Here is a 56,790-nt window from a genome sequence, read left to right as displayed (position 1 = left end):
GTCGGCGTACAGCGTGGCGATGTCCAGGTCGTCGGGGGCCAGGGCGTACACGGCGCGCATGCTGTCGGCGTAGGGCGCGGCCCACACCGAACAGTCCGCCACGGGCTCGGCCTGCGGATACCGGGCGCGCAGCGCGCCGATCAGCGCCCGCTCCACCGGGGTGGCACCGTCGGCCTTCGCGTGGGCCAGTTCGACGGCGGCGTGGGTGCGGTCGACGGTCCTGGCCAGATCCTGGTCGTCGAAGAACTCCCAGGGTTTGTTGTAGTTGGGGCCGAGGGCGTAGGCGATGCCCCAGTAGGCCATGGCGCAGTCGGGATCGGCCTCGGCCGCCGCCTCGTAGCAGGAGACGGCCTCCTCGTGGTGGAAGGCGTACGTCCACAACAGCCCTCGGTCGAACCACAGTTGGGCCTCGGAGGACGAGGTCGTCACGGAGCGGCCGTGCGGGCCGAGATCGTAGTACTCCATGCGTCACTCCTGACTGTGCTGCCGCCCGGCAGGTGCTGTCCCGGAGCCGATTCTCACTGAGCTGTGCCTCGTCGTGCCGGACTTCTCACCGTGTACCCCCTTGGGGGTGTCGACCTTGGGGGTGTCGACCTTGGGGGTGTCGACCTTGGGGGTGTCGACCTTGGGGGTGTCGACCTTGGGGGTGTCGACCTTGGGGGTGTCGGCGTTCGCCGACGGTCAGTCCCAGGCACCGACAAGCGGCCTGCCGCGCACGCCGACGGCCCGGTCACCGGACGTCTCCGCGGTGGCCGGGCCATGAGGGTGCGCCGGTGTCAGCCGCCGTCGAGTCGCGCCCGCAGGAGTCCCTTGCCGAGTTCGGCACCCTTGCGGCTGTCGGACTGGGCCTTGCGGAACAGGTCGGCGACCTCGGTGTCCTTCTCACGCTCCGCGTCCTGGATGTAGGAGTCCAGCCGCAGCGCGTTGTCGAGGCACGCCTCCACATACCAGATCAGGTTGTAGTCCTTGTCCGGCGTACCGGTCACGCCGCCGGTCTCCGTGCTGCTGATCATGAGGATCTCATCTCCTCCAGCGCTCGTCTTCGTTCCGGACTCGGACGAGTACCCGCCGATCCACGACGGAACACGGCGGGCGCGGGCCGGGGACGGTTTCCGCGGCGAGTTCTCACCGGGCGAACTCGTTCAGTGACGGTGTGTACCGCACGGGAGCGCGACCGGTCCCCCGTTCCGGTCGTGCCCCCGCGGTGCGTAGAACTTACGTGCCAGGCAGAACCGTTGTGAATCGTGCCGGTGCCCGCTGTTCCGTCCGGAGGGCTCACCCGTGCACAGTTGAGTCCGGATGGCCCCGGTTCGTCCGGTCCAGGACGGGGGCTTCGAGATCACCGACGACCAGGTGGGCGAGGACGACCTCGTAGAGGTCGCTGCCGGCGGCGAGCAGGTGGCGCTCCAGAACGGGCTCCGCACCTCGGACGTGGTCACGCACGGTCTGGGCGTGCATCCCGAGGGTCAGCGCGGCGCGTTCCGCGTTGCCTCCGGCCGCGATCCAGGTGCGCAGCGTCCGGCGCAGGTCGCGGGTGTCCGCGCCCAGCCGCCCCAGAAGGTCATGGGCCCAGTCCCCTACGGCGGTCCCGGCCAGCAGATCGGCCAACCGGGCCGGGGCCGACTCCGGCCCGGTGTCCTCGGCCGGCGCGTCGGAGTAGCCGACCTGGGTGTTGAGGGCGAGATGGGCGACCGCGCGGACGGTGAGGTCGGAGAAGTCCGTGCCCAGCAGGACCTCGACGCGCTCCATCCGGGCGCGCACGGTGTTGCGGCTGACGCCGAGGACCTTGGCGGCGCTGACGGCGGTGAACTCCAGGCCCAGCCGGGTGGTGGCGAGCAGTTCGGCGCGGGTGTGGTGCGGGAGCGTGTCGAGCGGCCGCAGCACGCCGGCGCTCCAGTGGTGCAGCCCGGCCAAGTCCATCAGGCGTTCGGGGCGGGTGCGTTCGGCGTAGACGGCCGATTTCTCCGGCCGGAAGTGGGCGACGGCGAGGGCGCTGACGGCCTGCCCGTAGGCGGTGGCGGTACGGGCGAGGCTCTGCCGGACGCTGCCGCCGAGGAACGTGTCCGGGGACCTGGCCGCCAGCGACCGCAGCGCCCCGGCCGCGGACTCCCCGGGGGTGACCACGATGACGTGCTCGTCCACGGCGGGGCAGCGCACGACGAGGGCCTGTTCCTGCGTGGCGTCGAGGCAGTCTTCGGCGAGGCGGTCGCGGGCACCGGCGTCGCCCTCCAGGACGTAGACGCAGGCGGTGTCCGTGTCGAGCAGGCCCGGCCACAGGCCGGCGGCGACCCTGCGCGCCGAGACGGTGTCCTCCACCATCAGCAGTTGCAGGATCGCCAGCCTCAGATCGGACGCCGCGCGCCGCAGCCGGTGCCCGGCCGCGGTCGTCTCACGGGCCCGCAGCAGCAGTTCGACGACCTGCTGGGTGTGCAGCACGATCTCCGCGGCGCGCCGGTCGAACGGCGCCGGACGCGACACGGCGAGCACGCCCGCCATGGCCGGGTGCGGGCGCTCCACTCTCACCAGGCGCAGATGCTGTTCCCGTCCCTCCCAGGAGGCGGAGGCGATGCGGCCGGTCACGATGTCCCGGGCCAGGTCCTCGTCCACCGCGACGCGGGTGCCGGCGAGGAGGGCACCGGTGTCGTCCTGGAGGGAGGCGGCGCCTTGGACGGCGCCCGCGAGCCAGTCGACGAGCCGGCGGACGTCGCGCCCGGTCGGTCGCAGATGGTCGAGCAGTTCCTGTGCCCAGTCCGTGTCCTCGCCGCTCTTCGCCCGCGTGGGACGGTGCCTGTCCTCCCGTCCAGCCACGTCGCCTTCCCCCGGCCCTTCAGTCGTGTCACGCCATACCGCTCGGGACGTCGGACGTTACCTCACCCTTCCCCGCCGGACGCCCGCCCCGGAAGCTCGCCTTACCTACTTGACAACTTGTCCACTTTTCCCACTCTCCCGTCGCATTTTCTCCGCGTGCGGAGACATGCCGGTGGCCGTCGAGCGGGAAGGCGGGCGGCGCCGCGGGCAACAGCGCGTCGAAGACGTACCCGCACTTGTCCGCGACCCGGCAGGAGGCGGTGTTGTCCACCTGGTGCAGCAGTTCCAGGCGCGTCACCTCGTCCTCGGGGAAGGACGCGAAGACCCAGTCCGTGAGCGTCCGCAGCGCCCGGGGAGCCACGCCCCGGCCGCGCGCGTGGGCCGCGGTCCAGTAGCCGACCTCGGCCGACGCGCTGTCCAGAGCGCCGCGTTTGACGACGACGTGGCCGACCAGTCGCCCGCCGGGCGTGCGGTCGCGGGTCTCGACCACCGCGAACGAGAGGCGCTCGCCGCTCTCCCCGAGCCGCCACTGTTCCCGCACCCAGCCCAGGGCACTCGCCTCGTCGTGCGGGCCGCCCGAGGCCCACCGGCGCAGCGCCTCGTCGTCACGGAACACGGCCACCAGGCCGGTGGCGTCCGCCGGGTGCCACGGCCGCAGGGCGAGCGCGGGCGCGGTCGGCGTGGCGGGGACTTCCAGTCGTACGGCGGTGATGTCCATGGCCAGAGGCTACGTTCGCCTGAAGGCCGACCCGGGTGGTGGAGAGGTTCTCCGCGAGGTGGGCCGGGGTGCGGATGCCTGGGCAGCGGCCGGCTCCGGGCGTGAAGGCTCCGGACCCCCCGGACTCCCGGGTCGGTGCCTGGTCTCCGTACCGTGAGTGAGCGGCCCACCACAGGTGTCGTACGGCCGCGATCGTGCCGGGAGTGGGGCCCGCGCGACCGGTGCCGCCGTACGGCATAAGCTCGGCGGATGGCGAAGTACTTCGATGTGCACCCCGACAACCCCCAGCCGCGCACCATCGCCCAGGTCGCGGACAGCGTCCGCAAGGGTGCGCTCATCGCGTATCCGACGGACTCCTGCTACGCGCTGGGCTGCCGGCTCGGCAGCCGTGACGGCATCGACCGGATCCGGACCATCCGGCGCCTGGACGACCGCCACCACTTCACTCTCGTCTGCCAGGACTTCGCGCAGCTCGGCCAGTTCGTACGGGTCGACAACGACGTGTTCCGCGCGATCAAGGCGTCGACCCCGGGCAGCTACACCTTCATCCTGCCGGCGACGAAGGAGGTGCCGCGCATCCTCCAGCACCCCAAGAAGAAGACCGTCGGCGTCCGGATCCCCGACCATGTCGTCACCCACGCGCTACTCACCGAACTCGGGGAGCCGCTGCTGTCCAGCACCCTGCTGCTGCCCGACGAGGACGAGCCGATGACCCAGGGCTGGGAGATCAAGGACCGGCTCGACCACGTGCTGGACGCGGTGGTCGACTCCGGGGACTGCGGGACCGAGCCGACGACGGTCATCGACTTCTCCGGCGGCGAGGCCGAGATCGTACGGAAGGGCGCGGGCGACACCTCGCGGTTCGAGTAGGGGTACCGCCAGATCCTCCTGAGGCGGGAGCGACGGGCCGCAGGGAACGTGCCACCATGATCGGACCTGCCCCCTCCCAGCGCGGGCAGGGCCTTCGCCGACTCCCCACACAGAGAGGCAGCCCCGACATGACCGCCGTACAGGGAACCACTGTCGACATACCCACCGAGGACGGCGTCGCCGACGCCTACCTGGTCCACCCGGCCGACGGGGAACCGCGTCCCGCGGTCCTGTGGTACATGGACGCCTTCGGGCTGCGCCCGCAGCTGAGGTCCATGGCGGACCGGCTGGCCGGGGCCGGCTACACGGTTCTGGTGCCCAACCTGTTCTACCGTCACGGGCGGGCGCCTGTCTTCGAGCTGCCGGAGTTCATCGACCCGCGCGCGCGTCCGGAGATCTTCGAGCGGATCGGCCCGGTCGCGCGGGAGCTGACGCCGGACCTCGCGATGCGGGACGCCGGCGCCTACCTGCGGGTGCTGGCCGACTCGCCGGTGGCCGCCGACGGTCCGGTCGCCCTCACCGGCTACTGCATGGGCGCACGGCTCGCCCTGCTCACCGCGGGCACCTACCCGGATCGGGTCGCCGCCGCGGCCGGCTTCCACGGCGCGCACCTCGCGAACGACGCTCCGGACAGCCCGCACCTGGTGGCCGGGAACATCACCGCCGAGCTGTACTTCGGACACGCCGACCAGGACCCGTCGCTGCCCGTCGAGGAGATCGTGCGCCTGGAGGAGGCGCTCACCGCCGCCGGCGTCCGCCACACCTGCGAGGTCTACAGCGGGGCACACCATGGTTTCACGCAGGCCGACACCGCCGCGTACGACGCCGCGGGCGACGAACGGCACTGGACGGCTCTGCTGGACCTTTTGAAGCGCGCCTTCTGAACGGCACGTTCTTGAAGGGCACTTCCTGTGCGTGCGCCCGTGGAGGATGCCATGTCGCACGCACCGAGGAGCCCATCTGGCTCGAACTCGCCGCTATGTGACCGAAGTTGATCCATGGCGTTCGAGAGTTCGCAGCGTACCAACGGTAAGACCTTGCTTTTGTTCCTGTCCTACACGTAGACCTTCCCCTCACAAACAGCTGTGATCTGGGGGACATTGGCGTATGGAAGGCACGGTCGACGGGTTCCGCTATGGAGCGGTGACCCCTGTGGCGGCGTATCTGATGGCGTGCCTGGGTGGGGCTCTGGGCCTGCGCTGCATCGTCCGCACCATGCTGGACACGCAGGCGTGGAAGACGGGCTGGCTGGCGCTGGGCGCCGCCTCGATCGGCAGCGGCATCTGGACGATGCACTTCATCGCCATGATCGGTTTCCAGGTCGAGGAGACCCGGATCCGGTACGACGTGGGCCTGACGGTGCTCAGTCTCGTCGTGGCGATCGTCGTGGTCGGCGTCGGCGTGTTCCTCGTCGGCCGCCGCGGTGCGAGCCGCGCCATGCTGGGCGTCGCGGGCACGGTCACCGGTCTCGGTGTCGCCGCCATGCACTATCTGGGCATGGCGGCGATGCATCTGAACGGCGACTTCAGCTACGCCCCGGCCGTCGTCGCGCTCTCCGTGGTGATCGCGATCGTCGCCGCCACGGTGGCCCTGTGGGCGGCGGTCTCGATCCGCGGCTTCATGACCAGCCTCGGGGCCAGTCTGGTCATGGGTGCGGCGGTGTCGGGGATGCACTACACGGGCATGGCCTCCGTCAGCGTCCACGTGCACGACGGCAGCCCTGGGACCTGGGCGGGCGACTCGCCCACCTCGCTGCTGCTACCCATGCTGGCGGGACCGGTCATCTTCCTGGTGCTGGCCGGGGTGGTGGTGATGTTCGATCCGCTGCTGGTTCTGGGCGACGGCGACTGGAGCCGGGGCGCGACGCCCCCGAAGACCGCTGCGGAGACTTCGGCCGGACCGCCGCCCGCCGCCCGGCCCGATGTCCTCTCCGATTCGGTCGCCGGTTCCGTACGGCGCGGGGGCCCCGCGGGATCCCCGCGGAATCCTCGCTCGCGGCGGCGGTAGCGGTCAGTTCGGCGCGCCCGGCGGCACCCTGGGCAGCGGGTCGAGGCGCACCGATCCCGGGTCGGTCAGGAAACCGTCGATCAGCTCGGTCGCCGCGCGCCGACGCTCGCCGTCGGTCACCTCCAGTTCCCTCGCGAGGCGACGCAACGCGCCGCGCAGCTCGGCTCGGAGAGAGACGCGCAGGGCGTCGCCCGCCAGAATGGTCAGCAGGTGGTTGAGGACGGTCCAGTTGGCCGTGTGCTGTACGGCCGTCCCGCCCGGCAGCGTTGCGGGCAGCGGGTCGGTGCGCCGCCAGGTGGCGTCCAGCAGAGCGTCCACCACGTCGGTGACGCCGGGCAGTGCCGGATCGACGGCATGCTGCCAGGCGACCCGGGTCAACCGGGCGGGCTCCAGGAGCTGTTCGGTCACCAGGCCGGCGCCGACCCGGACCGCCTCGAACGGGTCGAGGACCCGGCCTGCGTCGGTGTCGAGGTACTGGTCCGTGCGCGTGTGACGGACGGCCGGCGGGGTGAGCGTGGCCAACACCGCCTCGGGCAGCCCGAGTTCCTCGGCACGCAGCAGACCGGCGAGCTGGGCGAGGGCCTGGTGCTGGGTGTCGGCGTCGACGGGAACCGTGCCACGTCCGGCCTTGGGCGTAACGGCATCCTCGGCGGCAGCCACGCCAGGGTGCTCCGCGGGCGCCCCGGCCGCGTCGACGGACTCCACGGCGGGCGGGGCCCCGTGCCCGGCAGCGGCCGGCGTGGGCGTGTCGCTGCCTACGGCGCGCGGCGTGTCGTCTGGCTCGGCGCGCGGCGTGTCGCCGTACCCGGCACTTGGCGTGTCGCCGTACCCGGCACGTGGCGTGTCGCCGCCCTCCCCGGCCGACGGGAGCCCTCCGGCACCTCCATCGGCGAGCGCACCGCCCGCATCGGCACCGGCACCAGCACCAGCACCAGCACCAGCACCAGCACCGCCACCTTGGGCCATGGCCTCGCCCGCCCAGCCGTGCGCATACCGCACCCCGCCCACGAGCCGCGCCACCGCCGCCGTCTCGTGTCGGTGCAGAAGGTGCAACAGGACGGCCCTTTCCTCCAGTTCACCGGTCTGGCGGTCGGGCGGCAGCACACCCCGGGAGAAGCCCTCCAGGGCGATCCGCCGTACCCGCAGCATCGCCTCCAGCGCGCCCGGCGCGTCGCCGCCCGTCACCCACGGCACGCCGTCGGCGTGGGCGGCGTCGGGGCCGCTCGTGTCGTCGTCGGTCACGTAGACCAGGCCCGCGTCGGCGGCCTCCCGGCGCAGTGCGGCGAGCGCCGCCGTCTCGTCCCCGTCCGCGAAGTGGCCGTAGGCGTGGGCGACGAGGAAGCGGTCCCAGGGCCCGAGTCCGGTGGCGTACGCGGCGGAGAGGTCGAGACCGCCGTCCTCGGTGACCCCGACGCGGGCGTGGGGGTAGTCCATGACGGACGGCTCCGGATGCCGCGTACTGGCGAAGTTGTGCATGAAGCCGAGCGCGTGGCCGATCTCGTGCGCGGCCAGCTGCCGCAGCCGGGCCAGCACCAACTCCTCGACGGCCGCGAGCCGTTCGGCCTCGTCGGGGCGGCCGTACGGTGCGAGGAGGGCCTCGCCGAGGGCGCGGACCTGCTCCACGCGCTGGGAGCCGAGTCGTACCCGGGCGTGCAGGATCTCGCCGGTGCGCGGGTCGGTCAGCCCCTGCCCGAGGGACCAGCCGCGGCCCGCCCGGTGCACCCACACCACACCGTTGACCTCGGGGTCGTACGGGTCGAAGTCCGCGCCGCCGGGCTCGACTCGGTAGGCGTCGGGCAGGCCGATCCGCTCGTAGGCGCCCTGCCACCAGTTGCCGCCCTCGACGACCGCGGAGCGGAAGGGTTCGGGGATGGCCGGGTCGACCTGGAACAAGATCGGTACGGCGTCCGGTCCGGTGCGGAAGCGGGGCTGGAGCTTGACCTGGGTGTCCCGTACCCCGACGAGGGCGTGGTCGGTGTGGCCGATGCCGTAGCCGCCGGAGGCCGGGTGGAAGCGCCGGGCGGGCATCGGGGACGTGGGCAGCCGCATGAGGTTCAGCTGCTGGACGACGGTGAGGGCACGCGGATCAGCGGCGACCGCGCGGACGGCCGCGCCCCGGCCGGGCCCCCGGAGGGTCAGCAGCGCGGGAAGCCGGGTGCCGGCGGGGCCGGTGCGACTGTCGGCGACGAGCGGGAGGCTCGTCGCCTCGTCGATCGCGTAGTCGCCCTGCCCGCGCTCGTGCAGGTGCTCGGCGATCCGGTCGTGGTCGGCCGTCACCAGCCCGCCGGCGTCCACGACCACCGTCCCGTCGTCCTCGCGCAGCACCGGGGCGCTCCACACCACGGACATGGCGAAGGACTCCTGACCCGCCCGTACGGCGGCCGCGTCGCCGGAGGTGAGGAAGTGCTTGTTGCGTACGACGAACAGCACCCGGTCCCCGGCCCGGCGGAACTCCGCGAGCCTGGCCTTGCCCGCCCGGCCCCGGTCCAGCCACAGTTCACTCGACCCCAGGCCCTGGGAGAGGGAGACGGTGAGCAGGAACGGCTCGTCGAAGTGACGGATACCCAACAGCAGCCGGTCGCCGGGGAGTTCGGGGTAGGTGGGCAGGTCGAGGAAGTCGGGCATGGGTGCCTTTCGGGAGGTGCGGTACCGGCGGTGACGAGGTGGGGCACCGGCAGCGATGGTGTCAGGCCTGGCGGATACGCCCTGGGGGGACTCCCCTCTCGGCCGGTTCTAGATCGTTGTTACGGTGCACCGGTGTCTGACTCCTCACGCGATACCGCCGAAGGCGCCGGCTGGGGCACCGCCGAACGCGGCGAGTACCAGCGGCTGATGCCGTCCAAGGTCGAGAAGATCTCCTGGCTGAACCCGAAGACGCTGTGGGCCGCCCGCAACGGTGTCGTGGCCTCCTGGTTCGGGGACCCCACGGGCCGGACCCGCAGCCGATGGGTGGCGCAGCGGGCGGCGGCCGGCGCACCCGCCGACAAGGTGATCCGACGCGACGACCCGGACGAGTTCTCGTTCATGGTCATCGGCGACACGGGCGAGGGCGACGATCCCCAGTACGCCGTCGTGCCGGGCTTCCTGAAGACGGGTCAGGACACCCGCTTCGCCGTCATCGCCAGTGACGTGATCTATCCGGTGGGCAGCGCCGACGACTACGGCACCAAGTTCTTCCGCCCGTACCAGGACTACCGGGCGCCGATCTACGCGATACCCGGCAACCACGACTGGTACGAGGACCTCGGCGCGTTCATGCGCGTCTTCTGCGACGACGCCCCGCCGCTGGCTCCCGAACCCGCGCCCCGCCCCCTCACCCGGGCCTGGCTGCGGTCGCTCCTGTGGCACCGGCCGCATCCGCACGACGGCGGACGGCTCGACCGGGAGCGGGAGTTGCGGGCCTCCCAGGCCCAACGGGCCGTCCAGCCGGGCCCGTACTGGGCGGTGGACGCCGGACCGGTGCGGATCATAGGGATCGACACGGGTCTGCTGGGCACGCTCGACGCCGAGCAGGGGGCCTGGCTGCGTGAGGTCTCCCGCGGCCCTCGCCCGAAGGTCCTGATCACCGGATCGCCCCTGTACGTGGACGGCGAGCACCACCCGTGCCCGATAGAGGGCGGTGGCACGGTGGACGACATCGTCCGCGACCCGGACCACCACTACGTGGCGGCGATAGGCGGCGACATCCACAACTACCAGCGCTATCCGGTACGGGTGGGCGACCGCATCCTCCAGTACGTCGTCTCGGGCGGCGGCGGGGCCTTCATGCACGCCACCCACACCATCCCCCGCATCTCGGTCGGCGACGTCACCGAGAAGGACTTCCGCTGCTACCCGCTGCGCGGCGACTCCCTCGCCTTCTACAGCCGCCTCTACGGCCGCCGCCTGCGCCTGCGCCGCTTCTTCACGCTCACCGAGGCCGAGGCCACGGCCGTCATCGCCGAGCGCCTCGGCATCTCCCCGACCCGCGCCCCGGGCGGGCCCGCCCGGGTCACCGCGCGCACACGGCTCGTGGCCAGTCTCCTGGGCGCCGGGGGCCGCCCCGACCGCACCTCGCGCTTCCGGCTCCCGGTGCGCAAGATCTACACGCAGCTGTTCTCCCCGAGCTCGGCGACGTACAGCCCGCCCTTCTTCAAGTGCTTCCTGCGTCTGGACGTCACCCCGGAGGCGATCCGGCTGCGGTGTCACGCGGCGACGGGAAACCGCGCCCAGGAGATCGAGCCGCCGGTCGAGGACGAGGTCACCATTCCGCTGACCTGACCTGACGGGGCAGGGGAACACTTCCCGGCACGGTCCGGTTGGGAGTGTCGTACGCCATGATCTAAGAACGCCGGAGGAGCCCGTGCCGCCCGCCTCTCGCCCGTTGCGCAAGCTGGGCTTCCTGACCATCGGCCTGTTCGACGAGGCCGATCCGCGCCGGGGCCACGAGTCCACGCTGGAGATCATCGAGTTGGGCGAGCGGCTGGGCTTCGACAGCGCGTGGCTGCGCCACCGCCATCTGCAGTACGGCATCTCGTCGCCCGTCGCGGTCCTGGCGGCGGCCTCGCAGCGCACCAGCCGTATCGAACTCGGCACCGCGGTGATCCCGCTGGGCTGGGAGAACCCCCTGCGGCTGGCCGAGGACCTGGCGACCGTCGACCTGCTGTCGGGCGGTCGCGTCAACCCCGGTGTGAGCGTGGGCCCGCCCATGCGTTTCGACGAGGTCAAGGGCGCGCTGTACCCGGACACCGCGGACGCCGAGGACTTCAGCTACGAGCGGGTGCGGCGGCTGCTGGGCTTCGTGCGCGGGGAGCCTGCCACCGACTTCAGCGGGGTCGAGGGGTTCGAGGCGTTCTCCGACCGGGTGCAGCCCCACTCCCCCGGTCTGGGCCGGCGCCTCTGGTACGGCGGCGGCAGCCTGGGCTCGGCGAAGTGGGCCGGTGAGCACGGTATGAACTTCCTGGTCAGCAGCGTCGTCAAGGCGGAAGAGGCCGAGGGGACGCCGGACTTCGCCGAGATCCAGCTCTCCCACATCCGCGCCTTCCGCGCCGCCCACCCCGACGGCGAGGACGCCCGTGTCTCCCAGGGCCTTGTCGTCATCCCCACCGACTCCGCCTCGCCCGAACAACGCGCGAGGTACGAGGAGTACGCGGCCGCGCGCACCCCGCGTACGGCGGCACCGCAGGGACCGGCGCGGCTGATGTTCGCGCCGGACATCGTCGGCACCTCGGACGAGATCGCCGAACGGCTGCACGCGCACGCCGCGTTCCGTGAGGTCGACGAGGTGGCATTCGCGCTGCCGTTCACCTTCGGGCACGAGGACTATGTGCAGATCCTCACCGACATGGCGACGAGGCTGGGCCCGGCGCTGGGGTGGCGGCCGGGCGTCTGAGCGACGTCACCACCGCCCGGGCTCGGTCCCGACGATCGGCTCCGAGGGCTTGCCGTCCACGCCGACCGGTACGTCACCGGCGAGCATCACCCGGTGCATGGTCCGGGGGAGGTCGAGGTGCGCGTTGTCGCCGGGCGCCAGGTGGATGGTGGCCCGGTTGTCCCAGAAGGCGACGCTGCCCGGCTCCCAACGGAAGCGGACCGTGTACTCGGGCCGGGTCGCCTGGTCGAGGAGCATCTCCAGGATCGCGCCGCTCTCGGCCCGGGAGAGGCCGGCGATCTGCTCGACGTAGTAGCCGTTGACGTACAGGATCCGCTCCCCGGTCTCCGGGTGGACCCGGACCAGCGGGTGCAGCGAGGCGACCTGATGGTCCAGCAGATGCCGGACGTACGCGTCGTCGCCGGGCCGCGCCTGGTAGCCGACGCCCAGCCGGTGCTCGGCCCTGAGCCCGTCCACGAACTCCCTTACCGGGACGGAGAGTCCGGCGTACGCGGCCGCCAGATTCGACCAGGTGGTGTCCCCTCCGTAGGGCGGCACGGTCTCGGCGCGCAGGATCGTCGCCATCGGCGGGTCGACGCGGGCGCCGTGGTCGCAGTGCCAGCCGCGCAGCAGGGTGTGCCGCCGGCGCCGGAGCCATTCCTCGTGCTCCATGCCGAACCTGCCGCCCAGCTCCAGCCGGTCGGCGGTCGTCTCGATCTCGGGGAAGTCCCGCGGGGAGGCGCCGCCCCGTTTGCGCGGCGCGACCGGCTCGCCGAACCTGCGCGCGAACGCCACCTGCCCGGCGTGGTCGAGCCGCTGTCCCCGGAAGAACACCACCTTCCAGCGCAGCACCGCCGCCCGGATCGCGGCGATCACGGCGTCGTCGAGGTCACCGGCCAGGTCGACGCCGGTGATCTCGGCGCCGATGTGTCCGGCGGCCGGTCGCACCTCGATCCCCGAGGCCTCGTCCGAGAGGTCCGCAGTGGCCCTGTCCGTCGTCATACACGCTCCGTTGATCCGTCCGTCCGCACCGGTTCGGTCGGTGCCGGTCCCTGAAGATCGTGACAGCGTTTGGCGTGCGGGGCGACAGGGCGTCGTACGGTCATGTCGAAGACGCGCGTACTGGGTACACGGCACAGGCACAGGCACAGTCAAGGGAAGGTCCGGCAGTGAACAGCATCCCGACGCACACCCTCAATGACGGTACGACGATCCCGGCAGTCGGCCTCGGCACCTGGCCGCTGGACGACACGCAGGCGGAGCAGGCGGTACGCGGTGCTCTGGAGAGGGGATACCGCCTCGTCGACACGGCGACGAACTACCGCAACGAGGCCGGTGTCGGCCGCGGCGTGGCAGGCGGCGCGGTGCCCCGGGAGGAGATCGTGGTGACCACGAAGCTCCCGGGCCGGCACCACGGCTACGAGGAGACCCTCGCGTCCTTCGAGGAGTCCCGCGCCCGCCTCGGTCTGGACCATGTGGACCTGTACCTGATCCATTGGCCGCTCCCCCGCGTCGACAAGTACGTGGACTCCTGGAAAGCCATGATCAGGCTGCGTGAGGAGGGTCTCGTCCGCTCGATCGGCGTCTCCAACTTCACGCCCGAGCACATCGAGCGGCTGGAGAAGGAGACGGGGGTCCTGCCCGCCGTCAACCAGATCGAACTGCATCCCTTCTTCCCGCAGGACGAGCTGCGCGCCTACAACGCCGACAAGGGCATCGTGACCGAGAGCTGGAGCCCGCTGGGCCAGGGCCCGGCGCTGCTGAAGGACCCCGCCGTCGTCTCCGTCGCCGAGGAACTCGGGGTGACGCCCGGCCAGATCCTCCTGCGCTGGCACGTCCAGCTCGGCGCGCTCCCCATCCCGAAGTCGGCGGACCCCGAACGGCAGAGCCAGAACCTCGACGTCTTCGGTTTCGAGCTGAACCCGGCCCAGATGGACACGATCGCCCGCCTCCCCCGCCGGCGCCTCGGCGGGGACCCGGAGACGCACGAGGAGTTCTGAGCGCGGTGGGCCCGTGGCATGGGGCGGGCCGAGGAGTGAGAGCGGGTAGTCGGGGCCCGTCGCGCGGGTCTCGCGTCGGTGCGGGAGCGGGCGGCGGCCCTCCGCGGCAGGGTGATCCGCGGATTTCGGCCCCAACAGGCCCTCGGCGCCTCTAAGTTCGCAGCCGTACGAGGTTGTCGGCCATGTGCTCGCCACGAGGTCGTCGCCCACGTGCTTGCCTGCCCCACGAGGTTGCCGTCCCACCAGCCAGGAGGCCTTCCGCATGCGCGTCCCGCTCCGCACCGCCCTGACAAGCGTGGTCGTCACCGCCACCGTCCTCGTGGGCGGCAGCGCCCACGCGACCCCGCCCGGCCCGGGGGTGAGCGGCCGCCTGCTCGCCCAGAAGACCGTCGGGGACACCGACTACGTCCTCAGGGAGATCACCGTTCCGCCCGGCCAGGCCACCGGCTGGCACTATCACGACGGCCCGGTGTACGGGTATGTGAAGCAGGGCACGCTCTCCCACTACCACGCCGACTGCGCCACCGACGGCGTCTATCCGCGGGGGACCACGGTGCGCGAGCCGGGCGGGCCCGGCGACGTCCACCTGGGGCGGAACCTGGGCGACACCCCGCTCGTGCTCGAAGTGCTCTATGTGCTGCCGCACGGCTCGCCGTTCTCCGAGGACGTACCGAACCCCGGTTGTTCCTTCGAGTGATCAGAACTGAGGCGTCAGCGACTGCTCGGCCCAGATCGTCTTGCCGCTGCCGGTCTGCCTGCTGCCCCAGCGCTGAGTGAGCTGGGCGACCAGGAGCAGGCCGCGGCCTCCCTCGTCGAAGGCGTGCGCCCGGCGCAGGTGCGGCGAGGTGGAACTGCCGTCGGAGACCTCGCAGATGAGGGTGCGGTCGCGGATCAGCCGTAGCCGGATGGGGGATTCGCCGTAGCGGATCGCGTTGGTGACCAGTTCGCTGACGACCAGTTCGGTGACGAAGGCCGCCTCGTCCAGTCCCCACGCGGTCAGTTGCTCGGTGGCGGCCTGCCGGGCGGCGGCCACGTGCGCGGGGTCCGGGACGACGTCCCAGGTGGCGACGCGGTCCGCGCCCAGCGCCCGGGTGCGGGCCAGCAGCAGCGCCACGTCGTCGCCGGGCTCGTCGGGCAGTACGGCCTTCAGCACGGTGTCGCACAGGGCGTCGAGGGTGTCGGTGCGGGCGGTCAGGGCGCGGCACAGTTCGTCGGTGGCGTGATCGACGTCGCGGTCGCGGTCCTCGACGAGTCCGTCGGTGTACAGGGCGACGACTGCGCCCTCTGGCAGTTCCAGTTCGGTCGCCTCGAAGGGCAGGCCGCCGACGCCGAGCGGGGGGCCCGCGGTCAGCGGGACGAGGCTCGCGGTGCCGTCGGGCCGCACCACGGCGGGCGGCGGATGACCGGCGGAGGCGAGGGTGAGGCGGCGGGAGACCGGGTCGTAGACGGCGTAGAGGCAGGTGGCGCCCAGTTCCGCGGGTTCGCTGTCGCGGTCGTCGGCCGCCAGGTGGCTGACCAGGTCGTCGAGGTGGGTGAGCAGTTCGTCCGGCGGCAGGTCCACGTCGGCGAGGGTGCGCACGGCCGTGCACAGGCGGCCCATGGTCGCCGACGACGGGATGCCGTGTCCGACGACGTCGCCGACGACCAGGGCCACCCGGCTGCCGGAGAGCGGGATCACGTCGAACCAGTCGCCGCCGATGCCGGCCAGTGAACCGGAGGGCAGATAGCGGTGGGCGACCTCGACCGCCGCCTGTCCGGGCAGGCCGCGGGGCAGCAGGCTGTGCTGGAGGGCCAGGGCGGTGGTGCGTTCGCGGGCGAAGCGGCGGGCGTTGTCGACGCAGACGGCGGCGCGGCTGGCGAGTTCCTCGGCGAGGACGGCATCGTCGTCGCCGTAGTCGTCAGGGTGGGCGATGCGGACGGCCACGGCGACGCCCAGGGTGGTGCCGCGGGCCCGCAGCGGTACCGCGAGCATCGAGTGGACGCCCCTGCGGTGGGGGCGTCCCCCGGGGGCGCGCGCGTTGCGTTCGGCGACCCAGCGCATGAAGCCCGGCTCGCCCGCCTGGCTGAGGACCGCCCTGCCCTCCCGCAGCGCCCGCGCGGGCGGCGAGTACCCGGGGTAGGCGTCCGTCTCGCCCAGGCGCACGGCCGCCTCCGGGGTGCCCTCGGTGCCGGAGCCGTGGGCGACGCGGCGCAGGACGATCTCTCCCTCCAGCGCCGTCTGGGGTTCGTCCGCCCCGAGAACCCATTCGAGCAGGTCCACGCTGGCGAAGTCGGCGTACCGGGGAACGAGGAGCTCGACCAGTTCCTCGGCGGTGCGCACCACGTCCAGGGTGGTGCCGATGGCGGCCGCCGCCTCGTTGAGCAGGGCCAGGCGCTGCCGTGCCCAGTACTGCCCGGTGCTGTCGAGCGCCGCGAGGGCGACTCCGGTCACTTCCCCGGAGGCGTCCCGCAAGGGCCACATCTCGATGTTCCAGGCGTGCTCCCGGTTGAGGGCCGGCGCGCCGGTGAAGCTCTCGTAGTGGACCGGCCGGCCGGTCTCGGCGACCTGGCGCAGATTGCTGTGGAAACCCCGGCTGTGCTTGGCGTCCTCCACGGTCTCCGGGAAGGGTCTGCCGAGCAGCACCTCCTCCGGCACGCCCATCACCCGGCAGGCTGTGTCGTTGAGGCGCAGATAGCGCTGCCGGGTGTCGAAGACGGACATCGACACGGACGCCTGCTCGAAGGCCTGGCCTGCGAGGGTGGGCTCGCCCTCGCCGGGCTGCTCGATGATCACATAGCCGTTGGGTGTGCCGTCCGCGCCGAGCACCGGGTGCGCCCGCAGGGTGACCGTGACGGAGGTGGAGTCCCGGTGCCGCAGCCGGACGGTGCCGGCCAGCTCCGCCACGGCTTTGTCCGGCGGGTCCTCGGCGAGCAGTTCCCGCGCCGCGCGTCCCACGACCTCCTCGGCCGTGCGTCCCGTCAGCCGCCGGGCACCCTCGCTCCACCCCGTCACGATGCCCTGGGCATCCGTGGTCGCCGCTGCGGAGACATGCTCCATATCGTCCAGGATGGTCTCTTTGTCACATCGCATCAACCGCGATGCGGCAGCCGGGGCACCCGGGTCACCTCCGGTGGGCTCGCAACGCGTCGAGGGCGCGGTCGGCGTGGGTGTTCATCCGCAGTTCGCTGCGGACGACCTCCAGTACCGTCCGGTCCTCGGCTATCACGAAGGTGGTCCGCTTGGTGGGCGCGAGCGAGAAGCCCCGCTTGACGCCGAACCGTTCCCGGACCGTCCCGTCGGGGTCGGACAGCAGGGGCATGCCCAGGTTGTGCTGTCCGGCGAACTCCTGCTGGCGTTCGACGGGGTCGCCGCTGACGCCCACGGGCTTGGCGCCGACGGCGGCGAACTCGGCGGCCAGGTCGCGGAAGTGACAGGCCTCCGCGGTGCAGCCGGCGGTGAGGGCCGCGGGATAGAAGAACAGCACGACGGGCCCGTCGGCGAGCAGGCCGGTGAGGCTGCGGAGCGTGCCGGTCTCGTCCGGCAGCTCGAAGTCCTCGACCTTGCCTCCGACCTCGATACGTGTGGTCACGACCGGCCCTCCCCGCTCCCGGCGACGCTGCGCGCCCACAGGACGAGGGGCACCTGGAGGGGCAGCCGCCCGAAGGCCGCCGCCTTCTGCGGTGCCGCTCGGTGGCGCCAGTCCAGGGCCATCTTGACGTTGGCGGGGAACACCCCGACGAAGAACGCGGCCGTGGCCAGCGCGGCCGTCCGCCGGGTGCGCGGCAGGACCACACCCGCGGCCAGCGCCAGTTCGACGACACCGCTCGCGTACGTCCAGGCCCTGGGCGAACCCGGCAGGCCACTGGGGATGGTCGCGTCGTACGAGCGTGGAGCGGCGAAGTGGGTGACACCCGCGGTGGCCAGCAGGCCGGCGAGCAGCAGGGGCGAGCGTTCGGACCGGGACACGGTTCCTCCTCTGATGACCTGCCGCGCGATATTACTGGACGGTAGAACTCCGGGGTCCGGCCGGGTCCGCGTCGGCCGGGGAACGGCGGTTGTGGGTGCCCGGCGTATAGCCGAAGGCCCGGCGGAAGACGTCGATGAACGCGCTCGCGGAGGACCAGCCGCAGCGGTGGGCGACGACCGTGACCGGTGTGTCGTCGGCCAGCATGCGCAGGGCGTGGTAGAGGCGGGACTGGGTGCGCCACTGCGGGAACGTCATGCCGAACTCCCGGCTGAAGAGGCGGCTGAGGGTGCGCTCCCCGACGCCGGTCGCGGTGCCGAGGGCGGCGAGGGTGCGGGGGTCGGCCGGGTCGGCGTGGACGATCCGGCAGACCGCGGCGAGGCGTGGGTCGGTGGGGGTGGGCAGCCGCAGCGGCTGGTGCGGTGAGGCGCGCAGCTGGTCGCGCAGGACGGCGAGCAGGCGCCGGCGTTCGGGACTGCCGTCGGCGGGGTCGCGGGTGTAGGCCAGGATCAGTTCGCGCAGGAGCGGCCCGACGGCGAGGACGGTCGGCGTGTCCAGGCCGAGCGGGTTGTCCTCGGCGGGCAGTCCGACCAGGTGCAGGTCGAGCCGGCCGTGGGCGCGGTGGGCGTGCACGGTGCCGGCCGGGACCCAGATGGCACGGGTGCCGGGCGCGAACCAGGTCCCGGCGTCGGTGGTGACGGCCAGGACTCCGGAGCCCGCGTAGACGATCTGGTGGTCGTCGTGGCGGTGCGCGTCTACGCGTTCCCCGGCGGCCAGGGGCTGGGCGCGGGTCGGTGCCGTGGGGGTGTGGCGGATGTTCGACACAATGCGGCAGGTTATCGAAAGCGGGCCGACCGGTCGTCCCGCGACGATCGACGGGTGTCCGAGAACCGTCGCCGATCCGGCGACCGAACCATCACGCTGATGTCCCTGGGCCACGCCTGCGTGGACGTATATCAGGGAGCCGTCGCCGCGCTCGTCCCCTTCTTCGTGGCCGAGCGCGCCTACACCTATGCCGCCGCCTCCGGCATCGTCCTTGCCGCGTCACTGCTGTCGTCGGTGGTGCAGCCCCTGTTCGGGGCGCTCACCGACCGGTGGGCGATGCCGTGGCTGCTGCCGGTGAGCGCGCTGACGGCCGGCGTCGGGGTCGCCGTGAGCGGGATCGGCGGCTCCTACCCGCTGACCCTGGCCGCGGTGGCCCTCTCCGGGATCGGGGTCGCCGCCTACCATCCGGAGGCGGCCCGCGCGGCCCGTGCCGCCGCGGGCGACGGCAACACGGCGATGGGCTGGTTCGCTCTCGGCGGCAACGTCGGTTTCGCCCTGGCCCCGCTGCTCGTCGCCGGTGTGGTCGCCGTCGGCGGCCTGCGGGCCTCTCCCCTGCTGGTCGTCCCCGCCGTGCTGGGAGCGGTGCTGTGCGCGGCCGCGGTACGTACGACCGGGGCCCGCGTCACGGTCGCCGCCGCCGGGGGAACCGGCACCGACGACTGGCCGTCGTTCCTGCGGCTGTCCGGTGCGGTCGTCTGCCGGTCGATCGTCTTCGTCGGCCTGAGCGCCTTCGTCTCGCTGTACGTCCGTGAGCGCACCGGTGGCGGGGACCTGGCCGGTACGGTCGCGCTGTGCGTGCTCTACGCCGGGGGCGCGACGGGCACGCTGGCCGGGGGCCGGCTCGCCGACCGGTACGGCCGGCTGGCGGTGGTGCGGTGGTCGTACGCGCTGACCGTGCTCGCCGTCGCGGGGGTGCTGCTGGCCCCGGGTACGGCGGTGTATCCGTTCGTCGCGCTCACCTCGGCCGGCCTGTATGTGCCGTTCTCGCTGCACGTCACGCTCGGGCAGGACTACCTGCCCCGGCGGGTGGGCACCGCGAGCGGTGTGACGCTGGGCCTGACCGTGAGTGTCGGGGGTCTGGCCGCGCCGGTTCTGGGGGCGGTGGCGGATGCCACGTCGCTGCGGGTGGCGCTCGTGCCGCTGGTGGCCCTGCCCGCGCTGGGGCGGCTTCTGCTGTGCGGTCTGCGGGAACCCGCGCCGCCCGGAAAGGCGGGATCGGCCGATCGGCCGCCTCGCCGCCGCCCTCGTGCGGCGTCGAGGTGATCAGGCCGTGCGGTCAGGCGGTGTCGGCGGATGCCACGGCCCGCGGCTCGGTGTCCTCGTCGACGGCGTGGGACAGGAAGTCGTCGACCATACGGTGGAAGAGCGTGGCGAGCCGGCGCAGTTCCTCGGGCGACCAGTCGGCGAGGGCGAGTTGCATACCGCGGGCGCCCGCGTCCCGGATCCGGGCGATGGCCTGCCGGCCCGTGTCGGTGAGCTGGATGCGCTGGGCGCGGCGGTCGTCGGGGTCGGGAACGCGGGTGACGTACCCCGACTTCTGCAGTTGCTGCACGGTGCGGGTGACGTGGGAGGCCTCCACGCCCAGCCGGTTGGCCAGTTCCCCCGGTCGCAGCGGCTCGGAGTCGGCGACCTGGCGCAGCAGCGCGACGGCCGCGCGGTCGAGGGGCACCTCGGCCAGGGCCATGAGCCGTTCGTGCTGCCGGGCGCGGGTGCTCAGGTAGGTGATGCGGGTGAGCGCCCGCTCGATCTCGGTGACTTCCGGGGAGGCGGGGGTGTCGGGGAGCGGCTGTGTGGACATGCGAGCCACTTTACCATCTTGTTGCGTAACTCAAGTAATTTGGTGGCGCTGCCCTGCCGTCTCGGCCTGCGGCTCACCACGGTCGCCTGGCCGCCCAGACGGTCCGGGTCGTGCGGGCGGTGAGATCCTGGCGCCGCAGGACGCCGTGGGGGCCCGGCGCTGTCGATGAGGATGTCGAGCGTGGCCAGGTCGTCGCCGTCCACCCGGCCGTCGAGGTGGGCGCGCAGACGCCGCAGGCATACGCGGGCGTAGCGGCCGGTGGCTTCCGGGAGGGGCCATGATGCGGCCCCCTCCCGCCTCGGCCGGCGCGCCGGCTGACCGTGGCTCATACCCGGCCCGCCCTGCGTTCTCCGCGCAGCAGCCAGGCCAGGTAGACGCCGCCGACCACGCCCGTCACCACGCCGACCGGCAGCAGGGCCGAGCCGGTGACGCGCTGGGTGAGCAGATCGGCCGCGGAGACCAGTAGGGCACCCATCCAGGCGGCCGGGAGGACGTTGGGTCCGGCGGCCCGGGTCACGCGGCGTGCCAGGTGCGGTGCGGCCATGGCGACGAACGGGACCGGCCCGGCCGCGGCGACGGCCATGGCGGTCAGCCCGGTGCCCGCGCACAGCAGCACCAGCCGACTGCCCTCGGGCGGCACCCCGAGCGCGGACGCGGTGTCGTCGCCCATCTCCAGCATGGTCAGGCGGCGGGTACAGGCGAGGACCACGGGGACGAGGAGCACCAGCCCGAGGGCGGCGATGCGGACGTCGCCCCAGTCCCGGGCGTTGAGCGAGCCGATCATCCAGCTCGCCGCCTGGGCCGCCTTGCCTATGTCGGCGCGGACGTAGAGGAAGTTGGTCGCCGAGCCGAGCACCGCGGAGGCTCCGATGCCGACGAGAACGAGCCGATAGCCGTGCACGCCCCGCTTCCACGCCAGCAGGTAGACGGCGGCGGCCGTGGCGAAGCCGCCGCACACCGCGCCGATCGCCGTCTGGGCGTCGCCCGCGTCGAACAGGATGATCGCGACGAGGGCGCCCGCGGAGGCTCCGTTGCCGAATCCGGTGATGTCGGGGCTGCCGAGCGGATTGCGGGTCAGCGACTGGAACACCGCGCCCGCCATGCCCATCCCGAAACCCACCAGGACGGCCACCAGGGCACGGGGCAGCCGCAGGTCGAGCACGATGAACTCGGCGCCGGGCGGGCCGCTTCCGGCGAAGGTCCGCACGACCTCCACCGGGGACAGCTCGTAGGTTCCGGTGCCGACGGCGAACACGGTCGCGCAGGCGGCGAGGGCGACGAGCGCGGCGCAGACCATCAGGGCGCGCGTGTCGTACCGCAGGGACCAGCGACCGGTGCGCAGCAGTCCGCTCCGCAGGTCCGTCCGGGCCGCCGTGCGGTGCCTGTCCTGTTGGAGGACGCTCACAGCTGGGCCGCCTTTCGCTGCCGTACGAGGTGGATGAACAGGAGTCCGCCGAGGAACGCGGTGACCGTGCCGACCTCGATCTCCGACGGCGCCACCACCACCCGGCCGAGCACGTCGGAGACGAGCAGCAGCACGGGCGCGTACAGGGCGCAGTAGGGCAGCAGCCAGCGCGGGTCGGGGCCGCAGAACGCGCGGGCCGCGTGCGGGATCATCAGCCCGATGAAGCCGATCGGGCCGCACACGGCGGTGGCTCCGCCGCACAGCAGCGTGATGGAGACGACGGCGAGGACACGCGTGCGCTTCACCCGGGCGCCGAGCGCGTGGGCGTGGTCGTCGCCGAGGGCGATCGCGCCGAGTGGGCGGGCCAGCGCGAAGGCGATCAGGGCGCCGGCCCCGAGCAGCGGCAGCACGGCGAGCAGGAGCGAGACGTCGCGCTGGGCGAGGGTGCCCACGGACCAGTGGCGCATGGCGTCGAGGGTGTTCAGGTCCCACAGCTGGAGGCCGTTGACGTAGCCGAACAGAGCCGCGTTGACCGCGGTTCCGGCGAGGGCCAGACGGACCGGGGTGGCGTACCGGCCGCCGCCGAGGGAGTTGACGGCGGTGGCCGCGAGGGCGGCGCCGGCGAGGGCGAACCACAGGTAGCCGGCGAAGGACGTGATCCCCAGGACGCTGATGGCGGTGACGACGGCGGCGGAGGCGCCCGCGTTGACGCCGAGCAGTCCGGGGTCGGCGAGCGGGTTGCGGGTCAGCGTCTGCATGACACCGCCGCCGAGTCCGAGGGCCGCGCCGACCGCGATCCCGATCAGGGTGCGGGGCAGTCGCAGATCCCGCACGATCGCGTCGTTCTCGGTGCCCGACGGCGAGAACAGCGCCGACCACACCTGGTCGAGCGGGATCCGCTGGGTGCCGACGGCCAGTGACAGCGCGGCGGCCGCGACCAGGAGTGTCAGACCGAGCAGCAGGCCGGCCGATCGCACGGAGGCCCGGGAGCGGCGCGCTTGCGTGCCGGCGGCGTCAGCGGCGAACGGCCGGTTTCTTCCCGGGGACGGACCAAAACCGATGGACATGTGCTTAGCTTAGGCTAACCTAACCCTCACTGTTGACGATTTAGTCGACAGACGCTCAACGTATGCCCAAGTGCCCTCCGTACACGACCCTTTGTGCCGCCTTCGGCGTTGAGAAGAGGAGAGATGACCGCCGCCCCCACGCCCGTCCTGCGTCCAGCGACCGGCCCGCGGGACTCCCGCCACGGCGTCCGCCCGGTCCGGATCACCGGGCCACAGGTGGCCCGGTTCGTGGACCGGCTGGCCGAAGCGTCCGACGACACTCGACGCGCCGCCCTCACCGCCGAGTTCTGGAACGAGGTGGACCGCCTGGGCACCCCGCTCGTCGAGGAACTGGAAGGCGAGCCCGGACATCGGGCCGTCACGTTCCTGTGGCGCGGCCACCGGGCCACCCGCCAGGTCCTGCTGCTGGGCAACCGCATCATCGACCGCGAGCACCTCGCCGGCTCCCTGCTGGAGCACGTCCCCGGCACCGACATATGGCACCTGGCCCTGAGGCTGCGCGCCGACCACCGCGGCTCCTACCGCATGGCCGCCGACATCTCGACCAGGGAGCCGCCCGCGGACCCGGTCGAGCTCCAGCAGCGATTACGGTCGCTGTCCGCGCACGCGGCACGGGATCCGCTCAACCGGCGCCCCCTGCCGACTCGTTGGCACCCGTCCGACAGCTCGGTCTTCGCCCTGCCGCACGCTCCGGCCCCGCCCTGGACGGAGCGGCGGGGCAAGGTACCGGCCGGACGGGTGGAGCGGCACCGACTGGCCGCCGCCGCGCTCGACAAGGACCGCGACGTCTGGGTCTATCTGCCGCCCGGGCACGAGCGGGCCGGCTCCTCACCGCTGCCGGTCCTGGTGCTGTGCGACGGCGACATGTGGTTCGGCCGGCTGGGGCTCGGCCACACGCTCGACGCGCTGATCGCCGACGGGACGCTGCCGCCGCTGGCCGTGCTGGCGCCGGACGCCGTCGACCGGGCCACGCGCCGGCGCGACCTGGGCGGGCACGACCGGTTCGTCTCCTTCCTCGCCGACGAGCTGCTGCCCTGGGCGGCGGGCCGCTGGCCGCTCACCACCGATCCCCGACGGACGGTCGTCGCCGGGCAGAGTCTCGGCGGGGTGACCGCACTGCACGCCGCGTACCTGCGGCCCGAACGGTTCGGCAACGTGCTCGCCCAATCCGCCTCCCTGTGGTGGCGGCCGGGGCTGCCGCCACAGGGCCCGTCCAAGCCGACCGAGCACGGGGTGCCCTGGCTGGTCACCCGGTACGCGGCGGCAGGCCCCCGTCCGATCACCGTCCACCTGGACGTCGGCCTGCACGAGGGAACCATGGTCGACGACAGCCGGGCCCTGTACGACGTGCTGCGCACGGCCGGGCACCGGGTCACCTACGACGAGTACAACGGCGGCCACGACTACGCCTGTTGGCACATCGCCCTGGCCGACGGCCTGATCCGGCTGCTGGGCGACGGCTCCCGCTGACCGCACCGGGCCACCCCAGGACCTTCCTTCCCGCACACCCCCTTCTCAAGGAGCTGTACTTACATGTCCTCTGCACGAGCCTCCCGCCGGGCGGCCCTCATGTCCGCCGCCGCCGTCGTGACGGGAGCCCTGCTCCTGAGCGGCTGCGGCGACGACGGCGGGAGCGACAGCGCCGACGGAAGCGGCAAGGAGACCACCCGCCGGATCACTGACGCGACGGGCCGCGAGGTGGAGGTGCCGTCCGCGCCCGGCAAGGTCGTCACGCTCAGCGAGCCCACGCTGGACGCGGCGCTCGCCCTCGGCATCGAACCGGTCGGCGCCACTGCGGGCCGCGGCCAGACCGGTGTGTCCACCTACCTCGCCGACAAGGCGTCCAGAGCCGAGGTGGTGGCCACCGTCGCGGAGGCCGACATGGAGAAACTGGCCGCCCTCCAGCCCGACCTGATCCTGCTGGACGAGACGACGGGCGCCAAGGGCGAGGTGGCCAAACTGCAGGCCATCGCCCCGACCGTGGTCACCGCCGAACTGAACGAGGACTGGAAGAAGGCGTTCACCGCCACCGCCGACGCGCTCAACAAGAAGACGCAGGCAGAGAAGATCCTCACCGACTTCGACACCGACGTCACTGCCACAAAGGAGAAACTGGGCGACAACGGGGGCGCCGTCGCCAGTGTGATCCGCTGGCAGAACGGCGCGCCCTCGGTCGTCGGCAAGGGCGTGGGCCACGTCGGTTCCACCCTCTCCGCGCTCGGCCTGGGCCGGCCCGGGGACCAGCAGGGCGCCAGCGCCGGGCACAGCGAGCCGGTGAGCCTGGAGAAGCTGTCCACCATCGACGGCGACTGGCTGTTCTTCGGCACCCTCGGCGACCGGACGGACGGCGAGAAGGCGTACACCGAGGCGACGAAGGTGCCCAACTTCGCCAAGTTGAAGGCCGAGAAGGACGGGCACGTCGTCGTGGTCCAGGGATCGGCGTGGAACAGCGCGGGCGGTCCGCTGGCCGCGCGGATCGTGCTCGACGACGTGACGAAGGCACTCGCGTCGTGAGCACCGCCCTCGCCGGCCGACTCGCGCTCGTGACCGGGGCGGGCCGGGGCATCGGCGCGGCGGTGGCCACCGCGCTCGTCGAGCAGGGAGCCCGCGTCCTCGCCACCGACCTGGACCCGGCCGGCGTCCGGGCGCTCGCCGGCAAACACGGCGACCGGATCACCCCGCGCCCGCTGGACGTCACGGACCCCGCCGCCGTCGAAGCCCTCGTCACGGAAGCCGAACAGGACCTCGGCCCGCTGGACATCGCCGTCAACGTCGCCGGAATCCTGCGGAGTTCACCCGTCGCGCACCTCACCGACGCGGACTGGGCGGCCACCTTCGCCGTCAACACGAACGGCGTCCTGCACGTCTCGCGGGCAGTGGCCCGCCGGATGGCCGAGCGCGGCCGCGGCAGCATCGTGACCGTCGCCTCGAACGCGGCCGGCATCCCGCGCACGGGCATGGCCGCCTACGCCGCCTCCAAGGCCGCGGCCGTCATGTTCACCAAATGCCTGGGGCTGGAACTGGCCGCCCGGGGAGTGCGCTGCAACACGGTCTCCCCCGGCTCCACCCTCACCGACATGCAACGCGCCCTGTGGACGGCCGACGAGGAGAGCGCGGCCCGGCACGTCGTCGAAGGAGACCTGGCGACCCACCGGACGGGCATCCCCCTCGGCCGCATCGCCGACCCGGCCGACGTCGCCGACGCCGTTGTCTTCCTGGTCTCCGACCGCGCCCGCCACATCACCATGCACGACCTGTACGTCGACGGCGGCGCCACCCTGCGGGCCTGACCGGCCCCTCGCCCCCACCACCGACCGCGGCCCGTGCCGTCCCCCACTGGAGACACCCATGCCCACGTCCCTGCACGAACCCACCGCCGCCCCGACCCTGTCCCCCGGCATGGCGACGGCCCTGCTGGACTCCTACCGCCCGGCCACCGACCGGTTCCTCGCCTCGCCCCACCGCACCCTGCTGGGCCGGGGCACCACGGCGGAGATACCGCACGACTCCCGTCCGCTCACCCACCGCGTCCGGGAGGTGCTCGGCGCGCTGCGCCGCCCCGGCGCCCCGGCACCGGTCGTGGTGGGCTCGCTGCCCTTCGCCCCGGACGCGCCGTGCGCGCTGGCGGTGCCGGACATGGTGCACTGGGCGCCGCCGCTGCGCGAGGACCCGCTCGTCGCCCTGCCCGTCCCGCTCGACGAGGGGCGGCCCGACTGGCAGGTGCGGGAGGTTCCCTCTCCCGAGGTGTACGGCGAGGCCGTCGCCGCCGCCGTCGCGCGCATGCGGGCCGGGGAGTTCGACAAGGTCGTCCTCGCCCGCACGCTGGAGCTGACCGCCTCCCGCGCCCCCGACCTGCCGTCCATGCTGCGCAGGCTGGCTAGCCGAGACCCGGCCGGGTACACCTTCGCCGTGCCGAGCGGACCGGGCCGCATCCTGATCGGCGCCAGCCCCGAACTCCTCGTCTGTCGGCGGGGCGGCCGGCTGACCGCCAACCCCCTCGCGGGCTCCACGCCGCGCAGCGCCGACCTCGCCGAGGACGTCCGCCGGGCCGTCGCCCTGCTGGAGTCCCCGAAGGACCTGCACGAGCATGCCGTGGTCGTGGCCGCCGTACGCGAGGCACTCGCGCCGCTCTGCCACCACCTGGACGTTCCGGAGCGGCCCACGCTGGTGCGTACGGCGGCGATGTGGCACCTGTCGACCACCGTGACCGGTGAACTCGCCGACCCGGACACCACCGCGCTGGACCTGGCGTCCGCGCTGCATCCCACCCCGGCCGTCTGCGGCGCGCCGACCGACGTGGCCCGCGCGGTCATCGCCGCGTCCGAGCCCTTCGACCGCGGCCCCTACACCGGCATGGTCGGCTGGCAGGACGCCGACGGCGACGGCGAGTGGGTGGTGACGATCCGCTGCGCGGAGGCCGAGGGGCGGGCACTGAGGCTGTTCGCGGGCGCCGGTGTGGTGGCCGCCTCGTCGCCGGAGGCGGAGACCGCGGAGACGGCCGCCAAGTTCCGTACGTTCCTGCACGCCGTGGGAGCCTCGCTGTGACCCTCACTCCTGGTGTGGACGCCCCCACCTGGCCGGCCGCGTTCGCGGACCGCTACCGTGCGGCCGGCTACTGGCGGGGGGAGACCTTCGGCGGCATGCTGCGCGAGCGCGCCGCCGCCCACCCCGACCGGATCGCCCTGGTGGATCCGGCGCCCGAGCGGCGTACGTGGACGTACCGGGAGCTGGACGAGCGTGCGGACCGGCTGGCCGCGGGGTTCGCGGCGCGCGGGATCTCCCGCGGCGACCGGGTGGTCGTCCAGCTGCCGAACGTCGGGGAGTTCGCCGAGGTGGTCTTCGCGCTGTTCCGGATCGGCGCGCTGCCGGTCTACGCGCTGCCCGCGCACCGGGACACGGAGATCGGCTACTTCTGCTCCTTCACCGAGGCCGTCGCGTACGTCGTTCCCGGCGTGTACGGCGGTTTCGACTACCCGGACCTCGCCACACGGATGAGGAAGCGGACACCGACGCTGAAGCACGTGTTCGTGGTGGGCGCCCCGGGCGGGCACACCGCCCTGGCCGACGTGCCCCGCGAGCCGGACGGGCCGATCGCCGGACCCGAGCCGCACGAGCTGGCCTTCCTCCAGCTGTCCGGCGGTACCACGGGCGTGCCCAAGCTGATCCCCCGCACCCACGACGACTACCTGTACTCGCTGTGGGGCTCGAACGGGATCTGCGGCGTCGACGCGGACACCCGGTTCCTCGTGGTGCTGCCCGCCGCCCACAACTTCCCGATGAGTTCCCCCGGTTGGCTCGGTGTGCTGTACGCGGGCGGCACGAGCGTGCTGTGCCCCGGGCCCGACCCGGGGACCGCGTTCCCGCTGATCGAGCGGGAACGCATCACCATGACGGGGCTGGTGCCGCCCCTCGCCCTGGTGTGGACCGACGCCGCCGAGCGGAGCGAACACGACCTCTCCAGCCTGGAGTTGGTGCTGGTCGGCGGCGCCAAGTACAGCGAGCGGGCGGCGCGACGGCTGGAGCCCGCCCTGGGCTGCCGGCTGATGCAGGTGTTCGGCATGGCCGAGGGGCTGGTCAACTACACGCGCCTGGACGACGACGTCGAGACGATCGTCGGCACGCAGGGCCGGCCGATCTCCGCGGACGACGAGATCCGCATCGTCGACGACGCCGGACACGACGTCGCGGACGGTGAGTTCGGGCATCTGCTCACCCGCGGCCCGTACACGATCCGCGGCTACTGGCGCGCACCCGAGCACAACCGGAAGGCCTTCACCGAGGACGGCTTCTACCGCACCGGCGACATCGTGCGCCGCACCCCGACCGGTCATCTCGTCGTGGAGGGCAGGGCCAAGGACCAGATCAACCGGGGCGGCGAGAAGATCGCGCCGGAGGAGATCGAGAACATCATCCTCGGCCACCCGTCCGTGCACGACGTGTCCGTCGTCGCGGTCCCGGACCCGTACCTGAGCGAACGCTCCCTCGCCTACGTGATCCTGCGCGAGGGCGCCGAGCCGCTGAGGCCGGTCGCGGTCAAACGGTTCGTACGCGAGCGCGGGGTCGCCGCCTACAAGGTCCCCGACCTCGTCGAGTTCGTCGACACGTTCCCCCGGACGGGGATCGGCAAGGTCAGCAAGAAGCAGCTGCGGTCCACCGCCGAGCAGTCCTGAAAGCGTTCCGAAAGGCCCTCGCCATGGCACTTCCCGCCCCCACCCCCTATCCGCTCCCCGCGGGTGACCAACTGCCCGCGAACCGTGTCTCCTGGACGGCGGACCCGGCGCGCGCCGTGCTGCTCGTGCACGATCTCCAGCAGCACTTCCTGTCCGTGTTCCCGGCCGGCGAACAGCCCCTGACCGGGATGCTCGACAACACGGCCCGCCTGCTGAAGGAGGCCCGCCGACTCGGCGTGCCGGTCGTCTACTCGACCCAGCGCGGCGGGCAGACGTCCGAGGAACGCGGTCTCCAGCTGGACTTCTGGGGCCCGGGCGTCGCCGACGACCCCGAGGCGCTCGCCGTGCCCGACGCGGTGGCTCCCGAGCCCGGCGACACGGTGCTCACCAAGTGGAAGTACAGCGCCTTCGTCCGCACCGAACTCGCCGAGCTGCTCAGGGAGTCGGGCCGTGACCAGCTGGTGATCGTCGGTGTGTACGCGCACATCGGTGTGCTGATGACCGCCTGTGACGCGTGGATGCGGGACGTCCAGGCGTTCGTGGTGGCCGACGCCGTCGCCGACTTCTCGCGGGAGGACCACGACATGGCCCTGCGCTGGGCCGCCGGCCGCTGCGCGGTCGTCACCACCACCGACGCGCTCTTCAAGGAGGTCTGAACCATGGCGCTCACCCTGGAGCGTATCCGCGCCGATGTCGCCGACAGTCTTGGCGAGGACCCCGCGGACATACCCGTCGACGAGAACCTCGTCGACCACGGCCTGGACTCCGTGCGGCTCATGACGCTGCTGGAACGCTGGCGACGCGACCACGGCGTCCAGGCGGACTTCGCGGACCTGGCCGAGCGCCCGGCCATCGAGGCCTGGGCGGCCCTGCTGGGGGCGGCATGACCGCCACGCTCGCCACCGGGACCACACGGACCGTACTGCCGCTGACGGCGGCCCAGTCCGGCATGTGGTACGCGCAGGCCCTTGATCCGCTCAGCCCCGCGCAGAACACCGCGGAGTGCCTGGAGATCGACGGCCCGCTCGATCCGCACCTGTTCGCCGAGGCGCTGCGCCGGGTGACCGCTGAGGCTCAGGCCCTGCGCGTGCGCGTCGAGGACACCCCGGACGGACCGCGCCAGGACATCCGGGACACGGTCGAACTGCCCCTGACCGTACGGGAGACGACCACCACGGCCGAGGCCGAGGAGTGGATGCGCGCCGACCTCGCCGAGCCCCGCGACCTGGCAGCCGGCCCGCTCTTCGGGCACGCGCTGTTCCGCGTCGGCGAGGAGCGCTGGCTGTGGTACCAGCGCATCCACCACCTCGTCATGGACGGCTACGGCTACTCGCTGCTCGTGCGGCGCACCGCCGAGGTGTACACGGCGCTCGTCCGGGGCGAGGAGCCCGCCCCGCGCACCTTCGGCCTGCTGGCCGACCTGGTAGCGGAGGACGCCGAGTACCGCGCCTCGGAATCATTCGCGGCCGACCGCGCGCACTGGTCGACGGCGTTCGCCGACCGCCCGGCGGCCCCCCGCCTCGCGGGCCGTGGCGCCCTGCCGTCTCGCACCTTCCTGCGGCGTACGGCGTCCGTGGCCCCGGAGACCGCCGAGCGGCTGCGGGAACTCGCCGCCCGGCTCCGCGCGACCTGGCCGGACGTCCTGATCGCCGCGCAGGCCCTCTACACCTCCCGGGCCACCGCGCAGTCCGACGTCGTGCTGGGCCTGCCGATGATGGGCCGCATGGGCTCGGTGGCGCTGCGCGTGCCGGGCATGGTCATGAACGTCCTGCCGCTCAGGCTGACCGTCTCCCCCGACGCGACCTTCGCCGAACTGGTCCGGCAGGTCGTGCTCGGCATCCGCGAGGTACGCCGCCACCAGCGCTACCGCTACGAGGACATCCGCCGCGACCTGGGGCTGCTCGGCGAGCAGCGGGGCCTGGTCGGCCCGCTGGTCAACGTCATGCCCTTCGACTACGGCGTCGTCTTCGCCGGCGCCCCGGCGCGGGCCCGGAACCTGTCGGCGGGCCCGGTCGACGACCTGACCGTCAACATCTACGACCGGGCCGACGGCCGGGGCCTGCGCATCGACCACGACGGCAACCCGGCCCTCTACGACGAGTCCGAACTGACCGCGCACCAGCAGCGGTTCCTGCACCTGGTGGACCGGCTGACGGACACCGACCCGCATCTCCCGCTCTCCGCGCGCACCGTGGCCACCCCGGCCGAACAGGCCCTGGTCCTCGACGAGTTCAACCGCACCGCGCGCGAACTGCCGCCGACCACACTCGTCGGCCCCATCGAGGCCCGCGCCGCACGAACCCCGGACGCGACCGCGCTGGTGCACGGCGACACCGCCCTCTCGTACGCGCGGCTCAACTCCCGCGCCAACCAGCTGGCTCGGCACCTCCAGTCCCTCGGTGCCCGCCCCGGAGCGATGGTGGCGGTCTCGGTGCCGCGCTCGGCGGAGCTGGTCGTCGCCCTGCTCGCGGTGCTGAAGGCGGGCGCCGCCTACCTCCCGCTCGACCCGGACTACCCGGCGCGGCGGCTGACGTACATGCTGGAGGACGCGGCTCCCGTCTGCGCGATCACCGACCGGGCCGGCCGCCTCCCGGAGGACACCGAAACCCCGCTGGTCGTCCTGGACGGCCTCGACGTGTCGGCGTACCCGCAGGTCAACCCGGCGCGGGCGCTCACCCCGGCCGATCCCGCGTACGTGATCTACACCTCCGGCTCGACGGGCCGCCCGAAGGGGGTCGTCGTCCCGCACCGGGCGATCGACAACCGGCTGCGGTGGATGCAGCACGAGTACCCTCTCACCGCCGAGGACCGGGTGCTGCAGAAGACGCCGTCGTCGTTCGATGTGTCGGTGTGGGAGTTCTTCTGGCCGCTGCGGGAGGGCGCGGCGCTGGTGGTCGCGGAGCCCGGCGGTCACAAGGACCCGGCCTATCTGGCCCGGCTGATCCGCGAACAGGCCGTCACCGTCTGCCACTTCGTGCCGTCGATGCTCCAGGTGTTCCTGGCCGAACCGGACGCGGCAGCGTGCGCGGGCGTCCTGCGCCGGGTGTTCTGCAGCGGCGAGGCCCTGCCCCGGGAGACCGCGAACGCCTTCGGGCGCACGCTGCCCGGTGTCGAGCTGCACAACCTGTACGGCCCGACGGAGGCCGCCGTCGACGTCACCCACCACGCCTGTGCCCCCGAGGCCTCGGGTCCGGTGCCGATCGGGCGGCCGGTGTGGAACACCCGCCTGTACGTCCTGGACGCGGCACTCCAGCCCTGCCCGCCCGGAATTCCGGGCGAACTGTACCTGGCGGGCGTGCAGTTGGCCGACGGCTATCTGCGGCGAGCCGAGCTCACCGCGTCCCGGTTCGTGGCCGACCCGTTCGGTCCGGCGGGCGGCCGGATGTACCGCACGGGCGATGTGGCCCGCTGGACGGCGCAGGGCGAGGTCGAGTACCTGGGCCGTACCGACCACCAGGTGAAGCTGCGCGGCCAGCGCATCGAACTCGGCGAGATCGAGGCCGCGTTGGCCGCCCGGCCCGAAGTGGACGGAGCCTGCGCCCTGGTGCGGGAGGACCGGCTCGTCGGCTATGTGACGGGCGGCGCCGATCCGGCCGCCGTACGCGCGGCCCTGGCGCGTGAGCTGCCCGAGCACATGGTCCCGGCGGCGGTCGTCGCGCTGGACGCGTTCCCGCTCAGCCCCAACGGCAAGCTGGAGCGGCGCGCGTTGCCCGCCCCGGTCTTCGCCGGCGGCGAGGGAGCGCGGCCGCCGGCGTCCGCGCGCGAGGAGACGCTGACGCGACTGTTCGCGCAGGCGCTGGGCGTCCGACAGGTGGGCCCGGACGACGCGTTCTTCGACCTGGGCGGCACCTCGCTGCTCGCGGTACGGCTCGTGGGGCGGATACGGGAGGAGTTCGGCGCGGAGCTGACGATCGGCTCGCTCTTCGAGGCGCCGACACCGGCCGCGCTCGCCGCCCGGCTCGACGCCGCGAGGCCCGCGTCCGGGGACGCCCTGGACGTCGTACTGCCTCTGCGGGCGGACGGGGAGCGGCCCCCGCTGTTCGCGTTCCATCCGGCGGGCGGGATCTCGTGGTGCTACGCGGGGCTGGCCGCGCGGCTCGGGCCCGGGCAGCCGGTGTACGGCATCCAGGCGCGCGGTCTGGTCGGCGACGAACCGCTGCCGCGCAGCCTCCAGGAGGAGGCCGAGGACTACGTCGAGCGGATCCGCGAGGTCCGGCCGCACGGCCCGTACCGGCTGCTGGGCTGGTCGGTCGGCGGGGTGCTGGCGCACACCGTGGCCGTACGGCTCCGGGCGGCCGGTGCGGAGGTCGACCTCCTGGCGCTGCTGGACGCGTTCCCGGCCGAGCAGTGGCGGGAGCGGCCCGCGCCCGAGGAGGGCGACGCGCTCACGGCCGTGCTGCGCATGGCGGGCTTCGACCGCACCGGCGAACGCACCCGCGACGACGTGCTGGCCACCCTGCGCCGGGCCGGCAGCCCGCTGGCCGGGCTCAGCGACCACACCCTGTCCAGGATCGTCGACATCGTGCCCAACCACGCCCGCATGATGCGCGAGCACCACCACGAGCGCTACGACGGCGACGTGCTGTTCTTCACGGCAGCCGCCCCGCGCCCCGAGGACTGGCTGACCCGCACCGCGTGGCAGCCGCACGTCGGCGGCGCGATCACCAACCACGATCTCGACTGCACGCACCCGGGGTTGATGCGGGACCAGCACCTCGACGACATCGCCACGCACCTCGCCGCCCGTCTGAAGGAGCTCGACGCATGACCCCCGCTGGAGGCGGGCCGGGGATTCCAAAGGCCACGACGTGCCCGCCGGCTGGGCGGCAGCCTGTGCGGTGGCCGCGGGGCCGGGCTCAGGGGCCGAGGAGTTCCACGAGCCCGTCGGCCAGTTCCGTGCGCCAACAGAGGTAGTCGTGGCCCCCGTTGAACTCCCGGTAGGAGACGTCGTGACAGTCGAGGGCCGCGAGCGTGTCGCGCAGTCGGCGGGCCGCGGGCAGGGCCACCCACTCCTGCTCGCCGAAGGAGAGCCGGAACCGCACGGGCAGCCCTGGCAGACCGGCGATCACACGGGTGAGCCATTCCGTGTCCGGGCCGACGGGCCACCAGAACGAGCCCGACTGGACGAGGACGTTCCCGAAGCGGTGCGGGGCCGCGACGGCGGCGTAGGCCGCGGTGAGTCCGCCGAGGCTCTGCCCGGCAATCACGGTGTGCGCCGGGTCGTCGGTGAGGGGCATCCGGTCGGCGGCCCACGGCAGCAACTCGTCCGCGAGGAAGGCGACGTACTCGGGGCGGCACGCCAGTTCCGCCCACCGGGTGGCCTCGTCCACGGCCTCCGGCAGGACGGCGGCGACGGGCGGGATGCGGCGGTCGGCGATCAGGTTGTCCAGGAGGTGCGAGAGGCCCAGGCGTGGCTGCCAGTGCTCGCCGTCGAGCAGGACGAGGACGGGCAGCTTCGCCGGATCGCCCGTGGTGAGCGGTGGCCGGTACAGCCAGACGCGGCGCCGGCCGCCCAGGCGCGCGCTCACCACCTCGTGTGCGGTGACGGTACCTCGGGGGACGTGGGGTCTGGGTTCCCAGTCCACGGCGCTCGGGGCGGCGGGCAGTTCGGCGTACGAGACGGGTGTGCTCTCCCAACGGTGCGGCAGCGTACGGCTGTTGAACGGGTCGGTGCGGCGGCGGGTGCGCAGCCATCGCCAGTAGGCTGGGGTTCCCGGGTCGGGGCCGTCGCCCTCGTCGACGTGGAAGTCGTAGGTGCCGCGCCAGTCGTGGCGCAGGCGCACCGTCCAGTGCCACACGTCCGTACCGGGGACGTTCTCCATCAGGTTGCCGTCGGGGTCGCCCGGGTCGCCGAGCTTGTTGGGCAGGACCTGGACGGCACGGGTGGCCGGGGTGCCGCGCCACAGGAACGTCACGGCCAGGTGATCGGCGCTGCCCAGCGGATCGGACGCGGTGATCGGCGTGCCCCGTCGCCGGACGCCGGCCCAGAACCTCTCGACACTGTCCGGCCCGGGCAGTTCACAGGCGGGGTCCTCGAGCCGGGGCACCGTGTTCGGTCGCGCCAGTCGGGGCGGGTGGTTCGGCGCGTTCTCGGGCGGTACGGACACAGGCATGCGGGCGGACTCCCGGTGACGAAACACGGCCCCTCCATCGAAATAAGGCTCACCTTACTTTCTCTCTTCTCCGTCCTGCCTTCCCTAGCGCGGACGGTCACCGACTCCGAGGCCCTGCGGCCTCGGCCCGTGCCCGCAAGGGCACACCGTGCACACCCAACACACCTTCTGTATCAGGGAGTTGACTTACCATGACCACACCTACCCGCACCCGCCGCCGCACTCTGGTGGGAGCCGCCGTCGCCGTGGCCCTCACCGCGGGCAGCACACTGACACTGACGGGCACCGCGTCGGCCATGGCGACCGGCTCGACCGTCACCACGGCGCCGCTGATCAGAGGCCTGTACCAGTCGGCGTACTCGGAGCGGAACGACGCCCTGTGGGTCACCGTCTCCAACGGCCGCCCGCCGGTCACCGCCTCCAGCCTGCTGAAGGTCGATCCGGACACGCTGGCGGTGCAGGCCACGTACACCCCGCCGGTCACCGACCCGGCCACCGGCGCCCTGGAGGCCGTCTACGGTGTCGCCGTCGACGACGAGCACAACACCGTGTGGACGACGAACACCCGCGGCAACTCCGTCGCCGTCTACAGCCAGCGCACCGGCGAACACCTCGCCACGCTGCCGAACGTCGCCCACGCCCGCGAGATCGTCGTGGACGAGAGGCACGACACGGTGTGGGCGTCGGCCTTCGGTGACGGCACGCTGGTCGCGTTCGACAGCCGTACGTTCGAGGAGAAGGAGCGCGTCACCGTGGAGGGCGCGGGCCCCGCGGGGCTCGCCGTCGACGAGCGCACCGGCACGGTCTACGCGGCCGACCTGTCCAACGACCGGATCATCGAGGTCTCCGCGGACTCGGGGACCCCGCGGTTCATCCCGGCCGGCGACGGCCCTATCTCGGTCTCCCTGTCCAGGAACGGCCGTACCGCCTACACCGCCGACCAGACCGCCGGCACGGTGTCCGTGGTGGACCTGTGCTCGGGCACGGTCACCCGGTCCGTGGCGACGGGTGCGGGCGCGCTGTCGGTGGCCACGGACGACCGCTCCGGCGACGTCCTGGTCGCCAACCGCACCACGGCCACCCTCTCCGTCGTCGACCCGCGCGAAGGCGTCGTCGAGGAGACCGTCACCACCGGGGCCAACCCCAACCATGTGGAGGTGGCCGACGGCACGGCGTACGTCGTCGACAAGTCCGGTGCCGGCGCGGCCGGCGAGGACCAGGTGACGCGGATCCGCATCGGTCACTGACACGGGTGGGGCGCCGGCGGTCCCCCCGGGCCGCCGGCGCCCCACGGCACCCGTCGGTGCCGGCGCGTCCACGCGCTCAGACGCGCGCCTCGTGCCCCTCGGCAGACACGGTCCCGCGCCACGGTGCTCCGGCCGCGATGGCCTGGCGCCATGTCCGGATCGCCTTGGGCGGCATGTTGACCGCGAGGGCGCCGCCGACCCGGTCACCGGTGCGGTACACGGCGACGAACCGGCGCTCCGCCAGGTCGCCGTCCACCACCGCGACCTCGTCGTGGCCGCGCAGGAAGCCGTACGCCTGGATCTTCATGTCGTACTGGTCGGACCAGAAGTACGGCACCGGCGCGAACGGCCTGCGCGCCTCCGGGGCGGCCAGCAGGTTGCGGGCGGCGGCCATGCCCTGTTCGGCGGCGTTGGTGCGGTGCTCGATCCGCATCGACGTGTCGAACAGCGGGTTGTACCAGCGGGCGACGTCCCCGGCCGCGTACACGTTCGGGGCGGCCTCGCAGTACTGGTCGCAGACCACGCCGTCGCCGACGGTCAGCCCGCTGCCGTCCAGCCACTCGGTGTTGGGCAGCGAGCCGACGGCGACCAGCACCTCGTCCGCGTCAACGACCTCGCCGTCCGCGAGCCGCACCCCGTCCTCGGTCACCTCGGTGACGGTGACCCCGCATCGCAGGTCCACGCCCCGGTCCAGGTGGGCCCGGGTCAGCACCTCCCCGACCGCCGTGCCGACGGCGTGGGCCAACGGCACCGGGGCGGGTTCGAGGAGGGTGACGTGGGCGCCGAGACGCCAGGCGACGGCGGCGGCCTCCGCGCCCAGGAAGCCGGCGCCCACCACGACCAGGCGCCGTCCCGGCGTGAGCCGGTCCCGCAGCGTCAGGGCGTCGTCGAGGGTGCGCAGCACATGGGCCCCCTCGCCGGGCAGCCGGCGCGGCCGGACCCCGGTCGCCACCACGAGCCCGTCGTACGGCACTTGGCAGCCGTCGGCCAACTCGACGATCCGCTTGGCGAGTTCGAGGCCGGTCGCCGCCACCCCGAGCCGCAGGTCGAGGCCGAGCGCGGTCAGGTCGGCGGGGGTGCGCAGCGCCAGCCGCTCCGCCTCCCACTCCGCGGCCAGGAGTTGCTTGGACAGCGACGGCCGGTCGTACGGGGGCAGCGGCTCGTCACCGACGAGGGTGAGCGTGCCGTCGTAGCCCTCGCGGCGCAGCGTCTCGGCCGCCGCGAGTCCGGCGGCCGAGGCACCCACGACGACGATCCGCCTCACCGCTCCACCAGTCGGATGGCGGCGGCCGGGCAGATCGCCACGGCCTCACGCACGTCGTCGAGCAAGCCCGCCGGGGGCTTGTCGTCCAGCACGAAGGCGATGCCGTCCTCGTCCCGCTGGTCGAAGACCTCGGGGGCGGCCATCACACACTGACCCGACGCGACACACTTCGGCTCGTCCAGTTCCACGCGCATGCTCGGTACCTCGTTCGCTCTCTGTGGGGGATTGACCGTCGGTGCGGGGGTCACCAGGTGACGGGCAGTTCGTAGACGCCGTAGACCGAGCCGTCGTGCTTGAACGGCAGGCTGTCCCTCTCGGCGGCGAGCCGGAGGGTCGGAATACGGCGGTAGAGGGTGCTGTAGACGACCTGGAGTTCCATCCGGGCCAGCGGCTGGCCCAGGCACTGGTGGACGCCGAAGCCGAAGGCGACATGCCGACGGGCGTCGCGGGTGATGTCCAGCCGGTCCGGGTCGGCGAAGGCCGCGGGATCACGGTTGGCGATGTCGTTGGGCAGGATCACGCCCTCGCCGGCCCGGATCACCTGCCCGGCGATCTCGATGTCCGCCAGGGCCGCCCGGCGCCGCCCGCCGTGCACGATGTTGAGGTAGCGCAGCAGTTCCTCCACCGCCGACGCCACCAGCTTGGGGTCGTCGCTGTCACGCAACAGCGCGAGCTGGTCCGGATTCTCGAGCAGGGCGAGCGTGCCGAGCGCGATCATGTTGGCGGTCGTCTCATGGCCGGCCAGCAGCAGCAGTACGCCCATCTGGGCGGCGTCCAGCCGGGTCAGCTCGCCCGCCTCGATCCGCGCCACCAGCCCGGAGAGCAGGTCGTCGCCGGGGTCCGCCATTTTCTGGCCCATCAGCTCGTCGAGGTAGCCGATCAGCTTTCCGTGGGCGGCCATGCGGTCCTCCATGGCCGCGTTCCGCGTGATGAGGGTCTTGCTGTTCTCCTGGAAGAAGTCGTGGTCGGCGTACGGCACTCCGAGGAGTTGGCAGATGACCAGCGAGGGCACCGGCAGGGCGAACGCCGGCACCATGTCGACGGGGCCGCCGGCGGCGAGCATGTCGTCGATCAGGTCGTCCACGATCTTCTGCACCCCGGGCCGCAGCGCCTCGACCCGTTTCACCGCGAACGGCGCGGTCACCATGCGCCGCAGGCGGGAGTGCTCGGGGTCGTCCATGAGGATGAAGCCGATGTTGTTCTTGCCGTTGCTCGGCGCCTGGAGCGGATAGCCGGGGCTGGTGATGTCGGCGCTGACCCGGGGGTCGAGGAGCAGGGTGCGCTGGTCCTCGTAGCGGGTCACCAGCCAGGGCGTGCTGCCGTCCCAGAGACGGACCTTGACGAGGCGGCCCTCGTCCTGCTGGGCCTGGAGGGCCGGAGGCGGGTCGAAGGGACAGCCCGCCGCCCTGGGCATCGGGAACTCGGGCACCGGCGTGGCCGCGTCGGGCGCGCTGCCGGTCAGAGTGTCGGCCATGGTTCTCCTCGGTGTGGGAGGGCTCCGCCTGACGGGCGGAGCGCCGGGGTGACATGGGTGAGGCCTCGATGAGCACATGCAAACAGAGAGGGCTGACGCCAACCCGCCAGTTTCCTGACAGAAAGCTGACGTGACCCGGATCACAGTCGTATTCAGGACACATCAATCCCCCTGCTTTGTAAGGGAGTTATAAACGACGACCATGCCTGGACGCGCACAGCGACGCCGTCCGCGGAGCATGACGTGGCGCCCCGCCGGCGGACGGCGGGGCGTTTGCTCTGCGACGCCTCAGAACTCGGCGTCGACACCTCCCAGCCAGTAGCCGAAGCCCCGGCGGGTGTGGATCAGCACCGGCGCGTCCCGGTCCACCTTGCGGCGCAGTCGGGAGACGAGTTGCTCGATGGCGTTGTCGCCGCGGAAGTCGCCCCAGACGTAGCGGCCGATCTGCTCCTTGGACAGCACCCGATGCGCGTTGACCAGAAGATGACGCAGCAGTCGGTACTCGGCCGGCGTGAGGTCGAGCCGCCGGGCGCCGCGGCGCGCCTCGCAGCGGGTGTCGTCCAGGACCAGGTCGTGGTAGCCCAGCTCGTCGCCGCGCGGTCGCCGGGGACCCGCTCCGCGCAGCAGGACCTGTACCCGGGCGAGGACCTCGGCCACCCGGAACGGCTTGGTGACGTAGTCCCGCTCCCCCAGGCCCAGTTCGGGAACCAGCCGGTCGAGGGACTCGTACACGGTCAGCAGGAGCACCGGCGGGCGGTCGACGACGGCGGGCCGGTCACGGCCCATGCTCTCCATGTCCGGAAGTGTCGCGTCGACGACCAGGAGATCGAACCGGCGCTCGGCGAGCCGGGCCAGCGCCTCGGTCCCGCTGCCGACCACGGTGATGCGATACCCCGCCAGTTCGAGGGTGGTGGAGAGCAGTTCGGCCATGTACGGCTCGTCGACGACGAGCAGAAGGTGCTGCCCGGCCCCACGGGCCGGAGCCGGTTTCTCACGGGTGCCGCCGTACATGTCCCCCACCCTACCCCGCTGCTTGCCTAACTCAAGTAATTTTGCCCAGGGTGACGGGCGCCAGCCACATGCCGACGACGGCGTCCACCAGACCGGTGGCGGCGTCGCGCCAACTGGAGCGCGGCGTGGGCGCGTTCTCGCCGAGCGCCCGCTCCCGCTCGGCGCAGACATGCACGATGAGATGGCGGGCCATGTCGCCGCGTTCGGCGCGCACCTCGGCGGGCAGTTCGGGCAGACACCGCCGCAGCCCCTCCACGATCTGCCGCAGGGCCGGGGACGCCAGGGACTCCTCCGCCATGATCTGCCGCAGCGCCGGATCCGTCATCACCTGTGCGCAGAACCGCGCGTACCAGGTGGGACTGCCCAGCGCCGCGAGATGCTCGGGCACCGGGCGGACCAGGCAGTCCACCCAGTCGCGCACATCGGTGGAGTCGCCGGTGGCGGCCAGCAGCCGGGCGCGGATCTCCTCGATCGGCGCGGCGTGCCTGCGGATGATCGCCCGCACCAGGTCGGTCTTGGTGCCGAAGTGGTAGCCGACCGCCGCGTTGTTGCCCTGGCCCGCGGCCTCGCTGACCTGACGGTTGGACACCGTGTACACGCCACGTTCGGCGAACAGCCGCTCCGCGGCTGTCAGGATCAGCTCCCGCGTCGCGCTGACCTGTTCGGCCCGTACCGTCCTGCCCGCCATGATCACCACCGCACCGGGGCCTGGGACACCCCGCGCCGGTCAGCCCCTTGGAGCCGCCGCGGGTCCGCCGCCGAGCGACGCCTCCAGTACCGGAATCCTACGCAGGCGAACGGAGCCACTATGGTAAGTCAAGCAGCTGCCTTAATTCTTGCCGCCTCTCCACCTCACCTCACGCCCACGGAGGCTCCGTATGTCCGACGCCCTTGCCCCATCCGCCGAGGCCGGGGGCACCGCCGCGCCGAGACCCAACGCCGTGGTGGCGGTGCTGGCCTTCGCCGGCATCGTCGTCGCGTTGATGCAGACCCTGGTGATCCCGATCGTGCCGGAGCTCCCCCGGCTGCTCGACGCACCGGCCTCCGACACCGCCTGGGCGGTCACCGCGACCCTGCTGGCGGCGGCCGTGGCCACCCCGGTGGTGGGCCGCCTCGGTGACATGTTCGGCAAGCGCCGGATGCTGATGATCAGCGTCGTGATGCTGGTGATCGGCTCGGTGGTGTGCGCGCTCAGCGACGCCCTGGTCCCGATGGTCGTGGGCCGGGCGTTGCAGGGGCTCGCCTCGGGTGTGATCCCGCTGGGCATCAGCATCATGCGGGACGAGCTGCCCGCCGAGCGTCTGGCCGGATCGACGGCGCTGATGAGCGCCTCCCTCGGCGTCGGCGGCGCCCTCGGTCTGCCGACGGCCGCCCTGATCGCCGACAACTTCGACTGGCACGTCCTGTTCTGGGCCTCCGCCGCGATGGGTGTGATCGCCCTCGCACTGGTCGTCGCCCTGGTGCCGGAGTCGCGGGTACGCACCGGCGGTCGCTTCGACGTGGTCGGAGCGCTCGGCATGGCGACCGGCCTGGTGTGTCTGTTGCTGGCGATCTCCAAGGGCGCCGACTGGGGCTGGACCAGCGGCACCACGCTCGCACTGTTCGCCGCGGCCGTGCTCGTGCTGCTGGTCTGGGGCGTGTTCGAACTGCGCACCGCGCAGCCGCTGGTCGACCTGCGCACCACCGCCCGCCGTCAGGTGCTGGTCACCAACCTCGCCTCGGTGGCGATCGGTTTCTCCATGTTCGCGATGTCACTGGTCCTGCCGCAGCTGCTCCAGCTGCCCGAGCAGACGGGCTACGGTCTGGGCAGGTCGCTGCTGACGGCCGGTCTGGTGATGGCGCCCTCCGGCCTGGTGATGATGGCGACCGCGCCCGTCTCCGCCGCCGTGTCCAAGGCCAAGGGGCCGAAGGTGACGCTGATGATCGGTGCGGTGATCGTGGCCTGCGGGTACGGCCTGAACATCGTGCTGATGTCCGAGGTCTGGCACCTGGTGATGGTCTCCTGCGTGATCGGCGCCGGCATCGGCTTCACGTACGGCTCGATGCCCGCCCTGATCATGGGTGCCGTGCCCGCGAGCGAGACGGCCGCCGCCAACAGTCTCAACACCCTGATGCGGTCCATCGGTACGTCGGTGGCCAGCGCCATCGCGGGTGTCATCCTCTCCCAGATGACCATCACGCTGGGCGGCTACGCCCTGCCCTCCAAGGACGCGTTCAGGACGGTCATGGCGATCGGCGCCGGCGCCGCTCTCCTCGCCTTCGCGATCGCCGCCTTCATCCCCCGGCAGCGGACCGCCGTCACACCGGTCCCGGCACCCGCGGCCGACGCGCCGACGGCCCAGGAGCCCGCGGCGAAGAACTGAGGGCACGGCGAAACGAGGCCGCGGATCGGTTCCGGTACGCCGACCGTCGACCGGCGCCCACCGACCGCCGCCCACCGACCGGCGCCGTCAACGCCGGTGGCACGTCGCATCGGGGCCGGGGCGGCACGCCCGCTCCGACGCGAGGCGTTCCGCCCCCCGTCGGCGCCCCCGTCGGCACCCCCGTCGGCGCCCTCGTGGACGGCGCCGTTCAGGCGAACCCGGTGGGCGACGCGCGTGACGAGGGGCACGAGCGTCGACAACTGACCCGTGAGCCTCCCGCTGATCCCGCCCATGCTCGCCACGCCCGGCGCCCTGCCGCCCACCGCGCAGGACGCGCGGTGGGCCTACGAGACGAAGCAGGACGGCCAGCGGGTGGTGGCCTATCTCGCCGGGGACGGCGGCGTGGTCCTGCGCGCCCGGTCCGGGGAGGTCGTCACCGTCGCCTACCCCGAACTGCTGCCGCTGGGCCGTGCGCTCGGCCCCACCCCCGCCGTGCTGGACGGGGAGGTACTGGCGCTGGACGAAGGGGGACGCGCCGACTTCCAGCTGCTGCAGTCCCGCATGGGCCTGGTGCGGTCACCCGGCAAGGCGGCGCGCAGGGCGGCGGAGGTGCCCGTCCATCTCGTCCTGTTCGACGTGATGCACCTGGCGGGTCGCCCCCTCGTCGCCCTCCCCTACACCCGCCGTCGCACCCTCCTGGAGGAGCTGGACCTGAACGGGCCGCACTGGTCGACTCCGGCCGCCCTGGTCGGTCACGGCGAGCAGGCACTGCTGGCCACCCGCGAGACCGGGCTGGAGGGCCTGGTCTGCAAACGGCTGGACTCGGCATACGAGCCCGGAGTGCGTTCCCGGGCCTGGATCAAGATCCGGAACATGGTCAGCGAGGACGTCGTCGTGGGCGGCTGGCTGCCCGGCAAGGGGCGGCTGACCGGCCTGCCGGGCGCGGTGCTGGTCGGACAGCGCACCCGGGGGCGGCTGCGCTACGTCGGCGGGGTGGGCACCGGCTGGAGCGAGACCGAACGGGAGCGACTCGCCGCGCTGCTGAGGGCCGCCGAGTCGGACGTGTGCCCCTTCGACCCCGTTCCGCCGGTGGCCGGCGCGCACTGGGTGCTGCCCCGTCTGGTCGGCGAGGTCCGCTACAGCACCCGGACCCGGGCCGGAATGCTGCGCCAGCCGTCCTGGCTGCGGTTGCGGCCCGACCTCGCACCCGAGGAATCCGCGGCGGACCTTCCGGACGACCTGCCCTGAATCCCCCCTGACAGGGCATCAGGATCCAACTTTTGGGGCTTCCGTTACCGGAGAGACGCCTGCGCCCTCTTGGCGCGGACATGAAAACTCGGGAAGCTGAACTCCCTTACCCCCCACAGCCGTTGGGCTGCGCCCGGACCCCAAGGAGGACGCAGTGTCGTCACCGTCGTTCAAAGCACATCGCAGGAGATGGCTCACCGGCCTGGCCGGCGCCGCCGCCCTCGTCGTCGCCTTCCCCACCGTCGCCTTCGCCGCCCCGCCGCAGGCGCTTCCCGCCAACGCCGAGGCAGCCGAGAACACCTTCCAGCCGGCCTTCGACTACGACACGGACGGGTGCTACTCCACACCCGCCATCGGTCCCGACGGCACCGTCAACGGCGGTCTCAACCCGACCGGCGCCCTCAACGGCAGCTGCCGTGACGCCTCGGACCTCGACAACACCAACAGCTACTCGCGCTACAAGTGCAACAACGGCTGGTGCGCCTACATGTACGGCCTGTACTTCGAGAAGGACCAGGCGCTCGCCGGCAGCAGCATCGGCGGGCACCGGCACGACTGGGAGCACGTCGTGATCTGGGTGCAGAACAACCAGGTGCAGTACGTCTCGACGTCCAACCACGGCTCGTTCACCGTCACGGCGGCGTCCGGCGTCCGCTTCGACGGCACCCACGCGAAGGTCGTCTACCACAAGGACGGCATCAGCACGCACTGCTTCCGGCTGGCGAACTCCAATGACGAGCCGCCGGAGAACCACAAGGGCACCTGGCAGTACCCGCCGCTGGTCGGCTGGAACGGCTACCCGTCGGGCCTGCGCGACAAGTTGAGCGCGTACGACTTCGGCAGCGCCAACTTCGGCCTGAAGGACGCCAGCTTCGCGAGCCACCTCACGTCGGCGAAGCCGTCCGGCATCACCTTCGACCCCAACGCCTGACCCCAACGCCTGACCTCAACGCCTGACCCGAACACCCGCCCCGGCGACGGCATCGGGCGCGAGACCTAGGACCCATGCACCCAAGGGTTCCGTCCCGCGCCCGATCCGCCCCGTCCGGTGCGCGGCATAGCGTCCCGTGCATGAACACCAGCGACACGAGCGGGCAGCTCGAAGAAGCCCTGGACCGCCTGCACGCCTCGGGACCTGAGCGGCTGGGCCGGCTCACCAACCACGCCCCCATGGTCGTCGAGGCGCTCGCCGCGCACGGGCGGGCGGGCGCCGTACACCGCTGGCTGGACCTCTACCGAGGCAAACTGGAGGACTTCCCCGCCCCAGTGGCCCCCGTCACCGACGACAACTGGCCTACGGCGCTGGGTGATCCGCGCCGGGCCGCCGACTGGATCGGCTACTTCTCCCGCGCCCTCGCCGAACACCCCTGGCGCGACGTCCTCGCCCTGTGGTGGCCACGTCTGCTGCCGGGGATCTACGGCGGCTCCACCCATCCGGTCATCCGGGTCGGCCACGCCGTACGCGCCCTCGAAGCCGGACCGAACCCGCCCCGGCTCACCGAACTCGCGCACGGACTGGGCTACTGGGCGGCCCGGCACCATCCCGTGTCCGGGATCGCCCAGCTGCCCGGCGCGAGCTCCGCGGCGCGGTCCCTGGACGCGACACCCGCGATCGAGGCGGCCGAAGGCGGCTTCCCGGCCCGGCTCTCCGCCGTACGCCGTCTGCCGGCCTGGGCGGACGACGTCACCGACCCGGACACGGCCAGGGAACGGCTCACCGAACTCGTCCGCGCCGCGACCCATCGCTACGCCACCCACGGCCACGGCGCGCCGACCATGCTGGTGCACGCGGCGACGGCCCCCAACGCCGTGCTGCGCACGCTGGGTTCGCTGCCGCGGGAGATGTGGGTGCCGAGCCTGCGTGCGGCCTGGACGGCGTCCGCCGCGGTCACCGCGATGTACGCGCCCACGCAGCCGGTCGCCTACTCGCCTGACGCACGGCTGACGGCCGAGGAGGTCTGGGAGCGGGCCCTCGCGCACGGCGACGAGCACGTCATCAAACTCACCGACACGGCTTCGGACGTCGGCGACGAACAGGCTCTGGCCGCCGCGCTGCGCTCGGTCGAACTCAGTACACCGCTGTCCTGAAACGGTCAGCAGGCGCCGGGTTCCGCCCTCTCGTCCGGAAGTCGAGCGGTACTGCGCGGGCGCGCTGCCCGAAGGGTCTATCGTGTCCGCATGTCCGTGCCCGAACTGATCCGTATCGTCTCCCGCGACTCACCGATGGCGCTCGCCCAAGTGGAGCGGGTCCGCGCCGAGTTGGCCGCCCTGTACCCGGAGGTGCGCACCGAGGTCGTACCGGTGAAGACCACCGGCGACAAGTGGATGGGCGATCTGTCCCAGGTCGAGGGCAAGGGGGCCTTCACCAAGGAGGTCGACGCCGCGCTGCTGGCCGGCCAGGCCGACCTGGCGGTGCACTGCGTCAAGGACGTGCCCGCCGACCGGCCGCTGCCCGCGGGCACCACGTTCGCCGCGTTCCTGAAGCGGGACGACATTCGCGACGCCCTCATCCATCCGGGTGGCCTCACCCTGGACGAGCTTCCGGCCGGCACCCGGATCGGCACCTCCTCGGTGCGCCGGGTCGCCCAACTGGCCACCAGCCACCCGCACCTGGACTGCGTGCCGTTCCGCGGCAACGCCAACCGGCGCCTGGAGAAGCTCGCGGCGGGTGAGGCGGACGCGCTGCTGCTCGCGGTGTCCGGCCTGGAGCGCATCGACCGGCGGGACGTGATCAGCGAGATCCTCTCCCCCGAGACGATGATGCCGCCGATCGGCGCGGGCATCCTCGCGCTCCAGTGTCGCGAGGGCGACACCGGGACCATCGACCTGGTCAGCGCGCTCGGCGACCCGGACACGTTCCGGGAGGCCACCGCGGAGCGTATGTTCCTGCACGTCCTTCAGGGGCACTGCAACAGCCCGATCGCCGGATACGCCCGCGTGGACCGCGGTGCCGAACTGTCCCTGCGGGCCTGTGTGTTCACCCCGGACGGCAAGACCCGGCTGAACGCCCACGAATGGGCGGGCCCGCTCGACCCGGCGACACTCGGCACGTCGGTGGCCGTGGCCCTGCTGCGGCAGGGCGCCCGCGAGATCATCGACGGCATCCCGCACTGAGGCGGATGCGCCGAAGCGGCCCGCCCCCAGGGGCGGGCCCGCGTCAGGCGGTGCCCTCTTCGGCCTGGTCCCGCAGGAAGTTGCTCACCTGACAGGCGAGGCCCTCGCGCACCGCGCCGGTGCCGACGGCGCCCTCCTGCAGTCCGATGCCGCCCGCCCACAGCCGGCGGTCCGCCCACTCCTCGTCGACCCGTACCTGGACCTGGATGTCCACCTGGCTCAGGGACGCCTCCGGGCCGGCCGCGTACAGCACGGCGGTGGCCCGGCGCAGCGGGTAGACGTCGAAGCCCTCGATGAACTGCGAGTTGCGCCAGTCGATGAACGCGCTCTCCCCGTCAGGGCCGATCCGCACGTCGATCTGACCGTCCTCCAGGTGGATGCCGAAGTGGCGGGCACCCCGGTTCTCCACGGTGACGCGCAGCCGGAAGTACGTCTGTCCCTCGGCCGCGTCGTCCCGTCCGCGTGGCGGCTCGGCCGCTTCCAGTCGGTGGACGCGGACACGCAGACCGGCATGCTCGTCGTACTCCTGCCAGTCCCCGACCACGTTCGGCTCGTACACAGTGCACCTCTTCGACCTCAGAGAGCTTGCTTCCTATCTGTGCGCTCGGCGCACTGTCAAATGAGCAGAATGCGCTGTGGCCAGCGAATTCATCCCCTTTATCGGTGATCAAGCCCTGCGCAGGAAGAATTCGCCGACCGGGCGGACGGCTTGTTCCCGGCGCGTGCCGCACATCACTTTCCGGCCGCCGCTCAACGTGCCAGCCGGCCCAGCAGCGAGGAGGCCGCGGCGATGCCGAGCGCGGCGGCCACGAGCAGCACCGCGAAGTCGAGCGCCAGATGCGCGGGCGTCCCCAGAAGCAGGCCGCGCAGAGCGTCGACCTGATAGCTGAGGGGGTTGACCTTGCTGACCGTCCGGAGCCAGCCCGGCATGACGGACAGCGGGTAGAGGGCGTTGGAGCCGAAGAACAGCGGCATGGTGATCGCCTGCCCGATTCCCATCAGCCGGTCGCGGCTGAGCACGATCCCGGCGATGGTCATCGACAGGCAGGAGAAGAAGACGGATCCGAGGATCACCGCCGTGGCGACACCGAGGAGTTCGAGCGGATTCCAGGTCAGGGCGACCCCGAGAAGCGCGGCGATGACGATGACGACCACGGCCTGGATCAGTGACTTCACCCCGGCCGCGAACGCCTTGCCGGTGATCAGCGCCGAGCGCGGGGTCGGCGTGACCAGCAGCTTGTTCAGGATGCCGGCGTCGCGTTCCCAGATGATCTGGATGCCGTAGAAGATGGCGATGAACATCGCGGACTGGGCGATGATGCCGGGCGCGAGGTAGTCGATGTAGGGGATGCCCTGGGTGGGGATCGCCTTGATCCGGGTGAAGGTCTGGCCGAAGATCAGCAGCCACAGGGCCGGCTGGACCGCGCGGGTGTACAACTCTGTGCGGTCGTGGCGCAGTTTCTGCAGTTCGACGGCGCACATCGCGACGACCCGGGCGGGCAACACCCGCCAGCCCGCGCGGGGCTGGGGCGGCTGTACCAGCAGGCCGATCCCGTGCTCGCGGGCGCGGTCAGCCGACGCGGTTCGCGGTGCGGCGGGTGCTTCGGACATCGCGGAAACCTCCTGACTGGTCGTCGAGACCGCTGCCGGCGATGTCGCGGAAGACGTCCTCCAGCGTGGGCAGCGGGTCGGTGGCCGGAGCGCCGGCCGCGCGCCGACGTTCACCGAGTCCCTCCCTGAGCTCGGTCGGGGTGCCGAGCGCCCGGATGCGGCCGTGGTGCATCAGACCGACCCGGTCGCAGTACTGGTCGGCCTCGTCCATGTAGTGGGTCGTCACCAGGACGGTCATGCCGGTGGCCGCGCGGACGGCGTTGATGTGCTCCCACACGCCGGTCCGGGCGATCGGGTCGAGCCCGATGGTGGGTTCGTCGAGGATCAGCAGACGGGGCGCGCTGACCAGGGCCTGGGCGAGTTCGAGGCGGCGGACCATACCGCCGGAGTAGGTGCCGGCCAGCCGGTCGGCGGCGTCGGTGAGATCGACCGCGGACAGAGCCTGCCCGACGCGTTCGGCGCGTTCCCGGCGGGGCACGTCGAAGACGCGGGCGAAGAGGGCGATGTTCTCCCGGCCGGTGAGGCTCGCGTCGGCGGACAACTGCTGCGGCACATAGCCCAGCAGCCGGCGTACGGCCATGGCGTCCTTGGCGGCGTCGCGGCCGAAGACGCGGACCTGTCCCGCGGGCACTGGCAGGAGGGTGGTGATGCAGCGGATGGCGGTGGTCTTCCCGGCGCCGTTGGGACCGAGCAGCCCGAACACCTCGCCCTCCGTCACGGTCAGGTCGAGCCCGTCCACCGCGGTCGTCTCACCGAAGGTGTAGACGAGGTTCGCGCAGATGACGGCTTCGTCGGCGTCCTGTGTCATGACTCCTCAGACTCCTCGGTTTCCTGGGTTTCCTGGGTCTCCTCGGTCTCCTCGGTCTCCTCGGTCTCCTCGGTCTCCTCGTGCAGGTTGACGGCCAGCTTGCGCAGGGCCGGGAGCGCCGCGCGGAGCGCCTCCTGGTCCGCCTCGTCGAGCCGGGAGACCTGGCTTCGTACGAGTTCGGCGCGCCGTGTGCGCCACTCGCCGAGGCGGGCCTCGGCCGCGGGGGTGGGCAGCAGCCGGGCGGCCCGCCGGTCGGCCGGGTCCGTCTCACGGGTCAGATAGCCCTGCCGGGCGAGCTGGTTGACCAGCGTGGACACCGAGTTGCTCGCGAGGTACAGGTCCTTGGCGGCGTCCGAGATGCCGATGCCGGGCCGCGCCACGATCAGGCGCAGCAGTTCCACCTCGGCTCCGCGCAGCGGTGGGGCGGCCATCTGGGGGCGCAGTCGGCGTCGGATCAGCCGCTGGACTCCGACGAGCGCGTCGGCCAGCTCCTCCGGGAAGGGATCGGGTTCCACTCAAATGACGTTACCTCTGTAGCAGAGGTAACGAACCCAAGGAGTGGTCAAGAGCTTCTCGCGGGGCGGTCACGTTCCGTCACGGCGGCCATGGGGTTGATTTGAGCTGCCTGTGCCGGGAATATGGGCATATGTGCTTCGGACAGGAGGCACTTCCGTGGGAAGCCTGCTCGGCTGGGCCCCGGGTGCACTCCGCGAGGTCCGTGCCGCACCCCCACGGTGTCTGTCCATCCAGCACCTGCTGAGGGAGGCGGGCAACATGCCTGTCACTGGCAGAACGAAGCCACACCCGCACGACGACGCCCCCGACACCGCCGCCGATTTCGAACGGCTCGTGGCGCTGCGGGACGGTCCGGAGCGCAAGACGTTGCGGGACGACGTGGTCGAGCTCTGGCTGCCCATGGCGGAGCGCATCGCGGTCCGGTTCCGGGGGCGCGGCGAGTCCCTGGAGGACCTCTACCAGGTGGCAGCCCTCGGACTGGTCAAGGCCGTCGACCACTACGACCCGGCGCGGGGATGCGCCTTCGAGGCCTACGCCGTACCGACCATCACCGGCGAGATCAAGCGCCACTTCCGCGACCACATGTGGACGCTGCACGTCCCGCGCCGCGTCCAGGACCTGCGCAATCGTGTGCGCCGGGCCGCGAAGGAGCTGTCGCAGACGACTCCGGGGCGAGCCCCGTCCGTGCCGGAGATCGCGGCCTTCGCACACATGAGCGAGGACGAGGCCCGTACCGGCATGGAGGCGCTGGAGTGCTTCTCCGCGCTGTCGCTGGAGGCCGAGATGCCCGGCACCGACGGGTACGCGCTGGGTGACGCGATCGGCGCTCCGGACCCGGCCTTCGAGACCGTCGTCGACCGGGTGGCTGTCCGGCCCTGTCTGGAGGCACTGCCGGAACGCGAGCGCACCATCTTGTATCTGCGCTTCTTCCGGGGCATGACCCAGAGCACCATCGCCGAGCAGCTCGGCATCTCGCAGATGCATGTCTCCCGACTGCTCAGCGGCTGCTTCGACCGGCTGCGCGAGGAGATCCTCGCCGACGCCGGCTGAGCCGCGCGGCCGCCGCCGTCCGTCCCGGGAGCGCCGCCGTCACTCGTTCGGCGGTGCTCCCGGGATCTGTGTGGGGCCGTACCGGTCGAGGGCGTCTTCCAGGTGGGCGCGGATCTCCGGGGGCATTTCTCCGGCCCGCGCCCAGAGGAGGATCAGCTCCGCGACCTCACGGAGCTTGATGTTGGTGTGCTGGGAGACGTTCTTCAGTACTTCCCACCCCTGGTCGGGGGTGACTCGGCCGAGCGCGACGACCATGCCGATCGCCTGGTCCACGACGGCATGCGAGGCGACTGCTTCCTTGAGCTGGTCCACCTCTTCCTGGAGTGCGAAAATGCGGTCGGACTCGTCGGCGGGCTCGTGCGGTACGCGGGACACGTTCACATCCTGGTCACTGGTCCGGGCCCGCGCCACCCGCGGGACGTGTCCGGCCATCGTTTCGGTGGCGCCACCGGGGTACTCGGCAGGCGCCCCGAGCGGTTCCGGTCGGACACTGGGACGAGACCGTGGCCCCCGGCCGACGAGAGCAGGAACACGACTGTCATGAATCACCCCGCAAGCCCCCACCGCGCGACGAAGAACGTCACGTCCACGCACTCCGTGTTCGGCGCGCCCTGCTGGGTGAGCCTGACCAGCCGCGACCTGGAGGCGACCGAGGGCTTCTATACGGCCGTGCTGGGCTGGCAGTGGCAGCGGGCGAGGCTCGGTGACCGTTTCCGCATGGCGCTGGCGGACGGGACGCCGGTGGCCGGGATCGCCGCGGTCGCCTCCATGTGGCAGATGGCGGTCGCCTGGACGCCGTACTTCGCCGTGCCCAGCGCCGACGAGGCCGCGTCGCGGGCGCAGGAACGCGGCGGCACGACGGCGGTCGGGCCGCTGTCCCTCCCGCCCGGACGGGCGGCTCTGCTGGCCGACCGGGACGGCGCCACCTTCGGTATCTGGGAGGGCGAGCTGGTCGCCGACTGGGAGAGCTGGCGCGAGTCCCAGCCGGCCTTCATCAGGCTCCACACCCGGGACGCCTTCGACGCGGCCATCTTCTACGGCGAGGTCCTCGACTGGGCGTCGGAGCATGCCGGCTGCTGCCAGGTCCACTACGAGGGCGGCGAGGTCGTGCTGCGCAGCCGCGGCGACATCGTGGCCCGGATCTCGTCGGGGGCGCTGGGGTCGGCTCCCGACCCGACGATCCGGCCGCACTGGCAGGTCCACTTCGCGGTCGCGGACGTGTCGGCCTGTACGCGGGCCGCGGAGAAGCACGGCGGCAGCGTGCTGTCCAAGGGGGGCGACGAGGCCGTGCTGCGCGATGCGGACGGGGCGCAGTTCACGGTCACGTCACGCCGCGAACGCTGAACCCGCCTCCGGCGCCCGCTGGGGGAGCGGGGTCGTGCGGCGCCGTATCGGTGAGGCCGTGCCTCGGGTGCGGGTTCGTCGTGGCTGGTCGCGCCCACGCGGCGGAGCCGCACATGTGAGAGCCCCGCGCCCCTTCGGGGGCGCGATGCCCCGGCCCTCGAGTCAGACCGGGTCGACCGGGTTCGGCGGGCGTGCCCGGGGCGGCATGGGTGTGCGGGTGAGCCGGAACGGCTCGTCCGCGGGGCGCTTCGGCGTTTGTCATCCGTGGGTGCGTGAGGGTCTCGACAGCAGTACCAGGCTGCGGGGCTCGACGGTCGTCGCCGTGCCTGCCTTGTGTTCGGACTCGTCGGCGCCCTGTGGCTCGGCGGTGTCGATCAGTGTTGTCCAGCGTTCGCCGTAGGTGGCGTCGGGCAGGCGGAACTCCACCGGCTCCCAGTAGCCGTTGAGCAGCAGCAGGAACGAGTCGTCGACGACGGGCCGCCCGCACGGGTCGGGTTCGGCGATGGCGTCGCCGTTGAGGAAGACCCCGACCGAGTGGGCGTCGGAGCGCTGCCAGTCCTCGTCGCTCATCTCGCGCGCGTCCGGAAGCAGCCACACCAGGTCGGGCAGCGGCTGGCCCGCGTGGGTCACCGTCTCCCCGCGGAAGAAGCGACGCCTGCGCAGTACGGGATGGACGGCGCGCAACCCGATGACGTGCCGGGTGAAGTCGGCGAGGTCGCGCTGCTCGTCGGTCAGCCGCCAGTCGATCCAGGAGACGTCGTTGTCCTGGCAGTAGGCGTTGTTGTTGCCGCGTTGGGTGCGTCCCAGCTCGTCGCCGTGGCTGAGCATCGGGATGCCCTGCGAAAGCAGCAGGGTGGCCAGGAAGTTGCGCTGCTGACGGGCGCGCAGTTCCCGGACGGCCGGGTCGTCGGTCTCGCCCTCGACCCCGCAGTTCCAGGACCGGTTGGTGCTCTCGCCGTCCCGGTCGCCCTCGCCGTTGGCCTCGTTGTGCTTGTCGTTGTACGAGACCAGGTCGCGCAGGGTGAACCCGTCGTGCGCGGTGACGAAGTTGACGCTGGCGCGAGGGCGGCGCCCGGTGTGCTGGTAGAGGTCGGAGGAGCCGGTCAGCCGGGAGGCGAACTCGCCGAGCGTGTGCTCGCCGCCCCGCCAGAAGTCCCGTACGGCGTCCCGGTACTTGCCGTTCCACTCCGACCACAGCGGCGGGAAGTTGCCCACCTGGTACCCGCCCTCCCCCACGTCCCAGGGCTCGGCGATCAGCTTGACGCGGCTGATCACCGGGTCCTGCTGGATCAGGTCGAAGAACGCCGACAACCGGTCCACCTCGTGGAACTGCCGGGCCAGCGTGGCCGCGAGGTCGAAGCGGAAGCCGTCCACGTGCATCTCGGTGACCCAGTACCGCAGCGAGTCCATGATCAGCTGAAGGACGTAGGGGTGCCGCATGAGCAGGCTGTTGCCGGTGCCGGTGGTGTCGTAGTAGTGCCCCCAGTCGCCGTCCACCAGGCGGTAGTACGAGGCGTTGTCGATGCCGCGGAAGGAGAGCGTGGGGCCCTTCTCGTTGCCCTCCGCGGTGTGGTTGTAGACGACGTCCAGGATCACTTCGAGGCCGGCCGCGTGCAGCGCCTTCACCATCGTCTTGAACTCGGTGACCTGCTGGCCGCGGGTGCCGTGCGCGGCGTAGGCGTTGTGCGGTGCGAAGAAGCCGATCGTGTTGTAGCCCCAGTAGTTGGACAGCCCCCGGTCCGTGAGCACGCCGTCCTGCACGAACTGGTGGACCGGCATCAGCTCGACGGCGGTCACGCCGAGCGAGGTCAGGTGCTCGATCACCGCCGGGTGGGCCAGACCGGCGTAGGTGCCGCGGAGTTCGGGCGGGACGTCGGGGTGGGTGGCGGTGATTCCGCGGACGTGGGCCTCGTAGATCACGCTGTCGGCGTACGGCCGTCCGAGTGGCTGATCGTCGCCCCAGTCGAAGGCATGGTCGGTGACCACGCCGAGCATGGTGTGTCCGGCGCTGTCGGACCGGGACGGGCCGTCCGCGCGCTCGAAGAGGGAGGCGTGGTTGTCCACCTGGCCGTCCACCGCCTGGGCGTACGGGTCCAGGAGGAGCTTGGCCGGATTGCAGCGATGGCCGAGGGACGGCTGCCAGGGGCCGTGCACCCGATAGCCGTAGCGCTGCCCCGGTCCGATCCCGGGCAGGTAGCAGTGCCACACGAATCCGTCGACCTCGGCCATCGGGATCTGCCGGTGCTCGCCGTCGTCGTCGACGAGGACCAGGTCGACGCGTTCGGCGACCTCGCTGAACAGCGCGAAGTTGGTGCCCTTGCCGTCGTGGGCGGCGCCCAACGGGTAGGGGTGCCCGCTCCAGGCGGGCACCCCTTTCCGGCGTGGTCGCGCGGTCACCGCGCGTCCTCCAGGATGCCGTCCGATGTGCTGGTCGGCCCGGCCAGGGCCGCGACCCGGGCCTCTCGCGGCACCTGGAGCACCTCCCGCAGGTCGGGCGCGGGCGCGGTGGGCACCAGCGGGACGCGTTCGCCGGCGCGGGCTCGCTGCGAGAACCAGATGACCTTGCTGCCGGTGTCCGTGGCGCAGCAGCCCCACCCGTCGCTCATCGCGGCGATGCGCTCCAGACAGTCGCGCAGGTCCTGGTCGGGGCGCAGGTCGCAGTCGTTCTCACCGATGGCGGTGATGAGGTGCTGGCCGTTCCACCACATCTCGATCGACGTGTTCTTGTCGGTCGCGTGCTCGTCTATGGCCCTCAGCAGCAGTTCGGCGCCTCGGCAGACGGGCTCGACCAGGGTCTCCAGGTCCCAGAGGCGGAGGTGGGCGGCCAGGATGCGCCTGACCTGTCCGACGCGTTCCGGGCTGACCTCGACGTCGAGGTGGTAGTAGCAGGGCACTGCGGTGTTCATCGTCGTTGGCTCCTCACCGGCGAAGCTCTCACTCCGCCTCGTCCCCTGCGGGGCCGCGCCCCGGACACGAAGCGTGAGCACTGATCGCTTCTGAGTCATCTCAAGAGTGGGTGCACTACGCCATTCGTGCAACACGAGCGCACGACCGAGGTGGTTGAGGATCCAACAAGACGTTGAGTCATCAGACATGCACCATGTGTGAAGAACTCGATGCCCGCGACGGATCCGCGCGTGTCCGCGCACGGCCGCCGCCCGACGGTCGGGAGACGCGCCATCGAGCCCTGGAAGGTGAACGGCACCATGCTGCTACCGGCCAAAACCGAAGTGGCCCGGCAACTGCGGCGCTACCGGTCGTGGGAACGCAGGATGCTCGCGGCCCCCGCCGACCGCCGGATCCGGTCCACCTTCGAGAACTCGGGCTACACCCTCTGCGTGCTGATGGGAAAGCGATGCGCGCGCGAGGCCGCGGACGCCGCCGAACGCTATCTGCGGACCACGCGCGTCGCCTACCTCCGGGACGAGAGCGCGCGCCCCGGTCCACGGGCCGTCACCAGACGGGGGCCGCCGGCGTCGGATCGGCGGACCCCCGCCGGGAGGTAGACACCTTCCGGCGCAGCTTCGTTCCCCGGCCGGGACACGCGCCCGGCCCCGTCACACGGCGGAGGTGTTCCACATGAGTTCGATCCCGGCCATCGGCCGCATACCTGTCCGGGACGTCAAACCTGCCGTGGACTACGGCAGGCGGGCGGCGAAGGCGGTCGTCGGCGAGACGTTCGAGGTCACCGCGATCGTGTTCCGCGAGGGTCATGACGCGGTCGCCGCCAATGTCGTCCTCACGGACCCCGAGGGCCGGCACGGCCCGTGGACGCCGATGCGGGAACGGGACCCCGGTTCCGACCGCTGGGGCGCCGAGGTCACCCCGGACGTCGCGGGCCCCTGGACCTACCGCGTCGAGGCGTGGAGCGATCCGCTGTCCACCTGGCGGCGCACGGCCCGCATCAAGGTTCCGGCCGGCATCGACACCGGTCTGGTCCTGGAGGAGGGCGCCGACCTCCACGCACGGGCGGCGGCCGGAGTGCCGCGGGGGCCCGGACAGGCGGCGCTGCGGGCCGCCGTGGAGGTCCTGCGCGACGACTCGCTGCCGGTCGCGACCCGGTTGGCGGCGGCGTTGACGCCGGAGGTGGACGCGGTGCTGGCCCGGTATCCGTTGCGGGAGCTGGTCACCGCCTCGGACACGCTGCCGCTGCTGGTCGAGCGGGAACGCGCCCTGTACGGCGCCTGGTACGAGTTCTTCCCCCGCTCCGAGGGCACCGCGCAGCACCCGCACGGCACCTTCCGCACCGCCGCCCGCCGGCTGCCCGCGATCGCCCGGATGGGCTTCGACGTCGTCTACCTGCCCCCGATCCACCCGATCGGGCACACCTTCCGTAAGGGCCGCAACAACACCCTCTCCCCCACACCCGACGACGTCGGCGTGCCGTGGGCGATCGGCTCCCCCGAGGGCGGCCACGACGCCGTCCACCCGGACCTGGGCACCCTCGAGGACTTCGACCGGTTCGTGGGCCAGGCCCACAGCCTGGGTCTGGAGGTGGCCCTCGACTTCGCCCTGCAGTGCTCCCCCGACCATCCGTGGGTGGCCAAGCACCCCGAGTGGTTCCGCCACAGGCCGGACGGGACGATCGCGTACGCGGAGAACCCGCCGAAGAAGTACCAGGACATCTACCCCCTCGCCTTCGACGCGGACCCGGACGGCCTCCTC

Annotated in this window: 52 protein-coding genes (1 of these 52 only partly in view); 26 read left to right on the top strand and 26 right to left on the bottom strand. The window is 72.3% G+C overall.

Annotated elements, in window-relative coordinates; all coding sequences use genetic code 11:
• From AB0H86_RS32315 to AB0H86_RS32300, 4 genes are all read right to left on the bottom strand, one after another.
• Positions 1 to 465, bottom strand: the start of a protein-coding gene (locus tag AB0H86_RS32315; RefSeq protein WP_362446813.1) for a hypothetical protein. It extends 1,254 nt beyond the left edge of the window; only the first 465 of its 1,719 coding nucleotides appear in the window; it begins with the start codon at positions 463 to 465; the stop codon falls past the left edge of the window.
• Positions 466 to 776: 311 nt separating this feature from the next.
• Positions 777 to 1,013: a hypothetical protein gene (locus AB0H86_RS32310; protein ID WP_362446810.1), complete on the bottom strand. Its 237-nt coding sequence runs from the start codon at positions 1,011 to 1,013 to the stop codon at positions 777 to 779.
• A gap of 262 nt (positions 1,014 to 1,275) precedes the next feature.
• Positions 1,276 to 2,808 carry a helix-turn-helix domain-containing protein gene (locus tag AB0H86_RS32305; protein WP_362446807.1) on the bottom strand — a complete coding sequence of 511 codons (1,533 nt, stop codon included), beginning with the start codon at positions 2,806 to 2,808 and terminating at the stop codon, positions 1,276 to 1,278.
• 28 nt (positions 2,809 to 2,836) lie between these two features.
• Positions 2,837 to 3,526, bottom strand: a complete 690-nt coding sequence (locus tag AB0H86_RS32300; protein ID WP_362446804.1) for a GNAT family N-acetyltransferase — start codon at positions 3,524 to 3,526, stop codon at positions 2,837 to 2,839.
• Positions 3,527 to 3,775: 249 nt separating this feature from the next.
• Between AB0H86_RS32300 and AB0H86_RS32295 the strand changes: the two genes are divergently transcribed.
• The 3 genes from AB0H86_RS32295 to AB0H86_RS32285 all read left to right on the top strand — a co-directional run bounded on the left by AB0H86_RS32295 (position 3,776) and on the right by AB0H86_RS32285 (position 6,403).
• Complete coding sequence (locus AB0H86_RS32295; RefSeq protein ID WP_362446801.1) at positions 3,776 to 4,396, top strand: L-threonylcarbamoyladenylate synthase; 621 nt, start codon at positions 3,776 to 3,778, stop codon at positions 4,394 to 4,396.
• A gap of 128 nt (positions 4,397 to 4,524) precedes the next feature.
• Positions 4,525 to 5,280, top strand: a complete 756-nt coding sequence (locus AB0H86_RS32290; RefSeq protein WP_362446798.1) for a dienelactone hydrolase family protein — start codon at positions 4,525 to 4,527, stop codon at positions 5,278 to 5,280.
• Between the two features lie 223 nt (positions 5,281 to 5,503).
• Complete coding sequence (locus AB0H86_RS32285) at positions 5,504 to 6,403, top strand: MHYT domain-containing protein (RefSeq protein WP_362446795.1); 900 nt, start codon at positions 5,504 to 5,506, stop codon at positions 6,401 to 6,403.
• 3 nt (positions 6,404 to 6,406) lie between these two features.
• Here AB0H86_RS32285 and AB0H86_RS32280 read toward each other — a convergent pair whose 3' ends face one another.
• Complete coding sequence (locus tag AB0H86_RS32280; protein WP_362446792.1) at positions 6,407 to 9,028, bottom strand: zinc-dependent metalloprotease; 2,622 nt, start codon at positions 9,026 to 9,028, stop codon at positions 6,407 to 6,409.
• A gap of 132 nt (positions 9,029 to 9,160) precedes the next feature.
• Here AB0H86_RS32280 and AB0H86_RS32275 point away from each other — a divergent pair, with 132 nt between their 5' ends.
• Positions 9,161 to 10,663: a metallophosphoesterase gene (locus AB0H86_RS32275; protein ID WP_362446789.1), complete on the top strand. Its 1,503-nt coding sequence runs from the start codon at positions 9,161 to 9,163 to the stop codon at positions 10,661 to 10,663.
• An 82-nt stretch (positions 10,664 to 10,745) separates the two neighbouring features.
• Positions 10,746 to 11,774: an LLM class flavin-dependent oxidoreductase gene (locus AB0H86_RS32270; protein ID WP_362446786.1), complete on the top strand. Its 1,029-nt coding sequence runs from the start codon at positions 10,746 to 10,748 to the stop codon at positions 11,772 to 11,774.
• Between the two features lie 6 nt (positions 11,775 to 11,780).
• Here the strand turns inward: AB0H86_RS32270 and AB0H86_RS32265 are convergent, their stop codons facing one another.
• The gene (locus AB0H86_RS32265) at positions 11,781 to 12,755 is read right to left on the bottom strand and encodes a TauD/TfdA family dioxygenase (protein WP_362446784.1); all 975 of its coding nucleotides are present in this window, start codon (positions 12,753 to 12,755) and stop codon (positions 11,781 to 11,783) included.
• 167 nt (positions 12,756 to 12,922) lie between these two features.
• Between AB0H86_RS32265 and AB0H86_RS32260 the strand changes: the two genes are divergently transcribed.
• Together AB0H86_RS32260 and AB0H86_RS32255 are read left to right on the top strand one after the other, a co-directional pair.
• Positions 12,923 to 13,753: an aldo/keto reductase gene (locus tag AB0H86_RS32260; RefSeq protein WP_362446781.1), complete on the top strand. Its 831-nt coding sequence runs from the start codon at positions 12,923 to 12,925 to the stop codon at positions 13,751 to 13,753.
• A 262-nt stretch (positions 13,754 to 14,015) separates the two neighbouring features.
• Positions 14,016 to 14,450, top strand: coding sequence for a cupin domain-containing protein (locus AB0H86_RS32255; protein WP_362446778.1), 435 nt, complete (start codon positions 14,016 to 14,018; stop codon positions 14,448 to 14,450).
• On the opposite strand, the gene AB0H86_RS32250 is transcribed toward AB0H86_RS32255, so the two are convergent.
• From AB0H86_RS32250 to AB0H86_RS32235, 4 genes are all read right to left on the bottom strand, one after another.
• The gene (locus AB0H86_RS32250; protein WP_362446775.1) at positions 14,451 to 16,790 is read right to left on the bottom strand and encodes a SpoIIE family protein phosphatase; all 2,340 of its coding nucleotides are present in this window, start codon (positions 16,788 to 16,790) and stop codon (positions 14,451 to 14,453) included.
• 64 nt (positions 16,791 to 16,854) lie between these two features.
• Positions 16,855 to 17,322 (bottom strand): peroxiredoxin, encoded by a 468-nt coding sequence (locus tag AB0H86_RS32245; protein WP_362446772.1) that lies wholly within the window; start codon positions 17,320 to 17,322, stop codon positions 16,855 to 16,857.
• Entirely contained in the window at positions 17,319 to 17,699 is a 381-nt protein-coding gene (locus AB0H86_RS32240) for a DoxX family protein (protein WP_362446769.1), read from the bottom strand. Before AB0H86_RS32240 ends, AB0H86_RS32245 begins: the two co-directional genes overlap by 4 nt.
• 31 nt (positions 17,700 to 17,730) lie before the next feature.
• The gene (locus AB0H86_RS32235; RefSeq protein WP_362446767.1) at positions 17,731 to 18,522 is read right to left on the bottom strand and encodes a helix-turn-helix transcriptional regulator; all 792 of its coding nucleotides are present in this window, start codon (positions 18,520 to 18,522) and stop codon (positions 17,731 to 17,733) included.
• 99 nt (positions 18,523 to 18,621) lie between these two features.
• Between AB0H86_RS32235 and AB0H86_RS32230 the strand changes: the two genes are divergently transcribed.
• Positions 18,622 to 19,785, top strand: coding sequence for an MFS transporter (locus AB0H86_RS32230; RefSeq protein ID WP_362447117.1), 1,164 nt, complete (start codon positions 18,622 to 18,624; stop codon positions 19,783 to 19,785).
• Positions 19,786 to 19,798: 13 nt separating this feature from the next.
• Here AB0H86_RS32230 and AB0H86_RS32225 read toward each other — a convergent pair whose 3' ends face one another.
• The 3 genes from AB0H86_RS32225 to AB0H86_RS32215 all read right to left on the bottom strand — a co-directional run bounded on the left by AB0H86_RS32225 (position 19,799) and on the right by AB0H86_RS32215 (position 22,792).
• Entirely contained in the window at positions 19,799 to 20,320 is a 522-nt protein-coding gene (locus AB0H86_RS32225) for a MarR family transcriptional regulator (protein ID WP_362446764.1), read from the bottom strand.
• Positions 20,321 to 20,645: 325 nt separating this feature from the next.
• Positions 20,646 to 21,617 (bottom strand): iron chelate uptake ABC transporter family permease subunit, encoded by a 972-nt coding sequence (locus tag AB0H86_RS32220; protein ID WP_362447114.1) that lies wholly within the window; start codon positions 21,615 to 21,617, stop codon positions 20,646 to 20,648.
• Between the two features lie 104 nt (positions 21,618 to 21,721).
• A complete protein-coding gene (locus AB0H86_RS32215) occupies positions 21,722 to 22,792 on the bottom strand; it encodes an iron chelate uptake ABC transporter family permease subunit (RefSeq protein WP_362446761.1) in 1,071 nt (356 codons plus the stop codon).
• Between the two features lie 123 nt (positions 22,793 to 22,915).
• Here AB0H86_RS32215 and fes (AB0H86_RS32210) point away from each other — a divergent pair, with 123 nt between their 5' ends.
• From fes (AB0H86_RS32210) to AB0H86_RS32175, 8 genes are all read left to right on the top strand, one after another.
• A complete protein-coding gene (gene fes / locus AB0H86_RS32210; RefSeq protein ID WP_362446758.1) occupies positions 22,916 to 24,262 on the top strand; it encodes an enterochelin esterase in 1,347 nt (448 codons plus the stop codon).
• Between the two features lie 63 nt (positions 24,263 to 24,325).
• Entirely contained in the window at positions 24,326 to 25,306 is a 981-nt protein-coding gene (locus AB0H86_RS32205; RefSeq protein ID WP_362446755.1) for an ABC transporter substrate-binding protein, read from the top strand.
• Positions 25,303 to 26,082 (top strand): 2,3-dihydro-2,3-dihydroxybenzoate dehydrogenase, encoded by a 780-nt coding sequence (locus AB0H86_RS32200; RefSeq protein ID WP_362446752.1) that lies wholly within the window; start codon positions 25,303 to 25,305, stop codon positions 26,080 to 26,082. The genes AB0H86_RS32205 and AB0H86_RS32200 overlap by 4 nt, the downstream gene beginning before the upstream one ends.
• 58 nt (positions 26,083 to 26,140) lie before the next feature.
• A complete protein-coding gene (locus tag AB0H86_RS32195; protein ID WP_362446749.1) occupies positions 26,141 to 27,337 on the top strand; it encodes an isochorismate synthase in 1,197 nt (398 codons plus the stop codon).
• Positions 27,334 to 28,962 (top strand): (2,3-dihydroxybenzoyl)adenylate synthase, encoded by a 1,629-nt coding sequence (locus tag AB0H86_RS32190; RefSeq protein ID WP_362446746.1) that lies wholly within the window; start codon positions 27,334 to 27,336, stop codon positions 28,960 to 28,962. Before AB0H86_RS32195 ends, AB0H86_RS32190 begins: the two co-directional genes overlap by 4 nt.
• Positions 28,963 to 28,985: 23 nt before the next feature.
• A complete protein-coding gene (locus tag AB0H86_RS32185) occupies positions 28,986 to 29,618 on the top strand; it encodes an isochorismatase family protein (protein WP_362446743.1) in 633 nt (210 codons plus the stop codon).
• Between the two features lie 3 nt (positions 29,619 to 29,621).
• On the top strand, positions 29,622 to 29,849 hold the full coding sequence (locus AB0H86_RS32180) for a phosphopantetheine-binding protein (protein ID WP_362446740.1): 228 nt from the start codon (positions 29,622 to 29,624) through the stop codon (positions 29,847 to 29,849).
• A complete protein-coding gene (locus tag AB0H86_RS32175; protein WP_362446737.1) occupies positions 29,846 to 33,730 on the top strand; it encodes an amino acid adenylation domain-containing protein in 3,885 nt (1,294 codons plus the stop codon). Before AB0H86_RS32180 ends, AB0H86_RS32175 begins: the two co-directional genes overlap by 4 nt.
• An 88-nt stretch (positions 33,731 to 33,818) precedes the next feature.
• Here the strand turns inward: AB0H86_RS32175 and fes (AB0H86_RS32170) are convergent, their stop codons facing one another.
• Positions 33,819 to 35,075 (bottom strand): enterochelin esterase, encoded by a 1,257-nt coding sequence (gene fes, locus AB0H86_RS32170; RefSeq protein ID WP_362446734.1) that lies wholly within the window; start codon positions 35,073 to 35,075, stop codon positions 33,819 to 33,821.
• 191 nt (positions 35,076 to 35,266) lie between these two features.
• On the opposite strand from fes (AB0H86_RS32170), the gene AB0H86_RS32165 reads away from it, so the two are divergent.
• On the top strand, positions 35,267 to 36,322 hold the full coding sequence (locus AB0H86_RS32165) for a YncE family protein (RefSeq protein ID WP_362446731.1): 1,056 nt from the start codon (positions 35,267 to 35,269) through the stop codon (positions 36,320 to 36,322).
• A 76-nt stretch (positions 36,323 to 36,398) separates the two neighbouring features.
• On the opposite strand, the gene AB0H86_RS32160 is transcribed toward AB0H86_RS32165, so the two are convergent.
• The 5 genes from AB0H86_RS32160 to AB0H86_RS32140 form a co-directional block, all read right to left on the bottom strand.
• A complete protein-coding gene (locus AB0H86_RS32160; protein WP_362446728.1) occupies positions 36,399 to 37,586 on the bottom strand; it encodes an FAD-dependent oxidoreductase in 1,188 nt (395 codons plus the stop codon).
• A complete protein-coding gene (locus AB0H86_RS32155; RefSeq protein WP_362446725.1) occupies positions 37,583 to 37,780 on the bottom strand; it encodes a ferredoxin in 198 nt (65 codons plus the stop codon). Before AB0H86_RS32155 ends, AB0H86_RS32160 begins: the two co-directional genes overlap by 4 nt.
• A gap of 50 nt (positions 37,781 to 37,830) precedes the next feature.
• Positions 37,831 to 39,060, bottom strand: a complete 1,230-nt coding sequence (locus AB0H86_RS32150; protein ID WP_362446723.1) for a cytochrome P450 — start codon at positions 39,058 to 39,060, stop codon at positions 37,831 to 37,833.
• A 288-nt stretch (positions 39,061 to 39,348) separates the two neighbouring features.
• Complete coding sequence (locus tag AB0H86_RS32145; protein ID WP_362446720.1) at positions 39,349 to 40,071, bottom strand: response regulator transcription factor; 723 nt, start codon at positions 40,069 to 40,071, stop codon at positions 39,349 to 39,351.
• 31 nt (positions 40,072 to 40,102) lie between these two features.
• Complete coding sequence (locus AB0H86_RS32140) at positions 40,103 to 40,759, bottom strand: TetR/AcrR family transcriptional regulator (protein WP_362446717.1); 657 nt, start codon at positions 40,757 to 40,759, stop codon at positions 40,103 to 40,105.
• Positions 40,760 to 40,949: 190 nt separating this feature from the next.
• Between AB0H86_RS32140 and AB0H86_RS32135 the strand changes: the two genes are divergently transcribed.
• From AB0H86_RS32135 to hemC, 5 genes are all read left to right on the top strand, one after another.
• Positions 40,950 to 42,434 (top strand): MFS transporter, encoded by a 1,485-nt coding sequence (locus AB0H86_RS32135; RefSeq protein ID WP_362446714.1) that lies wholly within the window; start codon positions 40,950 to 40,952, stop codon positions 42,432 to 42,434.
• A gap of 267 nt (positions 42,435 to 42,701) precedes the next feature.
• Positions 42,702 to 43,682 carry an ATP-dependent DNA ligase gene (locus tag AB0H86_RS32130; RefSeq protein WP_362446711.1) on the top strand — a complete coding sequence of 327 codons (981 nt, stop codon included), beginning with the start codon at positions 42,702 to 42,704 and terminating at the stop codon, positions 43,680 to 43,682.
• A 154-nt stretch (positions 43,683 to 43,836) separates the two neighbouring features.
• Positions 43,837 to 44,613, top strand: coding sequence for an NPP1 family protein (locus AB0H86_RS32125; protein WP_362446708.1), 777 nt, complete (start codon positions 43,837 to 43,839; stop codon positions 44,611 to 44,613).
• Positions 44,614 to 44,753: 140 nt separating this feature from the next.
• Positions 44,754 to 45,770, top strand: a complete 1,017-nt coding sequence (locus tag AB0H86_RS32120) for a questin oxidase family protein (protein WP_362446705.1) — start codon at positions 44,754 to 44,756, stop codon at positions 45,768 to 45,770.
• 90 nt (positions 45,771 to 45,860) lie between these two features.
• The gene (gene hemC / locus AB0H86_RS32115; protein ID WP_362446702.1) at positions 45,861 to 46,796 is read left to right on the top strand and encodes a hydroxymethylbilane synthase; all 936 of its coding nucleotides are present in this window, start codon (positions 45,861 to 45,863) and stop codon (positions 46,794 to 46,796) included.
• A gap of 43 nt (positions 46,797 to 46,839) precedes the next feature.
• Here hemC and AB0H86_RS32110 read toward each other — a convergent pair whose 3' ends face one another.
• The 4 genes from AB0H86_RS32110 to AB0H86_RS32095 form a co-directional block, all read right to left on the bottom strand.
• Positions 46,840 to 47,355: a hypothetical protein gene (locus tag AB0H86_RS32110; protein ID WP_362446700.1), complete on the bottom strand. Its 516-nt coding sequence runs from the start codon at positions 47,353 to 47,355 to the stop codon at positions 46,840 to 46,842.
• 191 nt (positions 47,356 to 47,546) lie between these two features.
• Entirely contained in the window at positions 47,547 to 48,407 is an 861-nt protein-coding gene (locus tag AB0H86_RS32105; protein WP_362446697.1) for an ABC transporter permease, read from the bottom strand.
• The gene (locus AB0H86_RS32100) at positions 48,367 to 49,215 is read right to left on the bottom strand and encodes an ATP-binding cassette domain-containing protein (protein WP_362446694.1); all 849 of its coding nucleotides are present in this window, start codon (positions 49,213 to 49,215) and stop codon (positions 48,367 to 48,369) included. The genes AB0H86_RS32105 and AB0H86_RS32100 overlap by 41 nt, the downstream gene beginning before the upstream one ends.
• Entirely contained in the window at positions 49,212 to 49,730 is a 519-nt protein-coding gene (locus AB0H86_RS32095) for a MarR family winged helix-turn-helix transcriptional regulator (protein ID WP_362446691.1), read from the bottom strand. Before AB0H86_RS32095 ends, AB0H86_RS32100 begins: the two co-directional genes overlap by 4 nt.
• Positions 49,731 to 49,989: 259 nt before the next feature.
• On the opposite strand from AB0H86_RS32095, the gene AB0H86_RS32090 reads away from it, so the two are divergent.
• Positions 49,990 to 50,781 (top strand): RNA polymerase sigma factor SigF, encoded by a 792-nt coding sequence (locus tag AB0H86_RS32090; RefSeq protein WP_362446688.1) that lies wholly within the window; start codon positions 49,990 to 49,992, stop codon positions 50,779 to 50,781.
• A 39-nt stretch (positions 50,782 to 50,820) separates the two neighbouring features.
• Here the strand turns inward: AB0H86_RS32090 and AB0H86_RS32085 are convergent, their stop codons facing one another.
• A complete protein-coding gene (locus AB0H86_RS32085; RefSeq protein WP_362446685.1) occupies positions 50,821 to 51,156 on the bottom strand; it encodes an ANTAR domain-containing protein in 336 nt (111 codons plus the stop codon).
• 165 nt (positions 51,157 to 51,321) lie between these two features.
• Between AB0H86_RS32085 and AB0H86_RS32080 the strand changes: the two genes are divergently transcribed.
• Complete coding sequence (locus tag AB0H86_RS32080) at positions 51,322 to 52,125, top strand: VOC family protein (RefSeq protein WP_362446682.1); 804 nt, start codon at positions 51,322 to 51,324, stop codon at positions 52,123 to 52,125.
• 258 nt (positions 52,126 to 52,383) lie between these two features.
• On the opposite strand, the gene glgX is transcribed toward AB0H86_RS32080, so the two are convergent.
• A complete protein-coding gene (gene glgX, locus AB0H86_RS32075) occupies positions 52,384 to 54,522 on the bottom strand; it encodes a glycogen debranching protein GlgX (protein ID WP_362446679.1) in 2,139 nt (712 codons plus the stop codon).
• Entirely contained in the window at positions 54,519 to 55,031 is a 513-nt protein-coding gene (locus AB0H86_RS32070) for a pep a2 (protein ID WP_362446676.1), read from the bottom strand. Before AB0H86_RS32070 ends, glgX begins: the two co-directional genes overlap by 4 nt.
• Before the next feature lie 300 nt (positions 55,032 to 55,331).
• On the opposite strand from AB0H86_RS32070, the gene AB0H86_RS32065 reads away from it, so the two are divergent.
• Positions 55,332 to 55,631: a DUF5133 domain-containing protein gene (locus tag AB0H86_RS32065; RefSeq protein ID WP_362447111.1), complete on the top strand. Its 300-nt coding sequence runs from the start codon at positions 55,332 to 55,334 to the stop codon at positions 55,629 to 55,631.
• 73 nt (positions 55,632 to 55,704) lie between these two features.
• Positions 55,705 to 56,790: maltotransferase domain-containing protein (locus tag AB0H86_RS32060; protein ID WP_362446673.1), on the top strand; the 1,086-nt coding region annotated here is incomplete at its 3' end.

Source organism: Streptomyces sp. NPDC050997 (genome assembly GCF_040660135.1).
GTDB lineage: Bacteria > Actinomycetota > Actinomycetes > Streptomycetales > Streptomycetaceae > Streptomyces.
The sequence above is the reverse complement of the archived record's forward strand: the minus strand, read 5'-3'. Positions and strand labels throughout refer to the sequence as shown.

Coding starts and splice junctions, on each gene's coding strand:
- AB0H86_RS32290 (WP_362446798.1), top strand. CDS start 4,525: ATGACCGCCGTACAGGGAACCACTGTCGACATACCCACCGAGGACGGC.
- AB0H86_RS32285 (WP_362446795.1), top strand. CDS start 5,504: ATGGAAGGCACGGTCGACGGGTTCCGCTATGGAGCGGTGACCCCTGTG.
- fes (WP_362446734.1), bottom strand. CDS start 35,075: ATGCCTGTGTCCGTACCGCCCGAGAACGCGCCGAACCACCCGCCCCGA.
- AB0H86_RS32145 (WP_362446720.1), bottom strand. CDS start 40,071: ATGTACGGCGGCACCCGTGAGAAACCGGCTCCGGCCCGTGGGGCCGGG.
- AB0H86_RS32185 (WP_362446743.1), top strand. CDS start 28,986: ATGGCACTTCCCGCCCCCACCCCCTATCCGCTCCCCGCGGGTGACCAA.
- AB0H86_RS32220 (WP_362447114.1), bottom strand. CDS start 21,617: ATGGTCTGCGCCGCGCTCGTCGCCCTCGCCGCCTGCGCGACCGTGTTC.
- AB0H86_RS32310 (WP_362446810.1), bottom strand. CDS start 1,013: ATGATCAGCAGCACGGAGACCGGCGGCGTGACCGGTACGCCGGACAAG.
- AB0H86_RS32250 (WP_362446775.1), bottom strand. CDS start 16,790: ATGGAGCATGTCTCCGCAGCGGCGACCACGGATGCCCAGGGCATCGTG.
- AB0H86_RS32135 (WP_362446714.1), top strand. CDS start 40,950: ATGTCCGACGCCCTTGCCCCATCCGCCGAGGCCGGGGGCACCGCCGCG.
- AB0H86_RS32140 (WP_362446717.1), bottom strand. CDS start 40,759: ATGGCGGGCAGGACGGTACGGGCCGAACAGGTCAGCGCGACGCGGGAG.
- AB0H86_RS32280 (WP_362446792.1), bottom strand. CDS start 9,028: ATGCCCGACTTCCTCGACCTGCCCACCTACCCCGAACTCCCCGGCGAC.
- AB0H86_RS32295 (WP_362446801.1), top strand. CDS start 3,776: ATGGCGAAGTACTTCGATGTGCACCCCGACAACCCCCAGCCGCGCACC.
- AB0H86_RS32215 (WP_362446761.1), bottom strand. CDS start 22,792: ATGTCCATCGGTTTTGGTCCGTCCCCGGGAAGAAACCGGCCGTTCGCC.
- fes (WP_362446758.1), top strand. CDS start 22,916: ATGACCGCCGCCCCCACGCCCGTCCTGCGTCCAGCGACCGGCCCGCGG.
- AB0H86_RS32175 (WP_362446737.1), top strand. CDS start 29,846: ATGACCGCCACGCTCGCCACCGGGACCACACGGACCGTACTGCCGCTG.
- AB0H86_RS32090 (WP_362446688.1), top strand. CDS start 49,990: ATGCCTGTCACTGGCAGAACGAAGCCACACCCGCACGACGACGCCCCC.
- AB0H86_RS32105 (WP_362446697.1), bottom strand. CDS start 48,407: ATGTCCGAAGCACCCGCCGCACCGCGAACCGCGTCGGCTGACCGCGCC.
- AB0H86_RS32165 (WP_362446731.1), top strand. CDS start 35,267: ATGACCACACCTACCCGCACCCGCCGCCGCACTCTGGTGGGAGCCGCC.
- AB0H86_RS32205 (WP_362446755.1), top strand. CDS start 24,326: ATGTCCTCTGCACGAGCCTCCCGCCGGGCGGCCCTCATGTCCGCCGCC.
- AB0H86_RS32120 (WP_362446705.1), top strand. CDS start 44,754: ATGAACACCAGCGACACGAGCGGGCAGCTCGAAGAAGCCCTGGACCGC.
- AB0H86_RS32255 (WP_362446778.1), top strand. CDS start 14,016: ATGCGCGTCCCGCTCCGCACCGCCCTGACAAGCGTGGTCGTCACCGCC.
- hemC (WP_362446702.1), top strand. CDS start 45,861: ATGTCCGTGCCCGAACTGATCCGTATCGTCTCCCGCGACTCACCGATG.
- AB0H86_RS32230 (WP_362447117.1), top strand. CDS start 18,622: ATGTCCCTGGGCCACGCCTGCGTGGACGTATATCAGGGAGCCGTCGCC.
- AB0H86_RS32155 (WP_362446725.1), bottom strand. CDS start 37,780: ATGCGCGTGGAACTGGACGAGCCGAAGTGTGTCGCGTCGGGTCAGTGT.
- AB0H86_RS32065 (WP_362447111.1), top strand. CDS start 55,332: ATGCTGCTACCGGCCAAAACCGAAGTGGCCCGGCAACTGCGGCGCTAC.
- AB0H86_RS32300 (WP_362446804.1), bottom strand. CDS start 3,526: ATGGACATCACCGCCGTACGACTGGAAGTCCCCGCCACGCCGACCGCG.
- AB0H86_RS32150 (WP_362446723.1), bottom strand. CDS start 39,060: ATGGCCGACACTCTGACCGGCAGCGCGCCCGACGCGGCCACGCCGGTG.
- AB0H86_RS32225 (WP_362446764.1), bottom strand. CDS start 20,320: ATGTCCACACAGCCGCTCCCCGACACCCCCGCCTCCCCGGAAGTCACC.
- AB0H86_RS32180 (WP_362446740.1), top strand. CDS start 29,622: ATGGCGCTCACCCTGGAGCGTATCCGCGCCGATGTCGCCGACAGTCTT.
- AB0H86_RS32265 (WP_362446784.1), bottom strand. CDS start 12,755: ATGACGACGGACAGGGCCACTGCGGACCTCTCGGACGAGGCCTCGGGG.
- AB0H86_RS32080 (WP_362446682.1), top strand. CDS start 51,322: ATGAATCACCCCGCAAGCCCCCACCGCGCGACGAAGAACGTCACGTCC.
- AB0H86_RS32070 (WP_362446676.1), bottom strand. CDS start 55,031: ATGAACACCGCAGTGCCCTGCTACTACCACCTCGACGTCGAGGTCAGC.
- AB0H86_RS32100 (WP_362446694.1), bottom strand. CDS start 49,215: ATGACACAGGACGCCGACGAAGCCGTCATCTGCGCGAACCTCGTCTAC.
- AB0H86_RS32195 (WP_362446749.1), top strand. CDS start 26,141: ATGCCCACGTCCCTGCACGAACCCACCGCCGCCCCGACCCTGTCCCCC.